Source organism: Streptomyces sp. NPDC005438, from assembly GCF_040606315.1.
Taxonomy (GTDB): Bacteria; Actinomycetota; Actinomycetes; order Streptomycetales; family Streptomycetaceae; genus Streptomyces.
On sequence record NZ_JBEXEP010000015.1, the window covers coordinates 1 to 57,671 of the forward strand.

Genomic DNA, 57,671 nt, shown 5'->3' on the forward strand with positions numbered 1-57,671 from the left:
GGGGGCGTTGGGCGAAGGAGCCGATCCCGTACAGCAGGATCGCGCGGACAGCAGCAGCGAGGTGGGCGGCGCGGGCCTGGCGGGCGTCCTGCTGGAAGTGGGCCTGGGCGCTGAGGTTGGACCAGGCTTCTTTCAGTTTCTTGGCCCAGTCGTCGAGGGGTTTGCCGTCCTCGAACAGGATGCCGTCGAGGATTTCGGTCCTCCACGGGGTGAGGCAGTTGGTGAGTGCGGTATGGATTTCGGGGCCTCCGGCCCAGGTGGTGAAGGTGGTGCCGGGGTAGTGCCAGGCGCGGTCGCCGGGTGCGGGGGCCGGCAGGACGCCGACGCGGTCCCAGGTGTCGGGGACGGTGACGCGCAGGTGCCAGTGGCCGCAGCCGTACAGGGCGCGGGTCTGTTCCTTCTCGGACCAGGCGGCGAACTGCCGGGCGGTGATGCGGCAGGGGGTGCCGACCGGGGATTTCCAGGTGTGTTTGGCCTAGGCGAAGGTGCGGTCGTACTCGACAAGGTGGGGCAGCCAGTCGGGCACGCGGGGTGGGGTGATCAGTTCGTTGCGGCCCTGGCCTGCGGTGGCGTGGAGCAGGCCGCGCAGTTCCTCGGACAGGACGGGGTAGCCCTCGGCGTGCTGGCCGCGGGCGGGGATGGTGCAGGTCCACAGGTCGCGGCCGGTCTGGGACGGCGATCCCATGATCACGGCGTCGTCCCAGTGGCGGCGCAGGGCCTGCCACAGCAGGACGAACGCGTCGCGGGCAGTGGCAGGGCTGTTGCTGTCCTGGAAGTCGAACCACTCCCCCACGGAGCGGATCTCGACGTGGTGGTCGCTGTCGTCGCGCTAGTAAGGGGCGACGGGGTGGCGTGCGTGGACGAAGTGGCCGGCCATCTTGTCGCGGCCGCGGCCGGTGTCGGTGCGCCAGCCCGGCGTGGGGGCGTTCAGCCAGGCGGCCACGGCGTCCCGCAGATACGGGTGGCGGTCCGCGTCGCGGTGCCAGGGGTCACCGGCGGTCATGTAGATGCGCTCCGCCCCATCGGGGACAGCGTGGAAGACGGCAGTGAGGATCTCGACGGCCGCTCTGGTGCCGAGATCGAGGTGGTGAGTCTCGTTGCGGTGGACCAAGACGCCGGTGTTGGTGTCCAGGAAGACTGTGGAACGGGCCTGCTGGGTGAAGTTGGGGCGAGTCGAGGCCAGGTTCTTGGTGTGGGTGAACCAGGCGTCGCCCGCTTCGCCGCCGGGGATGGAGGGCAGGATGCGCGGCTCATCGTCCCGCGCGGGCACGGTCTCAGACCCGTTCGGGGCCGCAGGCAGCGCACGCACCCGCAAAGCTTCAGAGATCCAGTAGTTCCCACCACTGAACATGCTGGCTAGCAGACCATCCATCACGCCAGAACCCACTGCCACAGCAACGAACATTCACACTCGCAGTTCAGGCCGACCTCACTGCCACAACAACAATGAGAACTCACAGTGGTCCGCGTGCCCGGGTTGCCCATCATGTTCAGCAGGGTCAGCGAGTGCCCCTGGTAGTCGTCGAGTTCATGGACCGACACGTCGGATACGGCCAGGTAGTGGCGCAGATCCTCGGTCATCGGCGGGAGTTCGAAGTCCGGCTCGAAGCCAGGGCGCCCCGGGGCGATCTGCGCGGCCAACAGGCGGGCAGCCTCACGCGCCCGGTCGTAGTCGCGCGCGAGGACGTTCTCGACGCGAACCGTGCGAGAGGTTTGGCTAGCACTCATGAGGATCACTTCCGGTCGGAGCGAGAAGGGACATCAGGTGGCGAGGCCGGGCTGCCCGGCGGCGAGACGCGCACTGTGCCGGTGGAAGATGACAGCCTTGGTGACCGCTTGCAGGACGTTCGCGCAGATAAGGGCGGACCACAGGGCGGTGAGCCCGCCTGCGTCGGCCACCGGGACCGCACTTAGGCACAACAGGCCGAAGGAGGCAGCGGTGGAGACCAGGCTCGGGAAGGTCCGCTTCAGTCCGAGCATGCCGAAGCCGGCGATCGCCTGCAGGGCGTCGGTGACCACCACGGCGCAGACGAGCGGGAGTTGATTCTCCAGCTGCGGCCGCAGGACGGCGTCATCGCTGAAAAGAGGGACGATCCAGTGTCCGAAGACCAGGAGGAGGAGACCGAGGGTGCCGACGCCGCACAGGGCGACTCCGCCGCCGGCGATGACGCTACGCCGGGTCCCGGCGACGTCGGCGTCGCGTGCCGCGCCCGCCACGATGGGGACGGTCGCCTGTCCGATCGCCACGGCAAGCGTGTAGATGAGGTTGACCAGATTTTCCGACACCCCGTGCACGGCGGCCTGTTCGGTGCCGAGTCGGGCAGCGGCGAACGTCAGCACGCCGAGGACCACGAACTTGATGAGCACAGTTCCGGCGAGCGGAATGCCCACCCTGGCGAGCCGGAACACCTGCGGCAGGTCGGGGCGTCCGGGGCGCAGTGATTGGTCAGCCAGCGCTGGAAGGCGGTGCAGGGCGAGTTGGACCCGGATGGTGGTGACGAGGCTGGACGTCAGCATGGCGATGCCGGCTCCGTTCAACCCCAGGGCCGGCAGGGGCCCGGCGCCCGTGATGAGCCCGATCGACAGCAGCACGGCGACGGCGGTGCCGACGAGTCCGGCCCGCATAACGAGCTTGCCCCGCCCGAGGGCCACCAGGACGGAGATCGCGGAGGCACCCACCGACGTCGACAGCACGGCAAAGACCAACAGGTAGGGGAACGCCCCGAGATGGTCGAGGGTGGAGTCGGGAACGCCGGTCGCGCGTCCGATGACTGACACACCGGCCACGGCAAGGGCACCAAGCAGACCGACGATGAACCCCAGCCACATTCCGTTGCGGACCAGCAAGGCCATGCCTTCGGGATCGTCCTCGTGCTGGCTGACAAACGGCATGACGCCGCGCAGGGCTCCGGTGACCGTGGCAGTGGCCGGGCTGTAGACGGCGATAGTGACGGCGAACGCGGCGAGCGAGGAGGTCGCATGTCTGCCGAGCAGGGCAGCGTCCACCAGGGCTCCAGCGGAGGACGCGACCATTGTGAGATAGAGCGGCAGCGCGGTCTTCGCGATCCTAGCGAAAGGGCTCTGCTGCCGTTTGGTCATGATAGTTACGGTCATGAGTTTTCCTGTCGGTTCGGCCCGCTTGCTTCCTGCTGCGGCGCCCCTGCTTTCCGCTCCAGCGCCCGATCGAATGATGTCGTTATGGCGTTCGCCACTTCTCCTTCCGAACCGTACAGATAGAAATAACCGCCGGGCCATGAACGACCGGTCACCGAATGACGGAAGCACTGTTTCCAATGGCCGACCTCGATCCCGCCAAGGACCGGGGTATCGCGGCCTTGACAGACCTCCGCTGGCGTGTCCAGCGGGGTTTCGGCGTCATACACATATGTATCGACGAGTTCCAGGTCGGAGCGTATTACTTCCAACAGGTAATCGACGTAGTTCGGGTTTTCGAGCAGTTCCTCGGACGTTCCGCCAAGGTCTCGAACGAAGTCGAGGAGCTGTGCGCCGTTCCACAGGTCTCGCCGAATCTGCGCGGGGTGCGAAATCCGGGCGGACGCGCGGCGGACAGACCCAGCCCAGGTGACCGGGGCGCCACGTCGCTCCAGCTCGGAGGCAAGCTCGAAGGCGATCAGGGCACCCATGCTGCGTCCGAAGACGGCGTTGGGCACGACACCTTGCTCATCGAGGGCGTCGAGGCAGAACCCGACGGCCTCCCGCACGCTCCGGCACACTTTCTGGCCGTAGGTGGCTCCCCGGCCGAGAAGGTCGAGCATGAGTACGCGGAATTTCCCTCGGAGCTGATTCCCGAGTTTCCGGTAGGCGATTGCCGAACCGCCGGCATAATGCAGAATCAACAGCTCGGGTAATGACATGGAAAATACATCGTCAGGATTCAATGATTTCCTCCCATATGGGAGGGGTGGTAGCAAGTTGGGCCATGAAACGAATCACCACCACATACCCGGGTCAGGGATCGCAGGTTCCGGGAATGGAAAAGGATGCGACGCAGGTGCGCCCCGGCCTCTCCCGAAGTTATTACGAAGCGGCGGATGACATACTCGGGCTGCCGCTCAGCTGCATCTGCTTTGAGGGCGACGCCGAGCAATTGCGCGACACCGCGGCGACCCAGCCCGCGGTCTTTCTCACGTCCCCACCCCTACCGCCATGCCGTGATCTGAACTGACCCTCCTGTCATGATCTCAGCGAGTCTGGCCGCACACCGACGAATCCCCGGTTCCAGCTTTTGCGGCGGGCCGCCAGGACGACGAGAGCGTGGGCACCGAAGCCGCCACGCCGCCGGATGGCACGTCCAAGAACGGCGACGGCTGCGGGTAGCCGACATCGTGCTTCAACACCTCCGTGTGGCGAGCGCTGACCTTCTGCTGAAGGTGCGTCACCTGCTCCTCGAGCTGCTGCCTCGCACGCAGTGACCGAAACCTTGCCGACCGAGACCGGTGTGCCGCTGCCTTACCAGGGGCTTCACGGCGATGGCAGAGACAGAGCATGGGTCAACCGACGGCAACCTCGCAGGTCAGTTCTTATCGACGGTGACCGGCCGGGCTTCCAACGCTGTACGCAGACGCTCCGCAACGACCTAGTACCGCTTCTGGTCCACGGGAAGTCGCCTGTGTTACTCAGGCCACCGACCAGCGAGCGTCCAGCCCAGTAGGCGCAACCCAGCCCGGTTCATGTCCCGGTCGACGCCCGCGAGGTAGTCCACGTCGACGGGCAGCTCGCCGTTCGACTGCCAGATCACACCATCCAGCCGGATGGGCAGGCTGGGGAAGTCGAAGAGAGAGCCCAAGCAACGCTTTCGCAGAACCGCCGCGCTCTGCTCGGGACTCAAGCGACACCGACCATCGGTCCTTCGACCACGCCCCGCGCCGCGACAACCAACCGTCCATGCCCTGCACCTTCGCGGAAGAGCCACAGGTGGCCGGCAACCTTCCCGCCGACGCGCCCGGATGAACGATGGTTGAAGGACTGAGCGCCGGCACCCAGTCGGCCTGTCATCGGCCGTGACTTTCAGCGGCGGGCTGCCTCGTGCAAGTGCCAGCACAGTTGTACGGGCAGTTGCGGCAGAGCGGCGCTCGCGCCGAACCGCCGCAGGAAGTCGGCTGCATTCCGGGCGATCAGGTCGCCCTGGCGGGAGAGGTACTGGCGTACCCGATCGATGTGGCAGCACGCTGACACCGCCCACATGCGGCGGCTGCTGGCGCTGTGAGACGGGAGCGCCACGCCTCACTGGTCCACGCTGAGCGATGCAACAGGCGGCCGACACCACGGACATCCCCTCAATCGCCGCCGCTGTCAATGTTGCATCGGGCAATCGATCGGGACCTACCCACAGCGAGCGGGCCAGCCGTCGACAAGGGGGGAAGTGGCACAGCGCGCGCGGACAGTTCACCAACGCCCAGCCGCCCACCGCAACTGGGTACTCACGCAGCCAGATGGCTAAAGTCGGGACCAGGCAGGACGTCGATCCGCTCGAAGTTCACGCGGTTGAGAGTGGGCTCCCGTGCCGGTCACTTCATAGAGGTGCCGCCATGACGCAGATCACCCGCAAACGACGGCATGCGCCGAGCGTAGCCAGACGCGACACAGCCCAACCCGGCGTTTCGCCACCCCACCCACAGGATCGACAAGTCTCCCGCCCACCGAACGACACCAGCCTCCACTGACAGAACGACACCCTGGTCCCGGCATCAGCGGCCCAGCCCAGCACCAGTGAAAACCTATGACGCACACCCAAGGAACATCACGCGACACCCATCACCGAGACCGCACGGGAAAGACTGACGGGCGTCTTCCGGCACCGCCCCGGTCGCTGTCGCTGCGTCTGTCGGCGTAGAACGGGCTGCCCGGGTCACGGCGCCCGCTTCCTCGAATCGCACGTGCGTCCACATGTTCGGGAGTGTTCTATTCTCCTGGCGTCGGTTGTCAGTGCCGCGTCCGACGATGCTCCGCATGAGCCTCACCAGTGAACTCAACGACCCGAACTCTCCTCTGTCGCTCTTCATGAACGGGGCACTGCCCGCGACTTCGCGTATCACAGGCAGCATGCGCGGCCGGCTGCCAGTCCGGCCGTCCACCGTCACCCCAGAGTGCACCCAACACCCCGATTACCGCAGCCTGGGCCGTGCCATCGACCGTCGCCTGCGCATCGCCTTCGGCTCCCCGATCGATGCCGCCCTGCTAGACGGCGTCCTGTACGCGGGCATCGACGTGGCAGAAGCGATCTCCCCTCTCGCGGGGCAGGCCGTCCACGGCATCGGCCAGGCACTGCTGTCCGAGCTCAAAGAGCAGACGGCCGCGTGTGGCGGGGCCATGACGCGCCCGCACGCCAGCGAAGATCGCCTGGGCCGCCTGTGCTTCGCCGCCTCGCATTTCGAAGAGGTCAAGCGGGCCGGCCTGCGGCCCGGCAATCCGCTCCTGCACCTGGGAGCGAATGCGATGCTGGACGATTTGCTCGGCCAAGTCCCCGCCTACGCCAGCCAGGACATCGCACGGCAGATGGAACTCGCCGCAGCTGATCACGCGATGGGCTGGGTGACACGGCGGCACGAGGACAAGCGGATCTGCGCTCCGGTCTTCAGCGGCAGCAACGACGTGGGAGGCGCCGACGCCGACTTCATCGTCGACGGCCATCTGATCGACTGCAAAGCGACCACACGCCCGGAGCGCTTCGGCTCCCGCAAAGAGGTGCACCAGCTCGCCGGCTACCTGCTGCTCGACTACGAGGACGAGTATGGCCTGGACAAGGTCTGTTTCTACCTATCCCGGCAGGGGCTGCTCGTCACCTGGTCGACACAGGAGTTCCTCGAACTACTGGGCGCCCGGCAGCCGTTGCCGAAGCTGCGGGCTGCCCTACGCCAGGCGCTGCGCGAATCGAACGCCCCTGCAAGCCCTCAGGAGCCACTATCTCTGGGCCCGACGCAAGAAAGCCTCTTCGGCGAAGACGGCACCGGCTGATCCACTCGGACCACAGCGGGCGATCCCCTCGCCGCCACGGCCGGGAAAAGCCGCTCCCCCGGTCGTGGCGATGGCGACCGCTGCCCCCCCCCGACCCCACACGCGGCGGCCGGATGACGCCATCGTAGCCTGCGGTGCCCGACCAGGAGGGCGCTACCCGGGGGACACGCCACTCACTAAAATGGGACGTCCGCAGCGGTGTATGGGTCCTGCAGGACGCCGCCCGCTACCTCGACCTGCTGTGCATGGATGACACCAACAGCGCATGTTGACATACAACGCGCAGGTGCGGACTCTGATCACCCTCCAGGGCCGCGAGACGTCAACTCCCCAACCCAGGCGTAGTATTCGGCGATCCAAACCGACAGTCAGGTCCCACTACACAACGATGAGCAGAACCAGCCCGTAGCAGGCGACGACGAAGGGCAGGACCATCCAAAGGTGATGAAGCCTCGGGAAACTCCGGTTGTGCCCGGCACGTGCCTACAGGTCGCGTACGGCGAGAACCGGAATCGGATCCGCGCCTCCTTGCTTGCGGAGCAACTGAGGGAGGTGGCAAACGAAGGAACAGTTCACCTCAGCTATCCGGTACTGGCCACAACTAACGAGACCGTCGAGGCGGACGCCCCGACGGTCACCGGCCCCACGGCTTGGTCGCCTTCTGCTGGCCGACTCGGTTTCCCAGAGCACGGAAGAATAGAAAGAGGTGCAGACCCGTCAAGACCACCTCCACGACGTGCTAGACAGCACCCTCAGCAAGCACGACGCTGCGTAAGCATCACTCACTCACCGTAGACACCAACACAGTAACGGTCATTCCCAACCCCGTTGACCCACCGGGATACCGCGCAGAGGGCATCCACTACAAGCCACAGGAAGTGAGTCCCCTTGATTGCCTTCAATAATTGGCGAGCCTCAGGCAAGAAGGACCATGTTTAGCAGCTAGCTGCCATTCTGGCTGAGACGACAATCCGCCATCGGTTCAGCCCGGGAAGAACCGGAAGGTACATCCGGCTCGGGCGCCGGCGTCGCACCAGAGCGCCTCCCGGCACACCCGGTAGCCGTACCCACCCCATCATCGGAAAGGAGCTTCAGGGGCTGGCGCTTGGTCCTCGCCGTAAACCAGTTGACCGCCCTGTGCCGGCCGCCGAGGCTGGGGCATCGCCGCCACCAGACCTGGAGAACGAGTGTCGACAGTCACCCCCGCCATGTTCACGTACGCCCTCGGCGACGACGCGGTACTGGTACCGCGCACCGCCGCCCTCGCGGAGGCCCATCACACCCTCCTGATGGCCAACTACGAGCGGCTCGCGCACTGGGACCCGGACTACGACACCGAACGCCGGCCGACCCTTGAGGAGACGCGCGCCCGCCTGGAACGTCAGGGCGGGGCCTGGGTGGAGGGAAGGCAACTGCCCCTCGACATCGCGGTACCGGCGGGCCAGGACTGGCAACTGGTCGGGGCGGTCACCCTCAACTGCGACATGCAGATGCGAGTCGGCGAACTCGGCTACTGGATCGACCCCGCCTTCGAGGGCCGAGGACTGGTCACCCGAGCCGCCACCGCCGTCCTGGACCAGGCCTTCAAGCACCTCGACCTGGACCGGGTCGAACTGCGGACCGGCACGGACAACACCCGTAGCCGAAGTGTCGCCCACCACCTGGGATTCACCGAGGAGGGCCTGCTGCGCGAAGCCGTGATCTTCCCCAACGGATCGCGCGACGACGACGTGGTCTACGGTCTCCTCGCACGCGAGTGGCTCGCCACCCGCGAACAAGGCGGCCCCCACCACCGTAGGAAGTGACCACGGCGGACCACCCATGCCCCACCGTGGCCCGGCCGACAGCGGCCAACGCGCTGACACCGGCCCGCCGTTCGGTAGGGGAAGGTAAGGACCCTGGGGAGCGGGAACCCAGCCAACGCCACGTCACCTTCGTGGGCGGGGACGACCCGCGGCCCCCGCCCACGAAACGCACGGACGCCTTCAGCGGCGGCTGGCCGCGCTGAACCACTCGGTGATGTGGGGCTGTGCCGCGATCTGCGAGGCGAAGTGCACGGACGGCCCCGCCACCTCCCCGGCCAGATCGTGCACCTCCACCTTGGCTCCCTGCCCCTCCAGGGAACGGACGCACGACGCGGTGTTGGTCGTGGCGGACTGCTCGTCGCCCCCGGCGAAGTAGAGCCGCGTGGACGCCCGCGGGCGCCAACCGGTGCAGGCGTTGTCGGTGTCCTCCAACGCCTCGGCCATCGGCCCCTCGGGTTCACGCAGCAGTCCCAGGCCGTGGGGGGTGAGGAGTTCCTCCAGCGTCTCGGGGGTTCCCTGGGCCAACTCCTCGTAGGAGTGGGTGCCGTCCGTCAGTTCGTCGATCTTCGACGCGTACGGCGGACGGAAGACCTCGTCCGGCTTGTCGTAGACCTCGTGCAGCCGGTTGAAGGAGGCAAGGGTGTAGGCACTGCTGACCGTGGCGGCCTTGGCGGCCACCTTGCCGTCGAGCATCGCCGGGATCTGCGCCCGGCGCAGGTCGTACGCTCCGCTCACGGCGGCCACCGCGCCCAGCTGGAACCGGCCGCCCTCGCCCGCCTGTAGTGCCCGGCCCAGGCCGAGCGCGACTCCGGCTCCCTGGGAGAAGCCGGTGGCCAGCACCTTGCCGCGCAGCGACCGGTTCTCACCGGGCAGGAAGTCCTCGGCCGCCCGCAGCATGTCCAAGGTGGTGTCCGTCCCGGACCGTACGTGAAGGTACGGATGGCTGCCCGGGCCCTTGCCCATGCCGAGGTAGTCGGGGGCGAGGGTGGCGAACCCGGCGGCGGCGTAACCGAGTGCGGCGGTGCCGTCGAAACCCTGCGGGTCTGTTGACGGGGCGTCAGAGCGAAGCAGTTCGCTGCCGTGCCCATAGGTCACGGGAGTCAGGGCGCCGGGCCGGTCGTGCGGCAGGGTCAGCAGTCCGCTGGCCGTGGTGACGCGGCCCTGGACGTCGACGGTTCGGTAGACCAGGCGATAACCGTCCACCCCGTACCGGACCTGGCCGGTGCCAAAGTCCTGCTTCTCCAGCCCCGCCGAGACCTCCTCGACCGTGGGCAGGGTGTACAGCCGCTCGGCGGAGACCAGGACGCCACGCCCCTTCGAGGAACGGCCGTCGGCCCGCTCGCCCCCTCCGGGAACAGCCTTCGCGGTGACCGCCGGGAAAGCGCCGAGCAGGATCGCGCACACCGCCAGGAACGCCAGAACCAACCGACTCCGGGTCAGATGGCGCCGGGATATCCACACGGAACGAGAACTCATGAACGTGCCACCACACTCTCCATCGGTATTCGAAGACGCATCACATTCGGCTCACGCACAGCACTCTTCGCCTTTTCCTCCGCACCCCGAGGAACTCCCGTCCACCACGCTTCGGTCGCGGGGGTTCTCCGCTCACCCGGCCTGGCGGGAAGAGCCGTCGGCGCCTTCCTGGAGTTCCTGGGCGATGGAGCGGCATATCTCCGCGTAGCCGTACATCAGTTGGGACATCAGTTCTTTGCAGTGGGAGGGCATACAGGCCATGATCTGCTGGCGTTCCCGTTCGACGACGGTGCAGGCCTCCACCATGCGCAGCATGGTCCTTCCGGCGTCGTTGAACCGCAGCGAGGGGTCCTTCCGCAACACCTGGGACAGGGGCGCCAACTCGGGCGACGGAGTGGCGGGCGCGGCGGTGCGCGGGGGTGCGGCACCGGGTGAAGTGGTCTTCTTCCGGGTCTTCTTGGCGCCCCTCTCCTGCTGCCGGGGCGGTACGGGAGGGGCCCCGCGACGCATACGGTCGCGCACGTCCGCCACGGTGGCGGCGGAGATGCCGGCCATGCTGGCGATCTGCCGCAGCGGGGTCTGCGGGTTGGCCCTGAGGAGTTCGCTGGCCCGTAGACGTCCCTGGGCGGTGTTCAGCGGGCGGACGCGGCCGTCCCGCCCGACCCTGCTCTCCGACGGGTCCGCCGTCTCCTGCCGCGCGTTGGCGCGAACGTCAGAGACCTTGCTCGGAGACAGCCCCGCGACCGTGGCCACGGCCCGGTCCGACCACTGGGGGTGACGCGTCAGAATCCGCTCGGCGGCGACCGTGCGCTCCGCGAGAGAAAGGGGCCGACCGTGGGTGGTGTTCAACGCCACCGCGAGCAGGGAGGCGTCCTCCTCCGTACCCTCGAAGAAGCGCACGGAAATGCTGTGAGCACCGGTCAGACGGGCCGCCGTCAGACGGTGGAAACCGTCGATGACCTTCATCGTCTTTCGGTGCACGACGATGGGCGGGAGGGGAACCGAGAGTGCGGCGAGTTTCCGGGCGTACTCGCTGTCCTTCTCCTCCGCCCGGGGGGAGTACGACGCGGTGAGCCTCGCGGTCGGGACGAGCTCGACCGGCGATTCGTTCAGTCCGCCGTCCCGCATGGCGATCAAGTAGTCCGATCCACTTGTGCCTGCTACCGGAATGAGCCGGTCACTACGCACATGCACCACCCCAATGCAGAAATCGTCTGTCTCACAGCAGGTTCTTCACGCGCTGGTGTGTTCACTCCGAAAGGAGGGTCACGTCCCGGGAGGCTCGGCATCGTCGGCCGCTGGCGGCGGTCGGCGTGAGCGGTTGACCATCCGCCGGCTGAGGCTCGGCGTGCTCACGCGGGACGGCCGGACGCGGTCGGGGCCGGGCGACCCTCGCGGGTGGGGCGCGGCCCTCCTGGGCGTTCCGGGTGTGGGTCACGGCCTGTGCCGTGTCAGCCGGCGCGGGAGACAGGGGCGGGCGGGTGGGGACCAGGGCGAGGTCGGCTTCGCTCGCGGTGGTGGCGTGGTGTCGCGCCGTCGTTCGTGACATCTCGGTTCCCCCGCATCGTCGGTCCGGTGCCGACGGCGCACGCCCTTTTGTCGGTCGGTCAAAACCAGGCGTGGCCGGACACCGAAACAGCCTCACACGAGCGGCTGGCGAGAATCTGAACGCATTCTGGGAACGTGCTGATGTGACGTGAAGGGGATCGTGAGTGGGGTGTAGCGCGCGGTAGGACAGGCGTCATCCAGCCAGCGGTTCCCCCGGGGCCAGACGGACCCCGGGGGACGTGGCGGGGGCGGGTCAGTCGACCGTACGGCGGGACAGGTTCAGCAGCACCAGGGCGCACAGGCTCGCCCCGACGGCGACTCCGGCGAGTACGGCTCCCACCGCGAGGTGTTCGAAGAGCAGGCCGGCCACTCCGTAGGCGATCGGGCTGGCGATGAACACGGCGGCGCCGAAGACCGGTAGCACGTTCGCCCGCAGTTCCTCCGGTGGTCGCAGGGTGATCAGTGCCGTCGCCGGGGCGGTCACCGCGGGTAGGAACATGCAGCTGGCGCCGACCGTCAACGCCGCGGTGAGGGCGGGCTGTTCCAGGGGCAGGAACCACAGTGCCGTGGCGGTGCCCACCGCCCCTCCCGCCGCCAGGCGGGTCGGTGGGATGTTGCGCGCCAGCCGGGCGACCACGAGGGTGCCCAGCGCGGTGCCGCCGCCCCACGCGGCCAGCAGCCAGCCCGCGACATGGGGGTCGGCGTCGTACCGGCTCTTGGCCATGACCGGTAGCGCGAGCATCACCACCGGCATGAGGGTGCCGTAACCGAGGGCGGCGAGGGACATGGTGCGCAGCACGGGGTCGCGGAAGAGGTAGCGCACCCCTTCGACCATGTTGTTCGCGGAGACCGGTCTGGGCGGTGCCTCCCTGCGGGGCAGTCCGACCAGGAGCGCGGCGGAGACGGCGAAGGTGGCGGCGTCGATCCACAGGACGTTGAGCGCGCCGACCTGGGTGATGAGGATGCCCGAGATGGCGGGGCCGACCAGGCGCGCCGTGGAGGTCGCGGTCTCGAAGAGGGCGTTGCCCTCGGTGAGGGTGCCCTCGTCGGATCCGACGACCTCGGCCAGCAGGACCCGTTGGGCCGACAGGTAGCCGGCGGAGACGCTGCCGAGGAGGGCCACGATGGTCAGCAGTAACCCGAAGGGCAGGGCGTCGGCCATGTAGAGGGCGGGGACGGTCGCGATCAGCATCGCGGAGCACATGTCGGCGACGATGGTGACCCGGCGTGGTCCCCAGCGGGCCACGAGCAGGCCGGCGGGCATACTCAGCAGCGGCACCGGCAGGATCTGGATGAGGAAGACCAGCCCCGTACGGCTCGGTGAGTCGCTGGTCACCAGCACGAACCAGGGCAGCGCGAGCACGGTCATCTGGTTCCCGGCCGAGGAGATGAACTCGGCGCCCAGGACCCTGCGGAACTGCCAACTGCGGAGTGGGGAGCGCTGTGGGGTGGCGGTCGTCATCGACCCGCCCGTGCCGGACGCGGGCGCATGTCCGTCCAGGACGTCTCCACGTGGGCGAGGCAGGCGTGCCGGGTGTCCGGTCCGAAGACCGACGACCAGCCGTCGGGGACCGGTACGACGGTCGGCCACAGGCTGTGCTGGCCGCTCTCGTTGACCAGGACCCGGTAGGTCCCGTCGCGGTCGTCGAACGGGTTCGCCATCGTCTTCTCCCTGTTGCCGTGGCTGAAAGTCGATTGGTCGGGGGCCCGGCGCGTACGGCCCGGGGGCGGGTGCCGACGGTCCGGGTCTCCCGTTGGAGGTCGGGCCGGAAACGGGCGGGCTTCGCCCGTTCCCGGCTCTTGACACTCATTCCCGGCTGCTGGGGGCCTCCTCGTCCCGTTCGCCTCGGACGAGCTCGCGCAGCTGGCGCACGGTGAGTTCCGGGTTTTGCGCGACGAGCGACAGCACCTGTGGCCACTGGCGCATCATCGCGCCCATGGCCTTCGGGGGTACGTGGTCCGGGGCGTACACCCACAGGCCCCGCAGTTCGCCCTCGACCTCGCGGGCCACCAGGTACAGGTCGAGGTTGTGCGGTTCGATCGCGGTGATCAGTTCCGGGAGGGGGCTCTCGTCGCCGACCTGTACGTCGAGTGAGGTCACCTCCAGTCCTTCGAGGGCGAGGGTGTTGCTCGGCACGCCCAGGAGGTTGAGCATCACGCGCAGCGGCAGCTGGTTGCCGTCCCCGATGACGCCGTCGTGGACGAGGGCCCGCACCGGTACGTTCTGGTGCGAGTAGGCGTCGAGTTCGGCCTGGAGTACGCGCCCGAGGAGTTCCCGGAAGGTCGGGTCGTCCCCCATCCGGGACCGGTTGAGGATGATGTTGATGAACGGGCCGACCATCGACTTGGTCTCCGGGCGTTCCCGGCCGGCCAGCGGGTGGCTGACCGCGATGTCCTTCGCGCCGGAGTAGCTGTGCAGGAGGACGTGGAAGGCCGCCATCAGCATCATGAACAGCGTCACGCCCTCGCGGCGTGCGGCGTCCTTCACCGCCGAGAGCACCTCCGCGTCGACGGTCACGCTGTGGCTGTAGCCCGGGGCGAGGTCCTGGTGCTGGTGTTCCGGCGCGTCGAAGTCGAGTGTGCTGGCGGCACCGTCCAACTGCTCGCGCCAGTAGGCGACATGCTCGTCGAGGGCGCCGCTCGCCAACAGGCGCTGTTCCCAGGCCGCGTAGTCCAGGTGGCTGACCCTCACCTCGGGCAGCCGTGGCGTGCGGGCCGCCAGGTGGGCGGCGTACAGCTCCGACAGTTCGTTGATGACCACGAGGAATCCCCAGTGGTCCACCAGGATGTGGTGGGCGACCAGGACTAGGGCGTGTTCGGTGTCGGACAGCCGTACGAGGAGGCCGCGTACCAGGTTGCCGTCCTCGATGCGGAAGGGGCGTTCGGTCTCCTCGGTGAGGAGGTGTCGCAGTGCCTCGCGCTGTTCTGGGTGGGCGCGCAGGTCGACGGTCTCCAGCGGCCACTCGGGCCGGCCGTCGGCGAACTGCACGGTACGGGAGCCCCGTTGGACGTAGCGGGTACGCAGGATGTCGTGGCGCTGCACCAGGTCGTTCAGTCCGCGCCGCAGCGCGGCGCGGTCGAGCTCTCCGTGGAGGCGCCAGGCGGTGATCACACCGTGGTGGGCGTGGTTGGGGCCCACCGGCTGGAGCAGGAACTCCAGTTGTCCGAAGGACAGTCCGGTGCCGTCGCTGTGGTCGGCCCTGGGGATCGGCGCGTTCAGCAGGTCGGTCGCGTCGACCGCCGCGGCGTGTTCTTCGTGGAGGTCCAGTTCGACGGTGCCGTTGTCGATGGCGTGGGCGCAGCGGACGACGGCGCGCAGGGCGTCGCACCAGGACTGGGCGAGGTCGTGGACCTCTTCCTCGGTGAGCAGGGAGGACGCCCAGCTCCAGTGGGCGACCAGTCGGGGGCCGTCGGGGCCGTCCTGGGTGACGGCGTTGATTTCGAGGGGGTGGGACAGCGGCCGGGCCGCGCCAGCCGCGGTGGGGGCGGTGTCGTCGTCGCGTACCGGCAGCCAGGGGCTCTCCTGGTCGGTGACGGGTACCCGACCGAGGTAGTTGAACAGCGCCTGTGGTGCCGGCAGCGTGGCCAGGAGTGGCGCGACCTCGGGGGTGAGGTGGCGCAGCAGGCCGTAGCCGAGGCCGTGTCCGGGCAGCGACCGCAGTTGCTGGCGGGTGTGGGTGACCGAGGCGGCCAGTTCGTCGCCCGCCTGTGCCGCCTGCTTCCACGGCAGGGTCGCGGAGTCGAGCCGTACCGGGTGGATGCTGGTGAACCAGCCCACGGTGCGGGAGAGGTCGACTCCGTCGAGGAGTTGTTCGTGCCTGCCGTGGCTCTCGGTGTCCACGACCACCGGGGTGCCGTCGGTGTCGTGGCCGTTACGCCGGGCCCGCCAGCGTCCCACGGCCAGGCCGAGGGCGGTCAGCAGGAGGTCCTGGACGCCGCTGCGGAACGCCGCCGGTGCCTGGCTGGTCAGTGGTGCGGTGTCCTCGACCGGCAGGGTCACGGTCAGCCGGCCCTCGGTGCCGGTGAGGTCGCGTTCCGGGTCCAGTGTGCCCGGGACCAGGGGGGCGGCGTCGCGCAGGATGCCCTGCCACACCGGCAGTTCGGCCCGGTGTCGGGCGAGGTTGTCGTCGGAGGTCAGCCTGGTCGCCCAGCCGCGTAGGGAGGTGGTGACCGGGGCGAGGGCCGGTTCCTGGCCGGTGGCGACGGCGCCCCAGGCGGTGGCGCAGTCGGCCAGCAGGATGCGCCAGGACACGCCGTCGACGGCGAAGTGGTGTACGGCCAGCAGCAGTCGGCCGGGCCGCTTGTCTCCGCCGTCGAACCAGACGGGCTGGATCATGGCCCCTTCGGCCGGGTCGAGCCGTTGCCGGGCGGCTCCGGTCTCCTCGATGACGCGGTGGTGGGCGTCCTCGTCGTTGAGCGCCCCGGTGTCGACGCGGCGCAGGATGTCGGTGGCGCGTACGGTGCCCGGTTCGTCGGCGTACAGGGACCAGCTGCCGTCCGGTTCGGTGACCAGTCGGGTCCGTAGCGCGTCGTGCCGGTCGATGACGGCCTGGAGGACCGCCGTCAGCTGGGTTTCGCTGATGTCGGGGGGGAGGCCGACGGTGGTGGACAGGTCGAAGCCGACCGGGGAGCCGCCCAGTTGGCGCTGCCGTTCCAGGACGGGTAGCGGTGGGACGCGGCCGGTGCCGTCCTCGGATCGTTCGGCCGGGGTGGTGTGGTCGGCGGGCCTGGCCACCTGGGCGAGGCCGGCGGCGGTCTGGTGGGTGAACACGTCCCGGACGGTGAAGACCAGCCCGGCGGTGCGTGCCTGGGCGACCAGCTGGGTGGCCTGGATGCTGTCTCCGCCGAGGTCGAAGAAGCCGTCCTCGGCGCCGACTTCGGGCAGGGAGAGGACCTCGGCCAGTACGGCGCACAGGGTCCGTTCGACGGCTGTCTCGGCCGACCGGGAGGGGGCGTCGGTGCCCAGGGCGGGAACGGGCAGCGCGCGGCGGTCGAGCTTGCCGTTGGCGGTCATCGGGAACGCGTCGAGCACGGTGACGACGGTCGGGACCATGTACTGCGGCAGCCGTTCGGCCACGAAGGACCGCAGCTCGGCGGGGTCGGCGTGGGCGCTGTCGGTGAGCACGGCGTAGCCGACGAGGTCCTTGCCGCCGGAGGGCTTCTCCCGGACGGTGACCGCGCTGTCGGCGACGGCCGGGTGGGTGCCCAGGACGTTCTCGATCTCGCCGGGTTCGATGCGGAAGCCACGGATCTTGACCTGGTCGTCGGTGCGTCCGAGGTACTCGACACGGCCGTCCGCGCGCCAGCGGACCAGGTCGCCGGTGCGGTACATCCGTTCGCCGGGTGCGCCGTGGGGGCAGGCGACGAACCGTTGGGCGGTCAAACCGGGCTTCTCCAGGTAGCCACGGGCGAGTCCGTGGCCGGCGAGGTACAGCTCGCCGGGGACGCCGGCGGGTACCGGGCGCAGTCGTTCGTCGAGGACGTAGACGCGGGTGTCGTTCATGGGGGTGCCGATCGGCACGGTGCCGTCCGGCGCCTGGCGGGTGCTGTGCAGTACGGCGAAGGTCGTCGTCTCGGTCGGCCCGTAGCCGTTGGTGAGGACGGTGTCCGGCCAGGCGGCCAGGGCCTTGGCCACGACGGGGGGCGAGAGGGCCTCGCCGCCGGCCATCACCTCGCGCATCCCGGCGAGGGCCGGGGCGTCGCGTTCCACGAGCAGGTTGAACAGGGCGGCGGTGAAGAACGCGGAGGTGACCCGGCGTTCGCGGAGGGTGTGCAGCAGGGTGTCGGGGTCGAGTTCCCCGGCCGGGGCGACGACGACCTCTCCCCCGTTGAGCAGGGGCACCCACAGTTCGTAGGTGGAGGCGTCGAAGGCGGTGGGGGCGTGCATCAGCACCCGGGTGTGGTTGCCGCCGCGCCAGACCGGGTCGGCGGCGAGGCTGGCCACGTTCCGGTGGGTGACGGCGACGCCCTTGGGTTCCCCGGTGGAGCCGGAGGTGTACATGACGTAGGCGGTGCGTTCCGGGTCGGCCGGGGTCGGCGTGACGGGGGTGGGTGCCGCATCGTTCGCGGTGGACAGCGCGGTGACCGCGTCGAGGACGTGGAGGCCGTCGGTGACAGAGGGAGGGGGCTCGTCGCCATCGCCGTCGACGAGGAGGACGCCGGCCCGTGTCTCGTCGATGATCAGCCGCATACGGGACTCGGGGTAGCGGGGGTCCAGTGGCACGTAGACCCCGCCGGCCTTGACCACGGCCAGGATCGCGGCCGGCAGCCACACGGAGCGTTCCATCAGCAGGCAGACCGCGTCCTCGGCGCCGTCCGCCCCGATCCCGCGGGTGCGCAGCCGCTCGGCGAGCCGGTCGGAGGCCAGGGAGAGTTGGCGGTAGGTCAGGTGTTCCTCGCCGCAGCTGACGGCGACCGCGTCCGGGGTGCGGGCGGCCTGCCGCTCGAACCGTTCGGGCAGGCCGTCGTCCGGTGGGGTGGCGGCGGTGCCGTTCCACTCCTCCAGTACCCGGTGCCGCTCCGCGCGGGTGAGCAGGTCGACCTCGCTGACCGGCTGGTCGGGGTCGGTGATCGCGGCCAGCAGTATCTGGCGGAGCCTGCGGATCAGGGTGCGGATGGTGTCCGCGTGGAACAGGTCGGTGTTGTACTCGATCCCGCCCTCGATGCCGTGCGGGGTGCCGTCCTCGGCGAGGTGCTCGTGGAGCAGCAGGACCATGTCCATCCGGGCCGTGCCGGTGCCCACCACCATCGGCGCGGTCTCCAGGCCGGGCAGGTCCAGGGACTGGTCGGTGACGCTCTGCCAGGACAGCATGACCTGGACCAGGGGGTGGTGGGACATCGACCGGGTGGGGCTCAGGCTGTCCACGAGGGACTCGAAGGGGATGTCCTGGTGTTCCAGTGCCTCAAGGGTGCGTTCGCGTACCGATGAGAGCAGGTCCCGGAAGCTGGTGTGGTCGCCGATCCGGGTGCGCAGCACGAGAGTGTTGGTGAAGAAGCCGACGAGGTCCTCGGTGGCCTGGTCGCTCCGGCCGGCGGTGGCCACGCCGATGGGGATGTCGTCGCCGGCGCCGTGCCTGCTGAGCAGTACGGCCAGGGCGGCGTCCAGCACCATGAACATGCTCACGTCGCAGCAGTGGGCCAGGCGGGCCAGGCCGGCGTGCAGGTCGGTGTCCCAGCGGAAGGTGAGCGTGTCCCCGTGGTGGGAGGCCTCGGCCGGGTGGGGGCGGTCGGCCGGCAGGGCGATCCGCTCGGGCAGGCCGTCCAAGGCCTCGCGCCAGTAGGCGAGTTGGCGGGAGTAGGTGCTGTCGGGGTCGTCCTGCGAGCCGAGGTACTGGCGCTGCCACAGGGCGTAGTCCGCGTACTGCACGGGCAGCGGGGCACGTTCGGGCGCGCGGCCGAGCAGCTGTGCCGTGTACGCCGCCGCGAGGTCGGCCCGCAGAGGTGTCAGCGACCAGCCGTCGGCCGCGATGTGGTGGACGACGACGACCAGCACGTGGGTGTCGGGGTCGAGGGCGAACAGCTCGGCGTGCAGCGGGATCCGGGTGGTCAGGTCGAAGGTGTGGCGGACCGCCGCCGACAGGGCGTCGTCCAGCTGGTCGGGCTCGATCCGGGTGACCGTCAGCGTGGGCCGTGCCTGTTCGGGGTCCAGGATCTGTTGGCAGGCGACCGGGCCGGTGTCGGGGAAGACGGTCCGCAGCGCCTCGTGGCGCGCGACGACGTCGGCGAAGGCCGCCCGCAGGCAGTCGACGTCCAGGGTGCCGGTGAGCCGTAGGACGATCGGGAGGTTGTAGGTGGGTGACGGGCCTTCCATCTGGTGCAGGAACCACAACCGCTGTTGCGCGAAGGACAGGGGCAGGGGGTCGGGGCGGGTCATCGGGCCCAGGGCGGGACGGCTCCCTCCCTCGTCGCCGTGCCGGAGCAGTCGGGCCAGCCCGGCCGGGGTCTGCCTCTCGAACAGGGCCCGCACCGGCAGGTCGGTGCCGAGGGTGGCGCGGATCCTGGCCACCAGGCGGGTGGCCAGCAGGGAGTGCCCGCCCAGGGCGAAGAAGCTGTCGTCGATGCCCACCTGGGGCACGTTCAGCACCTGGGCGAAGAGGGCGCACAGGGCCTCTTCCTCGGGGGTGCGGGGGGCGACGTACACCGCGCTGGCCCGGGTGTGCTGGCTGTCGGGGGCGGGCAGGGCGTTGCGGTCGGTCTTGCCGCTGGGGGTGCGGGGCAGTTCGTCGAGGAACACGAAGCTGGAGGGGACCATGTAGTCGGGGAGCTGGTCGCTCAGTTCGGCCCGCAGGTGGCGGCGCAGTTCGTCCGCCGCGCCGGCCGCCGGGTCGGGCACCACGTAGGCGGCCAGACGCTGGTCCCCCGCCTGGTCCTCGCGGACCACGACGACGGTGTCCCGGACCTGTTCCTGGCGCATCAACACCGCCTCGATCTCGCCGAGTTCGATGCGGTAGCCACGGAGCTTGACCTGGTGGTCGAGCCTGCCGAGGTAGTCGATGTCGCCGTCCACCCGGCGCCGTACCAGGTCGCCGGTGCGGTACAGGCGGTCGGCGAGGTCGGACGGGAAGGGGTTGGGCACGAACTGTTTCTCGGTGAGTTCCGGTCGGTTCACGTAGCCACGTGCCAGGCCGGTGCCGCCGATGCACAGTTCGCCGGGGACTCCCGGGGGGACCGGGCGGTCCTCGGCGTCGAGGATGTGGACCTCGGTGTTGGCGATCGGCCGTCCGATGGTGATGGTGTCGTCGACGACACGGGTGCCCAGCGCGTAGATCGTGGCCTCGCTCGGCCCGTACATGTTCCACAGGTCGACGCCCCGGGCGAGCAGGCGCCGGGCCAGGTCGGGCGGCAGCGCCTCGCCGCAGATCAGTCCCCGCAGTCCCGGGCGGCCCGGCCAGCCGGCGTCGACCAACATGCGCCAGGTGGACGGGGTGGCCTGCAGCATGGTCGCCCCGGTCAGGGCCATCTCCTCCGCGAGCAGCTTGCCGTCGGTGGCCACCTCGCGGGTGGCCAGCACCACGCGGGCGCCCTCGACCAGGGGCAGCAGCAGTTCCAGTGTCGCGATGTCGAAGGAGAGGGTGGTGACGGCGATGAGGCTGTCGTCGGCGTCGATGCCGGGCCACTGCTTCATGGCCCAGAAGAGGTTGTGCAGGGCACGGTGCGGCAGTTGGACGCCCTTGGGGCGGCCGGTGGAGCCGGAGGTGTAGATCACGTAGGCCAGGTCGGTGCCCTGGACCGGTACGTCGAGCGCTTCGGCGGACTCGGCCGCGAGTTCCTCGCGTGTCTCGTCCAGGCACAGGGTGGTGGCCCGGCTGTCGGGCAGCCGGGGGGCGACCGAACTCTGGGTGACCAGAACGGGCAGTTCGGCGTCCTCGATCATGAACGCGACGCGTTCCCTGGGCAGTTCGGGGTCGATGGGTACGTAGGCGCCTCCGGCCTTCAGTACCGCCAGCACCGTGACGATCATGTCCGCTGACCGCTCCAGGCAGACCCCGACCATCACGTCACGTCCGACGCCCAGGGTCCGCAGCCGGCGGGCCAGCTGGTTGGTGGCCCGGTCCAGCTGGGCGTAGGTGAGCGTGTCGCCCTGGCAGTAGACGGCCTCGGCGTCCGGCCTCGCCGCCGCCTGCCGCTCGACGCGCTGGTGGGTGAGCAGCTGGTCCGGCCACTCGTGGCGGGTGTCCTCCCGCTCCTGGTGGTGTGCGCGCTGTTCGGCGTCGGTGAGCAGCGCGACATCGAGGACGCGCCGCTCGGGGTCGGCGAGCAGGTTGTCCAGCAGCACTTTCAGGTGGCCGCTCATGCGGTCGATCGAGGCGGCGTCGAAGAGTTCGGTGTTGTACTCGAACCAGCCGCCGAGTTCCTCTCCCTGCTCGAAGACCTGGAGTTCCAGGTCGAACCGGGCGGTGGAGCTGGCCACCTCCATCAGCTCGAAGCGCAGCCCGCCGACGTCGAACTCCGGTACGGGGATGTTCTGGTAGACGAACGACACCTGGAAGACCGGGGAGCGGGACAGGTCCCGTTCCGGGGACAGTTCCTCCACCAGGCGTTCGAAGGGCACTTCCTGGTGGGCGAAGGCGTCGAGGGCGGCTCCGCGCACCCGGTGGAGCAGTTCGGTGAACGTGGGGTTGCCGGACACGTCGTTGCGGATGGCGAGGGTGTTGACGAAGTAGCCGATCAGCCTTTCGACCTGGGACTGTCCCCGGTTGGCGACCGGCACCCCGACCACCACGTCGTCCTGCCTGCTGTACCGGTGCAGCAGCACGACGTAGGCGGTGAGCAGGGTCATGAACGGGGTGACGCCGGTGCGTTGGCTCAGCTCGCGCAGGCCGTTCATGACGGGGGCGGGCAGGTGGAAGGGGCGGGAGTCGCCGTCCGAGCCGAGCACCGCCGGTCGCGGTCGGTCGGTGGGCAGTTCGAGCAGCGGTGGGGCGCCTTCGAGGGTCTCGCGCCAGTGGTCCAGCTGGGCGGTGAAGTCCGGGCTGGCGAGCTTCTTGCGCTGCCAGGCGGAGTAGTCGGCGTACTGCACCGGCAGTTCCGGGAGTCGGGCCTCGGTGCCGGTGAGGTACCCCTGGTACAGGGGGACGAGTTCGCCGAAGAGGACCGAGGTGGACCACAGGTCGGCGACGATGTGGTGCATGGTCAGCAGCAGGACGTGTTCCTCGGCGGCCAGGCGCAGGAACCTCATCCGCATCAGCGGCCCGGTGCCCAGGTCGAAGGGGCGGGAGAACTCCTGGCGGGCCCGTTCCCTGATGCCCTCCTCCCCCTCCGGGCCGCGCAGATGGCCGCAGTCCTCGACGGTCAGCTCCACCTCGCCCGAGTCGTGCACGACCTGTACGGGTTCGCCGTCGACCTCGTCGAAGGTGGTACGCAGCGACTCGTGTCGGCGCACGATCTCGTCCAGGCTGCGGCGCCACAACTCCACGTCGAGCGGCCCGTGGACCCGTACGGCGGCGGGGATGTTGTAGGTGGCGCTGCCCGGGTTGAGCTGGTCCAGGAACCACATGCGCTGCTGGGGGAAGGACGCGGGGAACCGGCGCCTGCGGGCCGGCCGGTCACCGGCCTTGCGCCGCAACCTCTCTGCCAGCAACTCGCGCTTCTGCTCCGGTGTGAGGCTGGACAGATCGATGTCGGTCATGCGCCCTTCTCCTGCTCGTTGATCTCGGCGGACGAGAAGTTCGTGGGCTGTGCTTCCGCCCCGTGCGTCGGACCATGTCGTCGGACTCCCGCCGGCGTGGGCCGTGGGCCCGCCCGCACGACGGTGACCGCTCCCCCATCCGCGCGGATCGGTGGGCCGGTACCGCGAGCGGGCAGGGCGGGTTCTCCCCGGGGAAGTGAACGTCCCTGAAGGACGGGCAGAGGTGTCACCTGGAACGTGACGGGATGTCCACGGCCAGAAAGGCCGAGGGGAATGGAGCGTCGGTGGGTGCTTTCACTTCCAGCAGTGAAGAACCATAGGACAACGGGTCGTAGGGCGCCACAGAGGAGTTCTCGTTCACCCGCCGCAGGCGTACGAATCACCCGGTGTACCGCGATATTCGCCGACCGGGTCTACGGAATTCCAGAAGGGGGCGGCGAAAAGAAACCGCCCCACCGGGGGTCGGCGGAATTCCTCGCGCCGAAGCCTAGCGGGGCGGCGGAGTTCCTCCCGTACGCCGACCGCGTCACGGTACGGGGCGGAAGGGAAGGGGCTCAGCGGTGCGGGCACGGAAATTCCCGCCCCTGGCGGGCGGAAAGCCACCCGCAGTGTCCACCGGCCGCCGGTAACCGCACAAGGCGCAGCCCTGTCGCACGGCTGCGCCTTGTCGCTTGGTGAGTTCTCCGGTCAGTCGGGTCAGGCGGTTCCCCGGGCGAGCCGGATCGGCTTCCTGATCAGCCAGATCACGGACACGGCCAGCAGGAGCAGGCCGACGACCAGGAGCGCGACGCCCATCCAGGCCAGTCCGGCGATCTTCGCGGACACGTCCACGTGGCCGGACAGACCGGGGGTGCCGTCGGCCTTCATCGCGACGGCCTGGACCTCACCGGACTTCACCGTCCAGTCCACGGTCTGGGCGCCCTTGCCGGCGGACTCGACCATCCACACGTCGGCCTGGTCCGGGTTGGTGGAGGGCTTGCCACCGTTGTGCTTGCTGGTGACGTCGCCCCCGGGCTTGGAGTCGTGGATGGTCACGTGCTCGACACCGTCGAGGTACTTGTGGGCGCCGTTCTTCTCGGCGACCCCGACGAACACCGGAGCGGAGCTGTCCTTGGGCGTGAAGGTGATGCGGAGGTCCTCGTAGAGGCCGCCGAAGTCCTTGTCGGCACGCCAACTCTCGGTCGACATCGCGTAGGTGTCGGTGTGGTGCGCGTACTGGTCGGTGCCCAGGTTGATGTAGCCGTCGTCCTGGAGGCCCATGGTCAGGGCGGTCCCACCCAGACCGACGAGCGTCAGGGCCACCAGCGACAGGATCCCCCCGACCACGACGGCGGTGATCCGTCCGGCCGTCCAGCCACCGGACGTGTGTTTCTTGGCCGCCCTCGTCAAGAGGTTGGCGCCCCTGTCAGTCACAGAATCCTCCTCGTCTCGTCACCCGGGGGTCGGCCCCGGGTGCGGCGTGCTCGGAAAGCGGGAGTCGTATGAGGTCACCCGCCTCAGCCCACCTCGCTCACCGTAGCCACTGGGAGACGCTCTGACATCAGGGGGATCCCCGAGGACGCCTCAGGGGTGGCCCTGAGGAAGGGGCTCAACTGCCGTGCCACCGAGGCGATCTGACGGCATGTCCGCTGGCCCGGCCGAGGCCCTGGGTGGTATCGGCGCCGGCCAGCGCGCCGTCCACCGCGCGGTCGGAGCGGTCGGCCGCGCGCCGGCCCCGGCCGCCGAGAGGGTGCTCAAGTGATCGGGCCGGACAGTTGAACACGCACGGTGGGTTCCCGAACGCTCCCCGAGACCGAGGCGTGCGAACCGGTGATCGCTGGACTCCGTTGTCGGCCCGATGCCACCATGCGTGACGCCTTGCCCACGCAATTGGGCGGCAATATAGGCGAAGCGCACATCCCGGAATTACTCACCCCTCTCACGCGAGAGAACCCGAGCTGCTTGTGTCCCTTTTCGTGGACCGAGCCGGAATGAGGACCGGAGACCAATGCGGAAAATTCTCGAAGCGATTCTCGCGGGCGAACTCGGCGAGGTGGGCGACCTGCCGGTGCCCGAGTTCTACCGCGGGGTGACGTTGCACGCCGACGAGACCACGATGTTCGAGGGGCTGCGGTCCCGGGACAAGGACCCCCGCCGATCCCTGCACGTGGAGGACGTCGCCACCCCCCAACCCGCCCCCGGCGAGGTGCTGGTGGCGGTGATGGCCAGCGGAATCAACCACAACACGGTGTGGTCCTCGATCTTCGAGCCCCTGCCGACCTTCGGCTTCCTGTCCCGCTACGGGCAGACCTCGCCCCAGGCGGCCCGGCACGACCTGCCGTACCACGTACTGGGTTCGGACATGGCCGGGGTGGTGCTGCGCTGCGGGGAGGGGGTGGCTTCCTGGAAGCCCGGGGACGCGGTGGTCGCCCACTGCCTGTCGGTGGAGCTGGACCACCCCGACGGGCACGACGACACCATGCTCGACCCCGAGCAGCGGATCTGGGGGTTCGAGACGAACTTCGGCGGGCTGGCGGAGCTGGCGCTGGTCAAGGCCAACCAGTTGATGCCCAAGCCGTCACACCTCACCTGGGAGGAGTCGGCCGCCTCCGGGCTGGTGAACTCCACCGCCTACCGGCAGTTGGTCTCCGACAACGGCGCCCGCGTCAAGCAGGGCGACACCGTGCTGATCTGGGGAGCCTCCGGGGGCCTCGGCTCGTACGCCACGCAGCTGGCGCTCAACGGCGGGGCGACACCGGTGTGTGTGGTCTCCAGCCCGCAGAAGGCCGAGGTGTGCCGGCGGATGGGCGCGGAGCTGGTGATCGACCGCAAGGCGGAGAACTACCGGTTCTGGAAGGACGAGCACCACCAGGACCCACGCGAGTGGCGCCGTTTCGGCGCCCGCATCAGGGAACTGACGGGTGGTGACGACCCGGACATCGTCTTCGAGCACCCGGGTCGGGAGACCTTCGGGGCGAGCGTGTACGTGGCCCGCCGTGGCGGCACCATCGTCAGCTGCGCGTCCACCTCGGGCTTCCAGCACACCTACGACAACCGCTACCTGTGGATGCACCTGAAGCGGATCGTCGGGACGCACTTCGCGAACTACCGCGAGGCGTGGCAGGCGAACCGGCTGGTCGCCAAGGGCCACGTACATCCCACGCTGTCGCAGGTGGTGCCGCTGGAGCAGACCGCCCAGGCCGTCCACGACGTCCACCACAACGTGCACCAGGGCAAGGTGGGGGTGCTGGGTCTGGCGCCCGAGGAGGGACTCGGGGTCACCGACCCGGAGTTGAGGGCCCGGCACGAGAAGGCGATCAACAGGTTCCGCGTCGAGGCGTCGGGCTGACTGTCGGCGGCCGGTGACCGGGGAGGCCGTCGGCCGACGGGACACCACCTCCCACTCCGGGTGGGGTCTCGCGCCCCGTAAACGGACCTGGTCACCGCCGGTGGGGCGGAGCCCGACAGCGCCCCGGCCGTGGGGCGCCTCGGGCCCGGCCGGCGCCCGAGCGGGCGGCCCGTACGCCGGCTCCCGCGTACCCGGGCCGCCGCCACCGACCGGCCCCGTGAGGGCGTACTCCCGCCATGACGGTCACCTGTGCCGCCTCGGCCGCCGCCACGACATGTCGTCATCAGGAGTTCGGAAATCCCCAACCCGGGCACTTCTTGACGTGCCCACAGCACCTACACCATGCTGATCCGCGAATGGCGGGAATTCATCGGGAAATCCATTCGGCCCACCTTTCGGCCGGATTCCCGGATAACCGTTCGCATCGCCTTTTCGGATTGCCCCGCACGAAACTCCGCAGGATTCAGCGGGCGGAGTCGCATCCAGAACCACCGGTACACACCGAATGCCCGCCCATGCCAACGGCGCGGGCGATCAGCTGAAATCCAGCGGGAATATGCCGCGCGACCCGCCCATACTTCCGCACGTTCACGCAAGGTGTCGAGCATGGAGAGGACGATCGGATGTCGGGCCGTGAGGCACAGTCGCTTGTCGAGCATTTCCGCACGGTCTTCGGCGAACACGCGCAGGAGCGGACCTTCCGGTACCTCGTGGACGGCGAGGGCGATCCCCAGTCCCTCACCAACGCCGAACTGGACCTGAGGGCCCGTACGATCGCCTCGACCCTCCGGGAGCGGTTCCCCTCCGGTGAGCGCGCGCTGATCATGTGCCCGCCCGGACTCGACTACGTCACCTCCTACTTCGCCTGTCTGTACGCCGGCATCATCGCGGTTCCGGTCTACCCGCCCGACCCGGCGTTCCTGACGCGCACCCTGCCCCGGCTCACCGGCATCGTCGAGGACGCCGAACCGGCGGTGGTCCTCGCACCCGGCTCGACCGTGGCCCTCTCGGAGCGGTTCACCGAGCACGCCCCGCAGTTGAGGGGCCTCGCCTGGGTCGCCGTCGACGACCTCGACACCACCGCCGCCGACAGCTGGCGGGAGCCGGGGACGAGCCGGGAGGACATCGCGTTCCTCCAGTACACGTCGGGCTCGACCAGCCGCCCCAAGGGCGTGATGGTCACCCACGGCAACCTCATGCACAACATCACGGCGATGACCCGGCAGTTCCTCCTGGACGCCCCCAACCAGCACATGGTCAGTTGGTTGCCGCCCTTCCACGACATGGGCCTGATCCTGGGGCTCCTCACCCCCGCCTACGTCGGGTTCCCCGTCACCTTCATGGCCCCGTTCTCCTTCCTGAAGAGACCGCTGCGCTGGCTGCGCGCGATCTCGGACGTCGGCGGCACCGCCAGCCCCGCCCCCAACTTCGCCTACGACCTCGCCGTCGCCAAGGTCACCGAGCGGGACCGGCAGACCCTGGACCTGAGCACCTGGCAGGTCGCCATCAACGGGGCGGAACCGGTGCGGAAGCAGACCCTGGACCTCTTCTCCCGGACCTTCGCCGAGTGCGGCTTCCGGTCCCGCGCGCACACCCCCGCGTACGGACTGGCCGAGGGCACCCTGATGGTCTCCACCGCCGAGCCGACCGCCGAGCCACTGGCCCGTGACCTGCGGGCCGGGGGACTCCTCGCGGGTACGGCCGAGGACGCGGGCCCCGAGGAGGCGGCGCGCACCCTGCTCAGCTGCGGCCTCTCCCCCCGGGACCAGCGGGTGGTCGCGGTGGATCCGCAGACGCGCACGGCCCTGCCGGACGGCCGGGTCGGTGAACTGTGGGTCGCCGGACCGAGCATCGCGCACGGCTACTGGCGTGCCCCCGAGGCCACCGAGGAGACCTTCCGGGCCCGGCTGGACGGTGGGGAGGAGGAGTTCCTGCGTACCGGCGACCTCGGGTTCACCGACGGCGACCAGCTGTACGTCACCGGCCGGATGAAGGACCTCATCATCGTCGCGGGCCGCAACCACTACCCGCAGGACATCGAACGGACCGTGGAGGGCGTCGACCCCGGTATGCGGCAGGGCTGCGGGGTGGCCGGCAGCCGCGACATCGACGGCGAGGAACGCCTGCTGATCGTGCAGGAGTACCGGGGCAGCCGGGTGGCCGAGGACCACGACCGGATCATCGCCGCCGTCCGGGCCGAAGTCGCCCGCGAGCACGGGCTACAGGCCCACGTCGTGGCCCTCGCCCGGGCCGGAACGGTGCCGAAGACCTCCAGTGGCAAGCTCCAGCGCACCGCCTGCCTGAACTCCCTGCTCCAGGGCGACCTGGAACCCCTGGCGGTGTGGCGGGCCGACGCGACCGACCCCCGTCCCGACCCGGCGGCGGACGCCTCCGCCGAGCCGGACGGCGGGAGGTCCACGCGGGGCTCGGCGGAGATCGAGCGGTGGCTGCGCGAGGCGCTGGCCACCGCGACCGGCAAGCCGGTCGACCACATCGACCCCGAAATGCCCTTCGCCGCCTACGGGTTGCAGTCCGTCCACATGGTCGCGATGGTCGGCGACCTGGAGACCTACGTCGGCCTGCCCCTGTCGGCCAGCGTCGTCTGGGAGTTCCCCACCGCCACCCAGCTGGCCCGGCACCTGGCCGGCGAGACCGACAGCCCGCCCGCCCCCACCGCCGACGGGACCGCGACGGTCACGGCGAGCGGACCGGACGAGGCGGCTGACGGCCCCTCGGGGGACGAGGCGGTGGCCATCATCGGCATGGGTTGCCGTTTCCCCGGGGGCGTCGACGGCCCCGAGAGCTTCTGGCGACTGCTGAGGGACGGTCGCGACGCGGTCACCGAGGTGCCCGCCGAGCGCTGGAGCGTCGAGGAGTACAGCTCCGAGGACCCGTCGGCCGCCGGACGTACCAACAGCCGTTGGGGCGGGTTCCTCGACGACGTCGACCAGTTCGACTCCGGCTTCTTCCAGATCTCCCGGCAGGAAGCGGCCCGGATGGACCCGCAGCAACGGCTGCTGGCCGAGGTCACCTTCGAGGCGCTGGAGAACGCGGGCGTGCCCACTGACGGGCTGTCCGGTTCGCCGACCGGCGTGTTCGTGGGCATCTCCACCTTCGACTACGCGGCCGGCCAGCTACGGGAGCTGGACGACGTCGACGCCTACACCGGTACCGGCAGCGCCCTGAGCATCGCGGCGAACCGGCTGTCGTACCTGCTGGACCTGCGCGGACCGAGCATGGCCGTCGACACCGCCTGCTCCTCCTCCCTGGTGTCCGTCATCCAGGCCTGCGCCAGCCTGACCCGTGGCGAGTGCGACCTCGCGGTCGCGGGCGGCGTCAACCTGGTGCTGTCCCCCGCCCTGGCCATCAACTTCAGCAAGGCCGGAGTGATGTCGGCCGACGGCCGCTGCAAACCGTTCGACGCCAGCGCCAACGGCTACGTGCGCTCCGAGGGCGCCGGCATGGTGGTACTCAAGCCCCTTCGCCGGGCCCTGGCCGACGGTGACCCGGTCCTCGCGGTGATCCGAGGCGGCGCGGTCAACCAGGACGGCGCGAGCAACGGCCTGATGGCACCCAACCCCAGGTCCCAGGAAGCGGTCATCCGCGCCGCCCACACCAGGGCGGGGGTGTCCGCCGCCGACATCGCCTACGTGGAGGCGCACGGCACCGGGACCATGCTCGGCGACCCCATCGAGGCGAAGGCGCTGGGCGCCGTCCTCGGTGACGGCCGTACCTCGGACCGGCCCTGCCTGATCGGCTCGGTGAAGTCCAACCTCGGCCACATGGAGGCCGCGGCGGGAATCGGCGGACTGATCAAGACGGCGCTGATGGTCCGTCACCGGGTGGTGCCGCCGACGCTGCACTACCAGGCCGCCAACCCGCACATCCCCTTCGACGACCTCCCCGTACGGGTGGCCGACTCCCTCCAGTCGTGGCCGGTGGCCGACGCCCCGGCTCTGGCGGGGGTGAGTTCCTTCGGCTTCGGTGGCACCAACGCCCACCTGGTACTGGAGGAGGCGCCACCCGCCCCGTCCGGCGCCGACGGGGCGCCCGAGGGGGCCGTGGTGCTCCCGGTGTCCGCCCGGGACGAGCGGGCACTGCGCGCGCTGGCCGCCCGCTGGGAGGCCCGGCTCACCGACACCGCGCCGGTGGGCACCCTCGCCGCCGCCGCGGCCGGCCGCCGGGCGCACCACGAGCACCGTCTGGCCTGCGTGGGCGGCTCCCCGGCCGAACTGCGCGCCGCGTTGGCCGCGTACGGCGCCGGCGAGGAGGTGGCCGGCCTCAGCTCCGGGGTGCGCCGCAACGGCTGGCAGCCCCGGCCGGTGTTCGTCTTCTCCGGGCAGGGCCCCCGCTGGTGGCCGCTGGCCGCCGACCTGTTCACCGGTGACCTCGCCGGCGAGAAGGCCTTCCGGGCCGTCCTGGAACGCTCCGACGCCCTGCTGCGCCGTCACACCGACTGGTCGCTGCTCGACCAGGTCACCGCCGACCCGTCCCGCTCCCGGTTGCTGGACACCGCGATCGGTCAGCCCGCCCTGGTCGCCGTACAGGTGGCGCTGGCCTCCCTGTGGCGCTCCTGGGGGATCGAGCCGGCCGCCGTCGTGGGCCACAGCGTCGGCGAGATCGCCGCCGCGCACGTGGCGGGCGCGATCTCGTTGGAGGAGGCGCTGCTGCTCGCCCTGCATCGGGGGACGGTGCTGCACGCGGCGACCGGCAAGGGGCGGATGGCCGTCGCGGGCGTCACCCTGGAGCGCGCCCGGGCGCTGCTCGCGGAGCGGTCCCCCCAGCAGGTGTGGGTGGCCTCGGCCAACAGCCCCCACTCCACGGTGTTCTCCGGTGAGGGCACCGCTCTGGAGGCGTTCGCCAAGTCGCTGGAGTCGGACGGCCTGTACTGCAAGGTGCTGGAGTCCGTCGAGTTCGCCTCGCACTGTCCTCTGATGGAGCCGGTGGCCGCCGAGTTGTGGCGGTTGCAGTCCTCCCTGCGCCCGCGCGCCACCGCGATCCCGATGATCTCCTCGGTCACCGGTGAGGTCGTTGCCGGTGACCGGCTGGACGCCGAGTACTGGGCGTCCAACCTGACGCAGCCGGTCCTGTTCGACACCGCCGTCACCGCGCTCGCCGAGACGGGACACAACGTGTTCGTCGAGTTGTCCCCGCATCCGATGCTCACCGACGCGGTGGGTGAGCGGCTGTCGTCGTACGAGGGTGCCCTCGCCGTGTCCTCGCTGCGGCGCGACCAGCCGGGGCGCTCCGAGGCGCTGGCCGGGCTCGGCCGCCTGTACACCGCCGGCCTCCGGGTCGACTGGGCCCGCGTCTACGGGCCCCCCGGGCCCATGGCGGACCTGCCCACGTACCCGTGGCAGCGCACCCGGAACTGGTACGAGCCACGCACCCGGCACCGCTCCACGCACCGGGGCCACCCCGTGCTGCGGGACCGGGTCGCCTCCGCCCTCCCCCCGCACCCCGTCCACTGGTCGGCGCCCGTCGACCTCGCCGAGTTCCCGTACCTGAGGGACCACCAGGTCGGCGGCACCCCGGTGCTGCCCGCCGCTCTGGTCCTGGACGCCGGGCTCGCCGCGGCGCGTACGTACCTGGGTGGAGGGGCGGCGGCCCTGACGGACGTCAGCCTCAGCCGGCTCACCGTCGTCCCCGAGCAGGCCACCGACAGCACGCTCCAACTCGCCCTGATCCCCGGCACCGCCGACACCGGCACCCTGCGACTGTTCACCCGGGGCGGAGCCGAGGACGAGTGGGCCGAGGCCGCCCACGCCTCCTACGGCCGGGCCACCCCCGCCACCGGGGCGGAGCCGCTCGCCGAGGTGCGGGCACGCTGCTCCGAGAGCGTGGACGCCGCCGGGCACTACGCCGCGCTGGGCCGGGCCGGACTGGTCTACGGGCCCGCGTTCCAGGGCGTGGAGAAGCTGTGGCGGGGCCAGACCGAGGCCGTCGCCCGACTACGGGAGCGGACCGCGCTGACCGACGACGGCGGCGCGTACCCGGTGCACCCCGCCGTGCTCGACAGCGCCCTCCAGGTGCTCGGCGCCGCGCTGGAGGCGCGGGAGCAACCGCTGGAGGCCTCCTACGTACCGGTGAACGTCGAGGGCTTCGCCCTCCTCGGCGACCGCCCCGCACCCCGTTGGGCACACGCCCGCGTGCCGGCCACGGAGCCCGGCGCCGACCGGATCACCGGCGCCACGGTGGTCCTCTACGACGAGGAGGGCACCGCCTGCGGCGAGGTCACCGGGGTCACCCTCCGACGCCTGGAGGGGGGCGAGGCGGCCGACCCGGTCGCCGACGCGCTGCTGGACGTCGTCTGGCGCTCCTCCCCCGTCGAGTCCCCCGGCGAGGGCGACGCCGCCACCCGCCAACGGCCGGGCACCTGGCTGCTGTTCGCCGACGACGGCGGCACGGTGGCGGACCTGGGCACCGCCCTGGTGTCCCACGGCGGCACCTGCCTGACCGTGACCGCCGGCACCGCCTACCGCAAGGTGGACGCCGGGCACTACACACTCGACCCCGAACGCCGTGAGGACCTCGCCGCGCTCCTGGCCGACCTGGCCTCCGACGGGGTACGGGTGGACGGGATCGTCCACGCCTGGGCCCTGGACCTGGCCCCGGACGAGGCCGCTGACGCCCTCCCGGTCCCGGCCCACCAGAGCGCCGCCTGCCTGCCGGTACTGCGTCTGGTGCAGGAACTCGCCCGGGCCGGCCAGGACCCCGCGCCCCGCCTGGTCCTGCTCACCCGGGGGGCGCAGCACGCCGCCGAGGGTGACCAACTGGCCGTCGGTCAGGCCCCGTTGTGGGGTCTGGCCCGGGTGGTCGGCCTGGAGCACACCGAGTTGCGGACCACCGTCGTGGACCTGGACCCGGACCGTTCCCGGTACGACCCGGCCGAGCTGCTCGCCGAGGTCCTGCGGGACGGCGAGGACGACCAGGTGGCCCTGCGCGCCGGCGAACGCCTCACCCCCGCCCTGACGGGGTGGACGCCTCCCGCCCGGGTCACGCCGGACGACCGGCCGTCCTGGCGGTTCGAGGAGTCCCGTGACGGCAACCACCGTCTGCTGGCCAACCGCCCGGGCAGCCTCGCCAGCCTCCGCCCGACCTGGTGGCGCCGCACCCCGCCGGGACCCGGGCAGGTCGAGGTCGGGGTCAGCGCCGCCGGCCTGAACTTCAGCGACGTGCTCAAGGCCCTGGACACCTACTCCGGCGCCAAGGGCGTCGTCCCACTGGGGGCGGAGTGCTGCGGCCGGGTCACCGCCGTGGGCGAGGGCGTGACCCGCCACCGGGTGGGCGACCGGGTCATCGCCGTCGGCCCCAGCAGCATGGCCGCGTTCACCACGGTCAGCGAACACCTGGCGACCGCCGCGCCGTCGTCGCTGAGCGACGAGGAGGCCGCCGCCGTTCCCATCGCGTTCCTCACCGCCGTCCACAGCCTCGACCGCCTGGCCCGCCTGCGGGAGGGCGAGAGCGTACTGATCCACTCCGCCACCGGCGGCGTCGGACTCGCGGCGCTCCAGGTCGCGCGGCGCCGGGGTGCCCGTGTCTACGCCACCGCCGGTACCCCCGAGAAGCGGGACCTGCTGCGCGAACTCGGGGTCGCCCACGTCATGGACTCCCGCACCCTGTCCTTCGCCGACGAGATCGCCCGGCTCACCGACGGGCGTGGGGTCGACGTGGTCCTCAACTCCGCCTCCGGCGAGGCACTCGTACGGTCCCTGCGACTGCTGGCCCCCGGCGGACGCTTCGTGGAGATCGGCAAGCAGGACATCTACGGCAACAGCCACATCGGCCTGGAGCTGTTCAAGGACAACCGGGCGCTGCTGACCGTCGACCTGGAGGGCACCATCCGGGAACGGCCGGAGGAGATCGCCGACCTGTTCGCCGACATCGTCCGGGACTTCGACCACGGCGACCTCACCGCGCTCCCGGTCACCGTCCACCCCTTCGCCGACGCCCCGGCCGCCTTCACCGCCATGGCCAAGGCGCACCACACCGGCAAGCTCGTCCTGCGCCCCGCCGACGACGAGCGGATCACCACGGCCTCCGGTTCCGCTCCGGTACGGCCCTCGGGCACCTACCTGGTCACCGGTGGCCTCGGCGCCCTGGGCCTGGTGACGGCCCGTTACCTGGTCGACCAGGGGGCCCGCCACGTGGTGCTGGTCGGCCGCAGCGCCCCCGACGCCGAGACCGAGAAGGTCCTTCGGGAACTGCGGGCGGACGCCGAGGTCACCGTCGCCAGCGTCGACGTCTCCGACCGCGACGCCGTGGAGGGCCTGTTGGCTCGTGTCGACGCGTCCATGCCGCCCCTGGCGGGGGTGGTGCACGCGGCCGGCGTCCTCGACGACGGTCTGCTGACCGGTATGGACGACGAACGGTTCCGGTCCGTGGCGGCTCCGAAGTCCTCAGCCGCCTGGCACCTGCACCAGGCCACGCGGGAGCGGGAGTTGGACTTCTTCGTGCTGTACTCCTCGGCCGCCGCCGTACTCGGTTCGGCGAGCCAGGGCAACTACGCCGCCGCCAGCGCCTTCCTCGACACCCTGGCCCACCAACGGCGCGCCCAGGGCCTGCCGGCACTGAGCGTCGACTGGGGCCCCTGGTCCGAGATCGGGCTCGCCGCCCGCCCGGAGCGCGGCGGCGCGCTGGCCGCCCGAGGCATCGAGAGCATCAGCCCCGACCAGGGTGTCGCCGCCCTGGACCGGGTACTGAGCAGCTCGGCCACCCAGGTCTGCGTTCTACCACTGGACCGGGACAGGCTGCGCGAGAACCCCAGCGGTGGCCTGCTCCGCACACTCCTCGACGGGGCGGGCGAGGGCGCCGCCGGAGCGGCCGGACGGTTGGACGAGGTCCGGCGGCGGATGCTCGCCGTGGAGCCGGGACGGCGCCGCAGGGCGGTCCTGACCGAGCACTGCCGGGAGGCCGCCGCCCGCCTCCTCGGCGCGGACACCAGCCGGATCGACACCTCCGCGCCGATCAGCAGCATGGGCTTCGACTCGCTGCTCTCCCTGGAGCTGCGCAAGTCCCTGGAGGCCTCACTGCACGTCCAGTTGCCCTCCACGATCACCTGGCGGTTCCCCACCCTCGACGCCCTGGTGCCGTATCTGGCCGAGCGGATGGAGATCGAGTTGGAACCGGACGGGACCGAGGAGACGGCTCCACCACCGACCCGGCCGGACCACGCGCGACCGTCCTCGCCCCAGGGGCCGGACCTGGACGCGATGTCCGCCACGGAGCTTGAGGCGCTGGTGATGGCCATGACCAACCGGATCGACGAAATCGACGAAACCGACGGAACCGATGAAGGGGGTCAGCGATGACGCCGCCGGGACAGGACCTGGTATCGGCCGACACGCTCAAGCGTGTCTACCTGACGATGGAACGTCTCCAGCGGCAGGTCGACGAGCACGAGCGGGCCCGTAACGAACCCGTCGCCATCGTGGGCACCGGCTGCCGCCTGCCCGGCGGCGTCACCGACGCCGCCGGCTACTGGCGGCTGCTCACCGAGGGTACCGACGCGGTGGGCGACATACCCGGCAACCGCTGGGACCACGAGGCCTTCTACGACGAGGAGGTCGGCAAGCCGGGGAAGATCTACACCCGCGCCGGCGCGTTCGTCGACGACATCGAGCTGTTCGACCACGACTTCTTCGGGATCTCCAAGCGCGAGGCGCTGGCGATGGACCCGCACCAGCGCCTGAGCCTCCAGGTCTGCTGGGAGGCCCTGGAGGACGCGGGGCAGGCTCCGGCGAGCCTGGGCGGCAGCCGTACCGGGGTGTTCATGGGCGCCGCCTCCTGGGACTACATCACCTCCCAGATCCAGCACCCCGACGACGTCAGCGCCTACGCCAGCTCCGGCGCCGCCTCGTCCTTCGTACCGGCCCGCATCGCCTACCTGCTGGACCTGCGCGGGCCGAGCATCACGGTCGACACCGCCTGCTCCTCCTCCCTGGTGGCGGTCCACCAGGCGTGCCAGAGCCTGCGGCAGGGCGAGTGCGACATGGCGATGGCCGGCGGCGTCAACGTGGTGCTGTCACCGCTGCTGATGATCTCCCAGTCACAGTTCGGGTCGGTCTCCCGGCAGGGCCGGGCGATGGCCTTCTCCGACACCGCGGACGGGTACGTACGCGGTGAGGGGTGCGGCGTCGTCGTCCTCAAGCGGCTGTCCGACGCGGTGCGCGACGGCGACCGCGTCCTGGCCGTGGTACGCGGCGGCGCGGTGAACCAGGACGGCCGCAGCGCCGGCATCACCGCCCCGAACGGCGCCGCCCAGCGCGACGTCTTCCGCCGCGCCCTGGACGCGGCCGGGGTGGCGCCCGAACAGATCGGCTACGTAGAGACCCACGGAACCGGCACCCGCCTCGGCGACCCCATCGAGGCCGAGGCACTGGCGGACGTGTACGGGCGCGACCACGGAGCGCCGCTCTACCTGGGCGCGGTCAAGACCAACATCGGGCACCTGGAGGCGGCGGCGGGCGTCGCCGGACTGATCAAGGCCGCCCTGTGCCTCCAGCACGGCGAGATCCCCCCGAACCTGCACTTCACCCGCCTCAACTCCAACATCTCCTTCGACGGCACCACCTTCCGGGTGCCCACCGACCTCACTCCGTGGCCGCGCACCGAGGGGCGGCGCGCCGCGGCGGTGAGCAGCTTCGGCCTCAGCGGTACCAACGTCCACATGGTCCTGGAGCAGGCCCCGCCTCCCGAGCCGGCGACCTCCGACAGCCGTCGGCCGGCCTCGGTCCTCCCGCTGTCCGCCCGCAGTGAGACCGCGTTGACCGCCCTGGCCGGCCGCTACGCGGAACGGTTGGCCGACGGTGACGAGACCCCGCTGGCCGACCTGTGCCATTCGGCGGGTACCGGCCGCTCCCACTTCCGCCACCGCCTGGCCGCCGTCGGCTCCACCCGCGAGGAGATCGCCGACCAGCTCGCCGCGTTCACCCGGGGCGAGATCGCTCCCGGCCTGGTGCAGGGCGAGGCCGACAGCTCGGAGGTGGTGTTCCTGTTCACCGGGCAGGGCGCCCAGCGGCCCGGTATGACCCGGGGCCTGTACGAGACCCAGCCCACCTTCCGGGAGGCGGTCGACGAGTGCGCCGAGATCCTCCGCCCGCTGCTGGACCGGCCGCTGCTGTCCGTGCTCTTCCCGGACAGCCCTGACGGCCCTGACGGCCCCGCTGAAGCCGCTGCCTCCGACAGCGCGGGCGACCCCGACAGCCAGCGGATCAACGACACCGCGTACGCCCAGCCCGCCACCTTCGTCGTCGAGTACGCCATGGCACGCCTGTGGCGTTCGTGGGGGATCACGCCCGCGGCCGTCCTCGGCCACAGCTTCGGTGAGTGCGTGGCCGCGTGCGTGGCGGGGGCCATGTCCCTCCAGGACGGTCTGACCTTCGCGGTCGAACGCGCCCGGGTCATCGAGGAGTTCTCCCTGCCGGGCACCATGGCCGCGGTGTTCGCCTCCGAGGAGGAGGTGGCGGCCGAGGTCGCCGCGCACCCCGGCCGGATCGCCGTCGCCGCGGTCAACGGGCCCGCGAACGTCACGGTCTCCGGCGACCGGGAACTGGTCGAGGCGGTGTGCGCCGCCTTCGACTCCCGGGGGGTCAAGACCAGGCGCCTGCACATCGCCTCCGCCGGCCACTCGCCGATGATGGACCCCACCCTGGAGCCGCTGCGCCGGGCGGCCGAGAAGATCACCTTCACGCCCCCGCGCATCCCGCTGGTCTCCAACGTCTCCGGCGAGTTGTGGCCGTGGGACCAGGCGCCGGGGCCCGACTACTGGTGCCGGCACGTACGCGGCACCGTGCGGTTCGCCGACGGCGTTCGGACCCTGCGGGAGATGGGCTACCAGACCTTCGTCGAAGTGGGCCCCGCCCCGACCCTGCTGGGCGTCATCAGCGACTCCCTGCCACCGGACCACGACGTGCTGCTGCTGCCCAGCCTGCGGCCCCAGCAGGACGAGTGGGAGGTGCTGCTGCACACCGTGGCCGAGCTGTACGGGGCGGGCGCGTCCGTCGACTGGGCCGGCTTCGACCGGGACTACGCCAGGTCACGTGCCCCGTTGCCCACCTATCCGTTCGACCCCGTCCCCTGCTGGAAGCCCCCGCGTTCCTGGACCGACGTACCCTCCGCCGAAGGCGACAGCGAGGATTCCCACGGCAGCGACGGCCATCGGAGCGGGCCCGACCAGGGCGAGGGCACCCGGCGACGGGCCGGCCGACGTTCCTCGCGCGCCCGGCGGCGGGCCAGCCGCATCCCCACCGCCGCCGACCTGCTGGAACTCCCGGAGTCCGAACGGTTGGAGACCCTGTCCACCCAGTTCGTGCTCAGCGTCAAGGACATCCTGGGCTCCAGCACCACCGACGTCGGCGTCAACCAGCCGCTGACCAGCTTCGGTCTGGACTCCCTGATGGCCGTCGAGCTGCGGAACGAGATCCAGAGCAGGCTCAGCCTCACCCTGAAGATCACCGACTTCCTCGGGGACGCGACCATCAGCAGCCTGGCGCACCGCATCGTCAAGGACCTGTCCGCGGCCGGCGACGTCTCCCTCGACGGCGGCGGGCACGGTGGTGCCGGGGACTCCTCGTCCATCCGGCGGGTGCCCCGCGCGGCCGACGCCACCGCCGCCCTGTTGGACGAGGTCACCGGCAACGCGACCGCCCATTCCTCCCCGGAGAAGCGCTCGTGACCGAGGATCTCGCCGGGCGGCTGGCCGCCCTGACACCCGAGGAACGTGCGCGTTTCGAGGCCCTGCTGGCCGAGCGCGCCACCGAGGACACCTTCCCGCTGGCCGCTCTACAGCGGGGGACCTGGTTCCTGGAACAGATCCGGCCGCGCAACCCCGGGTACATCGTGCCCGGCGCGGTCCGGGTCGAAGGCCCCCTGGACACCGGCCTGTTGAGGACCGCGATCGCCGAGGTCGTCCAGCGTCACGAGGCGCTGCGCACCACCTTCGAGCTGCGCGGCGGCTCCCCGGTGCAGGTCGTCCGCCCGCGCCTGACCGTCGAGGTCCCCGAGACCGACCTCAGCGGCCCGGAGCACAGCGAGGCGGACCGTCAGAAGTGGATCGACGACGCGCTGGCGGAGCCCTTCGACATCGGCACCGGCCCGCTGCTGCGGGTACGGCTGCTGCACACCGGCCCCGAGCGGTGCGTGCTGATCGTCGCGATGCACCACCTGATCTCCGACCGGTGGTCCACCGGGGTGTTCCTCAGCGAACTGTCCGAGCTGTACGAGGCGTCCACCGAGGGCCGGCGCCCCTCCCTGCCCGAACTCCCCGTCCAGTACGGCGACTTCTCCGTCTGGCAGAACCAGCGGATGGAGGACGGCGGCTGGCAGGAGGACCTGGCGTACTGGCGGGACCGTCTCGCCGGCGCCCCTCTGGTCCTGGAGCTGCCCACCGACCGCCCCCGCCCGGCCGTGCAGAGTTTCAACGGGGGCTCGGTCCCCCTCGACCTGCCGCCCGCCGTGGCGGCGGAACTCGCCGCGCTGGCCGCCCGGCACGGCGCGACCCCGTACATGGCGCTGCTCGCCGTGTTCCACGTGCTGCTGCACCGCTACACCGGCCAGGACGACATCCTGGTCGGCGGGCCCGCCGCCCTCCGCTCGCAGGCCGAGGTCGAGCCGCTCATCGGCTACTTCGTCAACACCCTGCCGATCCGGGGGGACCTGTCGGGCGACCCCGACTTCACCTCCGTCCTCGGCCGGGTCCGCGACGCCTGCCTGGGCGCCTACGCCCACCAGGACCTCCCCTTCGAGATGCTGGTGGCCGACCTCAACGCGCCTCGGGACCTGAGCCGCTCCCCCGTCTACCAGGTCAGCTTCAGCTACGGCCGGGAACCGGTGCCCAGCTTCGCCATGGCCGGTGCCCGGCTCACCCGGCTCCCGGTCAGGAGCGAGGGTGCCCGGTTCGACCTGGAACTCCAGGCGTTCGACTCCCAGGGCGGGGTCACCGGCTGGTTCGAGTACGACCGGGAACTGTTCGACGAGGCCACCGTCTTCCGTCTGGCCGGCCACTTCCGCCGCCTGGTCGAACGGGCCACCGCCCAACCCGACGTCCCGGTCAGCGAGTTGGAGCTTCTGGACTCCTCGGAGCACCACCGTGTGGTGCGCGAGTGGAACGCCACCGACCGGCAGTGGCCCCACGGGCTGGTGCACGAGTGCGTGGAGGAGCGGGTACGCCGCGTCCCCGACGCGGAGGCCGTGCGGTACGAGGGCACCTCGCTGACCTACCGCGAACTCAACGAGCGGGCCAACCGCCTCGCCCACCTGCTGCGGGACCAGGGAGTGGGCCGTGACGTCCTGGTCGGCGTCGCCATGGAACGGTCCCTGGACCTGGTGGTCTCCCTGCTGGCGGTCCTCAAGGCCGGCGGCGCCTACGTCCCCCTCGACACCGAGCTGCCTCCCGCCCGGCTGACCGCCCTGTGCGAGGACGCCCGGCCCGCCGTGGTGCTCACCCACCACCACCTGGCGAACGCCCTGCCCCCGCCCGGCTGCCCCGTACTGGAACTGGAGGAACTCGCCCCCCGGTTGGCGGCACAGGACGCGGACAACCCGGACGTGGCCGTGGACGGCGAGGACCTCGCGTACGTCATCTTCACCTCCGGGTCGACGGGACAGCCCAAGGGCGTGATGAATGTGCACGCCGGGCTGCGCAACCGACTGTCGTGGATGCAGGACGCCTACGGCCTGGACGACACCGACCGGGTGCTGCAGAAGACGCCGTTCTCCTTCGACGTGTCGGTGTGGGAGTTCTTCTGGCCGCTGATGGCGGGCGCCACCCTGGTGGTGGCCCGCCCCGGCGGACACCGCGACAGCGCCTACCTCGCCGCCACCATCGCGGACGAGCGGATCACCACCGTGCACTTCGTGCCGTCGATGTTGCGGCTGTTCCTCGCCGAACCGGCCGAGGCGTCCGCCGGACTGCGTCGCGTGCTGTGCAGCGGGGAGGAACTCACCCGTGACCTGCACGACCGGTTCCTCTCGACCCACCAGGCCGAGCTGCACAACCTGTACGGGCCCACCGAGGCGGCGATCGACGTCACCTCCTGGCGGTGCCAGCGGGACGGCGACCAGCGTCCGGTGCCCATCGGCCGCCCCATCGCCAACACCCGCATGTACGTGCTGGACCCGCACGGCCGGCCCCTGCCGGTCGGCGTGCCCGGCGAACTGTGCATCGGCGGCCGGAACCTGGCGCGCGGTTACCTCAACCGCCCGGGGCTGACCGCCGAACGGTTCACCGCCGATCCCTTCGTTCCCGGAGACCGCCTCTACCGCACCGGAGACCTGGCCCGCCACCGCGCCGACGGCGCGCTGGAGTTCCTCGGCCGCCTCGACCACCAGGTCAAGCTCCGTGGCCAGCGCCTGGAACTCGGGGAGATCGAGGCCGTCCTGAGCGCGCACGAGTCCGTACGGGAAGCCGTCGTCACCGCCCACGAGCACGCCCCCGGTGACGTCCGCCTCGCCGCCTACGTCACCCCCGCCCTCGCGACCGCCCCCGCGTCCGGCGACCTCACCGCGCATCTGCGCCGGCAGCTGCCGGAGTACATGGTCCCGGCCACCTTCACGGTGCTGGAGACCCTGCCGCTGACCCCGAGCGGCAAGACCGACCGCAGGGCCCTGCCCGAACCCCGGACCGAACGCGGCGACCCGGGGACCCGGTTCGTCGCCCCCGAGGACGACCTCCAGCACACGCTGGCCGGCCTCTGGAGCGACCTGCTGGGCGTCGAACGCGTCGGCATCCGGGACAACTTCTTCGACCTGGGCGGTCACTCCCTGCTCATGGCCGAGCTACGCACCCGGCTGGCCGCCCTCGGCCACGAGGTGACCATGGTCGAGCTGTTCCAACACCCCACCCTCGAAACGCTGGCCGCCCGCCTCGGCGGCCAGGGCGGCACGTCCGAGACCGCCGTGCGAAGCGCCAGCCGTCGCGCACAGACCCGTCGTCAGTCCCGCAACCGGCGGCAACAGGCGGCCGAACGCCGGGCTTCCTCCCGCGGAGACAGGTGATCACAGTGGCACCAGCACACCAGGACCCCCACCAGGACCTCGACGGCGTCGCCCTCGTCGGCATGGCCGGACGCTTCCCCGGCGCCGACACCGTGGACGCCCTCTGGACCCAGCTCGAACAGGGCCGGGAGGGCATCAGCGCCCTGACCGACGAGGAGCTGACCGCGTCCGGCGTCGACCCGTCCCTGCTGGGCCGGGACGGCTACGTCAGGGCCAAGGGCGTACTGGAGGACGGCGACCTCTTCGACGAGGGCTTCTTCGGTTACAGCCCCCGCGAGGCGGAACTGCTCGACCCGCAGCACCGGGTGTTCCTCGAATGCGCCTGGCACGCCCTGGAGTCCGCCGGTGTCGACCCCGAACGCTTCGAGGGGCGCATCGGCGTCTTCGCCGGCGCCGGGCTCAACACCTACCTGCTGTTCAACCTGATGAACAACCAGCGGGTCCTGGACACGGTCGGCATGTACCAGGTGCAACTCGCCTCCGACAAGGACTTCCTGGCCACCCGCACCGCCTACAAGCTGGGGCTCAAGGGCCCGGCGGTGACCGTGCAGACCGCCTGCTCCACCTCCCTGACCGCCGTACACCTGGCCTCGCAGAGCCTCCTCAACGGCGAGTGCGACATCGCGCTGGCCGGTGGGGTGTCGGTGACCTCTCCCCTGCGCGACGGCTACCAGTACGAGCCCGGCGGCATCCTCTCCCCCGACGGCACCTGCCGAGCCTTCGGCGCCGACGCCGCGGGGACCGTGCCCGGCAACGGGGTCGGCGTCGTGGCGCTGCGGCGGCTCGCCGACGCCCGGGAGGCCGGCGACACCATCGACGCGGTGGTCCTCGCCACGGCCGTCAACAACGACGGCTCCCTCAAGGCCGGTTACACCGCGCCCAGCGTCGACGGCCAGGCCGAGGTCGTCGCCGAGGCCCTCGAACTCGCCGAGGTCGGCCCCGAGACGGTGGGCTACCTGGAGGCCCACGGCACCGGCACCGCGCTCGGCGACCCCATCGAGATCGCCGCCCTCACCCGCGCCTTCCGGGCCGGCACCGACCAGACCGGCTACTGCGCCATCGGCTCGGTCAAGAGCAACGTCGGCCACCTCGACGCCGCCGCCGGGGTCACCGGTCTGATCAAGGCCGCCCTGGCGCTCAGGCACGAGGCGATCCCGCCGACCCTGCACTGCGAGAAGCCCAACCCCGACCTCGAACTGGACACCAGCCCCTTCTACGTCAACAGCGGGCTGCGCGCGTGGCCCCGGGGGGAGACACCGCGCCGTGCCGGCGTCAGCTCCTTCGGCATCGGCGGTACCAACGTCCACGTCGTACTGGAGGAGGCCCCGGCCGAACCCCCCGAGGAGGCCGGTCACCACTCACGCGACGCTGAGGCCACGCCCCAACTCCCCGCCCGGCTGCTGCCGTTGTCCGCGAAGTCGGCGCCCGCACTGGCCGAGGCCGCCAGCCGGCTGGCCGACCACCTCACCGCCCACCCGGACGCGCCTCTGGACGCGGTGGCCCACACCCTGACCCACCGGCGCGCCCACCTGCCCCACCGGGGCACCGTGGTCGCCCGTACCACCGACGAGGCGGTCGGCGCGCTCCGCCAGTTCGCGCGGAACGCGCCCGCGACCGTCGCCGCCCCGATGGCACCGGTGGCGTTCCTCTTCCCCGGGCAGGGCGCCCAGTACCCCGGCATGGCCCGTGACGTCCACGCCCGCGAGGCCGTCTTCGCGGCCGAGTTCGACCGCTGCGCGGACCTGTTCGCCCCGCGTCTCGGGGAGGACCTACGGGACCTGGTGCTGGCCCCGGACACCCCACACGCCGCCGAGCGGCTACGCCAGACCCGTGTCGCCCAACCCGCGCTGTTCGCGGTGGAGTACGCCCTGGCCCGGCTGTGGCAGTCCTGGGGCCTCCAGCCACGGGCCATGGCCGGTCACAGCATCGGGGAGTACGTCGCCGCCTGCCTGGCGGGGGTGTTCGACCTGGAGGACGCCGTACGCCTGGTCGCCGCCCGGGGACGCCTGGTGCAGGAGATGCCGCACGGCGCCATGCTCAGCGTCTTCCTCACCGAGGAGGAGACCCTCGCCCACCTCGGGGCCGACGACCTGGAGCTGGCGGCCGTCAACTCCACCGCGCTCACCGTGGTCTCCGGTGACACGGAGGCCGTCGACGCCCTCGAACTGCGGCTGAAGGACGAGGGGGTGGGCTGCCGTCGGCTGCACACCTCGCACGCCTTCCACTCCCGCGCCATGGACGCCGCGGTCGGGCCGTTCACCGACGAGGTCCGCGCCGTCACCCTGCACCCCCCGAAGCTGCCGTTCCTGTCGAACGTGACCGGCACCTGGATCACCGAGGAGGAGGCGACCAGCCCCGAGTACTGGGGCCGCCACCTGCGCCGGCCGGTACGGTTCCGCGACGCCCTGGACCTGTTGCTCGCCGACCCGGGGCTGGTCACCCTGGAGGTCGGCCCCGGCCAGAACCTCACCAACTTCGCCCGCGCCCACCAGGCGTGGGCCCCGGACCGGGTCGCGGCCGGTTCCCTGCCGCACCCCGGCGACCGTACGCCCGACGACGCCCACCTGTTGGCGGGCCTCGGCGCGGTCTGGAGCGCGGGCGCAGCCCCCGACTGGGAGGCCGTCCAGGAGCCCGGCCGGCGCCGCGCGGTGCGGTTGCCCGGCTACGCGTTCCAACGTCAGCGCTACTGGGTCGAGCCCGGACAGCCCCGCCACGACAGCGGGCCCGCCGTGACCGGACCGCACGACTGGTTCTACACCCCCGGGTGGCGACGGCTCAGCCCTCCGACGACGCGTACGGTCCCGGCCGGCGGGGACGTGTGGGTGCTCCTCGGTGGCCGAACGGCCCTCGGCAACCCCCTCGGCGACGCCCTGGCCGAGCGCCTGGCCGCCGGTGGGGACCGCGTGGTGCGGGTCACCGCCGGAACCACCCTGGCCCACGACGAGCGGGGCAACTGGACCGTCGACCCGGCGGACCGCGAGCACCTCGCGGCGCTCGTGTCGTCCCTGGCCTCCGACGCCGGCCCGGTCGGGGAGGGCGGGCGCTACCGCTTCCTCCACCTGTGGGGGACCGAGGAGCCGGTGGACGAGCTGCCGCCCACGCCCGACCGCCTGGCCGCCGCGCGTCGTACCGGTTTCGACAGTCTCCTGGCCCTCGGCCAGGCCCTCGGTTCCGCGCGGCTACCCGCCCCGGCCACCGTCGACGTGCTCTGCCGTGGGGTGTACGAGGTCACCGGTGAGGAGGAACTGCGGCCCGAACACGCCCTCCTGCTGGGCGCGACCACCGTCATCCCCCAGGAGACGGCCGACACCGTCTGCCGGGTCCTGGACGTCACCGGCACCGACCCCTCCGCCCCGTCCGAACGCGCCGTGGAGGCCCTGGTCTCCGCGCTTTCCGCGCTCCCCCACACCGGTACCGGAAACGCACTCGCCCTGCGCGGACGGCACTGGTGGGTACGGGACTTCGACCGGGCCGACTGGGGCGACGGCCCGACCGCCGACGCCCCATCCACCGGACTGCGGGACGACGGCGTCTACCTCCTCACCGGCGGCCTCGGCGGCATGGGCCTGGCCATGGCCGAGCACATCGCGGAGACCGCCGAGCGACCCGTACTGGGACTGCTGGGCCGCTCCCCCTTCCCCGCGCCCGCCGACTGGGACGACCACCTCGCCACCCACGACGACTCCGACCCGACCAGCGCCCTGATCCGACGGCTGCGCCGGATGGAGGACCTCGGCGCCCGGGTCGTCCCGCTGCGCGCCGACGTCACCGACGAGGACCAGACACGGCACGCGGTCGCCGCGCTGCGCGCCGAGGCGGGCCCGCTGAACGGCGTCGTCCACGCCGCCGGCCTGCCCTCCCAGGGCATGATCGTCACCAAGTCGCCGGAGGAGGCCGACCGGGTCCTCGCCGCCAAGACCCACGGCCTGCTCGTGCTGGACAGGGTGTGCCGCGAGGACGACGTGGACTTCGTGCTGCTGTGCTCCTCGGTCACCTCCGTACTGGGCGGGCCCGGGCAGAGCGACTACGCCGCCGCCAACGCCTTCCTCGACGCCTGGGCGCAGTACGCGCGCCGCGAGACCTCCCTGCCGGTCACCGCGGTCGGCTGGGACACCTGGCAGGACGTCGGCATGGCGGCGGGCCTCGGCTCCCGCTTCGGCCTTGACGCCGGCACCCCCCTGGACGGACATCCCCTGCTGCGGCGGCTGGTGCGCTCCACGCCCACCTCCCGGACGTACGCCACGGTCTTCAACACTGCCGACAGCTGGATCGTGGGCGACCACCGCATCCAGGACCACGGGCTCGTACCGGGCACCGCCTACCTGGAGCTGGTGCGGGCCGCCGTCGCCGAGACGACCGCCCAGGCGGGGCGGGACATCGAGATCAACGACGTGCAGTACATGACACCGGTCGTGGTCCCCGACGGGCGGACCCGCGAGGTCTTCACCACCCTGGAGGAGCACGACGACCGCTGGCAGTTCGCGGTACGGAGCCGCACCGACGCGCGGGGAACCACCTCCTGGGTCGACCACGCGCGGGGCACCGTCACCTTCCACGAGCCGGAGCCGGAGACCGTACGCGACCTGGACAAGCTCCGTGCCGGCTGCGAGGTGGAGGAGGTCCTCGACACCGAGGAGTCGATCAAGGTGGGCCTCCGCCTGGACCGGTTCGAGAAGGGCGGGCCGCTGGAGTTCTCCTTCGGACCGCGCTGGAAGTGCATGAGGGAGATCCAGGTCGGCCCGAGGCGGGTGATGGCCACCCTGCGCCTGGACGAGGAGTACCACGGCGACCTCGACCAGTACCTGCTGCACCCGGCCCTGCTCGACGCCGCCGGAGGCACCGCCCGCGTCCACGCCCCCGACACCTACTACCTGCCCTTCAGCTACCGCAGCCTGCGGGTCCACCACGGACTGACCAGCACCATCCACGTCTGGGTCGAGGTGAAGGAGGCAGCCGACTCCGCCGGGGAGACCAGCACCTGCGACCTGGAGATCCTCGACCCCGAGGGCCGACTCCTGGTGACGATCGGCGACTTCACCATCAAGCGCATCAACGACCTGGAGGGCCTGCGCGACCAGATCGCCCGGGCCGCCGAACCCCCCGAGCGGGACCAGGACGCGGAAGGGCCCGACGTACCCCCCGAGGAGGGCACCGGAGTGCTGCGCGCCCTCGCCGAGGGGATCACCGAGCGGCAGGGCAAGGACGCCTTCGCCCGGCTGCTGTCCCTCGGGGAACTCCCCGCCCATGTGGTCGTCTCCCACCGGGACTTCGCCGCCGTACGCGAGCTGGCGGCCTCCCTCACACCGGAGTTGCTGGAACGGGAGATGGGCCAGCTCGCCCCGCCCGGCACCTCCCACCCCCGGCCGGACCTGGACACCCCCTACGTCGCGCCCCGCACCGACCAGGAACGGGAGGTCGCCGAGGTGTGGCGGGAGGTCCTGGGCGTGGACCGGGTCGGTGTCGACGACGACTTCTTCGCCCTGGGCGGCCACTCGCTGGCCGCGGTGCAGATCGGTACCCGGGTGAAGAGCCGCCTGGGCGTGGAGATCGACCTGCGGGCCTTCTTCGAGCACCCCACCGTGGCCCACACCGCCCACCTGCTGGAGGCCGGCAGCCGACCGGAGGAGGTCATCGAGGTCCTCAGCCGCGACGGCGGGGAGGCCGACGCCGACCTGGAGGAGCTCTCCGACCTGAGCGACGACGAGGTCGAGGCGCAGCTGCGCGCGCTGCTGGGCGAGGAGACGGACGTACGACAGGACGGAGGAGAGCGATGAACCACGAGGCCCCGGTGGCCCTGGTGGCCGGCGGCTCCCGCGGTATCGGCCGCGCGGTGGCGCTCCAACTCGCGCGGGACGGCTACGACGTGGCGGTCTGCTACGCGTCGGACACCACCGCCGCGCAGAGTCTGGAGAAGGAGATCACCTCGCTGGGGCGGCGCGCCCACGTCCTGCGGACCGACGTCGGTGACAGCGCCGCCGTGGAGGACCTGGTGGACGGCGTCGAGGAGGCCCTCGGGCCCGTCGAGGCGGTCGTCACCTCGGCGGCCGTACTGCGGGACGGCCCGCTGTCGGCGATGGAGGACGAGGACTGGGCCGACGTCCTGCGGGTCAACCTGGACGGGGTGTACTACGTCTGCCGGACCGTCATCAACGCCATGATCGAACGGCGGCGGGGGTCGATCGTGACGATCTCCTCCATAGCCGGTCTGCACGGCAACGCCGGACAGACCAACTACGCCGCCTCCAAGGCCGGGATCATCGGTTTCACCAAGTCCCTGGCCCGCGAGGTCGGCCGGTACGGGATCCGCGCGAACGTGGTCGTGCCCGGGTTCGTGGCCACCGACCCGGTGATGGACCTGCCGGCGGACCTGAGGAAGCGGTTCGAGGAGCGTGTCCCCCTGGGCCGGTTCGGCACCCCGCAGGAGGTCGCCGAACTCGTCTCCTTCCTGCACTCCGACAGAGCGGCGTACATCACCGGCGCCACCCTCCAGATCGACGGCGGCATGGCCGTATGACCCGTCCGTGCCCCGGCACGGACGAACCCCGCTCCCGCGCACTCGACCCACAGCGAAGGCTCACCATGACCCACCGCAGCTGCCCCTTCACCAACGGTCTGCCCACCCGACGGGAACGGCCCCTGGATCCGCCGGACGCCTTCGGCGAACTGCGCGCCGACCAGCCCATAGCCCCGATGGTCTTCCCCGACGGCCACGAGGGCTGGGTGGTCACCGACTACGCCCTGGTCCGGGAACTGCTGGTCGACCAGCGCTTCAGCTCCAAGGGCTCGTTGAAGCACCTGGCCTTCCCCTCCGACCGGGCGATGGACTTCGACTTCGAGAAGGACCTGCCGCCCGGCCAGTTCGAGCACATGGACCCGCCGGACCACACCCGCTACCGCAAGCTGCTCACCCCGGAGTTCACCCTGCGCCGCATGAGGCAGCTCACGCCCCGGATCGAGGCGATCGCCGCCGACCGGGTCGCGGCCATGCGTCGCAAGGGACCGCCGGCGGACCTGGTGCACGACTTCTCCCTGCCGATGTCCTCGCAGGTCATCTGTGACCTGCTGGGCATCCCGACGGAGCACCAGGACCGCTTCGAGGCCGACTCCTCCAAGCTGCTCAACCTCGACACCGCCCCCGAGGAGGTCATCGGCGCCCTGCACAACATCACCGGGCTGCTGGGCGAGGTCGCCGAACGGAAGCTGGCCGAGCCGGGGGACGACCTGCTCACCAAGCTGGCGACCAGCGGTGAGGTCGACGGTGCCGAACTGATCGGCATGTCCCTGCTGTTGCTGGTCGCCGGGCACGAGACCACGGCGAACATGCTCTCCCTCGGCACCTACGCGCTGCTACGGGAGCCGGACCAGCTCGCCAAGCTGCGGGGGGACGAGAGCCTCGTCGAGGGAGCGGTGGAGGAACTGCTGCGGTTCCTGACGATCGTGCACATCGGGGTGCAGCGCATCCCGACCGAGGACCTGGAGATCCGTGGCGTCCCGGTCAAGGCCGGCCAGACCGTACTGCTCCACCTGCCCAGCGCCAACCGCGACCCGGGGCGCTTCCCCGGCGGCGACCAGCTCGACGTCACCCGGCGGGCCATCGGTCACCTGACCTTCAGCCACGGCATCCACCAGTGCGTGGGCCAGCAACTGGCGCGTCTGGAGCTGCGGATCGGCTACACCACCCTGCTGCGGGAGTTCCCCGACCTGCGGCTCGCGGTGCCGGAGGAAGAGGTGCCGATGCGCGACAACATGACCGTCTACGGCGTGCACAGCCTGCCCGTCGCGTGGTGAGGGCCGGCCCGGAGGCACCGGTCGACCGGTTACGGCGCCGAGCGAACCACCAGGACACGGAGGCGAAGCACCATGCGGATCCAGACTGACACCGATCGTTGCATCGGCGCGGGCATGTGCGCCCTGACCGCGCCCGCGCTGTTCGACCAGTCCGAGGAGGACGGGACCGTCGTCCTGCTGCCGGAGGGCTGGTCCCAGGAGGGCGCCGACGAGGAGGCGCGCGGAGCCGTCGAGCGCTGCCCCTCGGGCGCGTTGACCCTGACCGACTGACCGGGTCCGCCCGTGGCCGGCGCCGAAGTCCGGTACCGGCCACGGAGGGACCGGCGAACCACTGTCGAACGAGAGGGAGGCCGCCGTGCGCGACCCATGGTTTGCCCAGGGAGAGCCTCGGGACCTGCCGGGCGTCCGCCTCTTCTGCCTGCCGTACGCGGGCGGCAGCGCGGCGGCGTACCGGGAGTGGAACGACCTGACCCCGCCCCTGCTCCATGTGCACCCGCTGGAACTGCCCGGACGTGGCGCGCGGTGGGGCGACCCGCCGGTCAACGGACTGCCGCGTCTGGTCGACATGGTGGCCGACGGCCTGTCAGAGCACCTGGACCGGCCCTACGCGCTGTTCGGCCACAGCATGGGCGGGCTGCTGGCCTTCGAACTCTGCCGCACCCTGCGCGCACGCGGACTGCCGCCACCTGAGCACCTGTTCGTCTCCGGCGCGGCGGCCCCGGAGCTGCCGCGCACCCGACTGCCGGTGCACACCGCGCCGCACACCGACGTGCTGGACGAACTGCGGTTCCTCGGGGGCACCCCGCCCGAGATCCTCCACGACCCCGAGCTGATGGAGCTGCTGCTCCCCACCCTGCGCGCCGACTTCTCGGTGCTGGAGACCTACCGGTACCGGTCCCTGCCGCCGCTGGACGTACCCCTCACCGTGTTCGGCGGCGACGCGGACCCGGTGGTGCCGTACGACAGGTTGCACCGGTGGCAGCGGCACACCTGCGCCGACGCCCGGCTGCTCGTCCTCCCCGGCGACCACTTCTTCCTGCACTCGGCGACGGTCGAGGTGCTGGCGGCGATCGCCGACACCCTCGCCCTGGAGGCGCCCGAGACCGTTCCCGGCCGGCGCGGCCACCACAGCTGACCCGCCGGCCGCCGAGCCCTGACCGTACGGCTCTCGCCGGCTCCTCCTCGGACCGTGACCGCCGACGTTCACCTCCCCCGTTACCGGAACACGACCCCTGGAGGACTCGTGACCGCTCCCCCTGCCGGCACCCGGATACTCTCGCTCGCCCACCACCAGCCGACTCGCGTGCTGACCAACGAGGAGTTGGCCGGGATGGTCGACACCTCCGACGAGTGGATCAGGTCCCGCATCGGCATCGCCAGCCGCCACATCGCCGCCGAGGACGAGAGCGTGGCCGACATGGCGACCAGTGCCGCCGCCAAGGCCATCGCCCGGGCCGGTGTGGACGCCGCCGACATCGACCTGGTGATCGTGGCGACCTGCACCGCCGTGGACCGTATGCCGAGCGTCGCGGCCCGGGTCGCCCGGAACCTGGAGATCCCGGCGGCGGGCGTCTTCGACGTCAACGCCGCCTGCGCCGGCTTCAGTTACGCCCTGGCCACCGCGAGCCTGGCCGTGGCCGGCGGCGGCAGCCGTACCGCGCTGGTCATCGGGGCGGACAAGATGAGCGACTTCCTGGACTGGGAGGACCGCTCCACCTGCGTGATCTTCGGTGACGGAGCCGGCGCCGCGGTCGTCACCGCCACCGACAGCCCCACCGACGCGGAGAGCGTCGGTCCGGTGGTATGGGGCTCCCAACCCGAACGCGGCTCGGCCATCACCCTGGGAACCTCCGGCCCGGACGGGCCCCGCGCCCTGTTCCGCCAGGACGGGCACGTCGTCTACCGGTGGGCGCTGACCGCGCTCGCCCCCGTCGCCCGGCGGGCCTGCGAACAGGCGGGGGTCGCCCCCTCCGAACTGGCCGCGGTCGTCACCCACCAGGCCAACGTACGGATCATCAACGCCGTGGCCCAGAAGCTCGGTGCCACCCGCGCCGTCGTCGCGCGCGACGTCGTGGAGTCCGGCAACACCTCGGCGGCGAGCGTCCCGCTGGCCCTGTCGAAGCTCCTGGAGAGCGGCCGGGTCTCCAGCGGTGACCCGGTACTGCTCTTCGGCTTCGGCGCCGGCCTGGTGTACGCGGGGCAGGTGGTGCGCTGCCCGTGACGCCCACCGTGACGCCCACGGTGACACTGCCCGGGGCACGAACAGGAGGCGGGGACCGGTCGTCCCCGCCTCCAGAGCCCGCCTTCACCGTCTACCTGACCTGTGAGAGTCGTTCCTCCTCCTCTCGTACGGCCTGGTGGGTGCCGAAGTCCTCCCGCTCCCCCAGCAGTCGGACCAGGGCCATGTCCCGGTGCGCCTTGGGCTCCTGCCGGGCGCACTCGGCGGCGTAGATCGCCATCAGGCTGTGGAACCGGTACCGGTGGTCGGCGACCCGGTCCAGCAGGTGGTCGTTGGCGAGCTGGGCGAGGAGGTCCCGGGCCCTGGCGAGGCTGGTGTCCGCCAGGGTGGCGGCCTGCTGCACGGTGATCGCGCCACCGGAGTGCAGGCCCAGGTAGCGGAACATCCGTGCCGCCTCCGTCGGCAGCGCCTGGTACGAGGCCTCGAACACGGTACGGAGGTTGGCCGCCGCGTCACCCTCCACGGTGAGCCGGTCCAGCAGCCCGTGGGGGTCGGCGTAGCTCTCGGCGGCCGTGCTCGGCGGTACGTCGTGCAGCGCCGTGAGCCCCTCGACGGCGCTGCGCAGCGCGAGTGGCAGTCCCCCGCAGACTCGGGTCAGGCGCATGATGGCCGCCTGCTCCCCGCGAAGCCGGTCCCCGCCCAGGTAGGTGATCAGCTGCGCCGACTCCAGGTCGGACAGCGGGCGGATCCCGATCAGATGGGCCCCGTCCCGTACCGCCAGCCCGCTGAGCCTGCGCCGGCTGGTGGCGAGCACACAGGAGGTGCCCCGGGGGATCAGCGGGCGCAACTGGTCGGCGCTGAGGGCGTCGTCGAGCACCACCAACATGCGCCGGCCGTAGAGCAGGCTGCGGTAGAGGCTGACGCGTCCGGCCAGGTCGCAGGGGATCCGTGTGCCGTCCACACCGAGGCTGCGCAGCAGTTGGGCGAGGGCCTCGGTCGCCGACAGGAACCCTCCCTGGAGCCCGGTGCCCCCGAGGTCGACGAACAGCTGCCCGTCCGGGAAGTGGTCCTTTAACCGTCGTGCCGCTTCCAGGACGACGGCGGTCTTGCCCACTCCGGCCAGACCGTCGAGTACGGCCACCGGGGTGTCGGCGCCGGGCCGGGCCCCCTCGTCGGTGAGGACCTGCTCCAGACGGGAGAGTTCGGCCGTACGGCCGACGAACCCCCGCGCCAGCGGCGGGAGTTGGGCGGGCAACGGGGTGTGGTTCGGCAGCGAGTCCCCGCCAGGTTCACTGGCCGGCGGGGGCGGGGCGGGCTGTTCCCGGCAGGCGCTCACCGCGCTTCCGGCGAGTATCTCCTGGTGCAGGTTGCGCAGTTCGACACCCGGGTCGATGCCCAGTTCCTGGCTGAGCAGACGCCGGGTCTCGGTGTACACCGCGAGGGCGTGGGCCTGTCTGTCGCAGCGGTAGAGGGCGAGCATCAGCAGCCAACGCAGCTTCTCGCGCAACGGTTCCTGGGCCGCCGCCTCCGACAGGTCGGCGACCACCTCGGTGTGCCGTCCCGCCTGGAGCATGTCCGAGGCCCACTCCTCGATGGCCGTCATCCTCAGGTCCTGCAACCGGGTGCGTTCCATCGCCGCGAACGGTCCGGGGATGCCGACGAAGGGCTCACCGTGCCACAGGGCCAGGGCGTCCTCGTACAGCGCGAGGGCGTTCTCGGTGTCGGACTCGGTACGGGCCCGGCGCGCCTGCGCGTGACCGCGCGTGAACCGCGTGACGTCCACCGCCTCGGGGCTGACCCGCAGACAGTAGCCGCCCGCCGACGAGTCGATCACGGAGCTGGACCCCCGCCGGCTGCGGCCGGGGTCCAGCGCGCAGCGCAGCCCGGCCACGTAGGTGTGGACGCCGTTGGTGGCGGTTCGCGGGATCTCGCTCCCCCACACCGCGTCGATGATGCGGTCGATCCCCACCACGTCGCCGACGCGGCTCGCCAACAGGGCGAGCACGGCCCGCTGTTTCGGCGGGCCGAGGGAGATCTCTGTGCCATCCCTCCAGGCGCGTATGGGCCCCAGTAACTGAATGGATATGCCTTCCCCCAAGGTCATCATGCCCTCGTCGCCTCCAGGAATGGGATGCTTGGTGACCATCGACGCCAGCGCCCCGTTCAGCGGTACGACTCGGCGCGGGCGGGGCGCGCACCCACGGGTGCGGTACTCGCGCCCTTGGGCCGTGCCAACACGGAGGTGGCCACGGATCTGAGTTTCTCCTGGGTCTCCTCCAACTCCCGGGCCGGTTGGGACTGTTCGACGATGCCGGCGCCGGCCCGGAGCCAGGTCCGGCCTCCCTGCGCGTAGACACTGCGCAGGACGAGGGCGGCGTCCATGGTGCCGCGCTCGGTGACCTTGAGGACGGTGCCCGCGTACGGCCCCCGGTGGCTGCGCTCGTGCCTGCGGATGGCCTGGTAGGCGGCGTGCTTGGGGATGCCCGAGGCCGTGATGGCCGGGAAGACCACGGCGAAGGCGTCCCAGGCGCTGGTTCCCTCGGGGACGCGGCCGACCACCTTCGAGGCCAGGTGCTGTACGGAGCCGCGTTCCTTGACCGACATGAACTCCTCGACGAAGACCGACTCCGGCTCGCACAGTTCGGCCAGTTCGTCGACCGCGAGCTTCACGGAGATGGCATGCTCGTGCAGTTCCTTGGGGTCGGACAGGAGGTCCTCGCGCAGCTTCCGGTCCAGGTCGGGGTCCCCGGTCAGGGCGCGGGTGCCGGCCAGCGGCTGGCTGGCGACCCGGCCGTCCTCGAAGACTTCGAGGACGGTCTCCGGGCTGAACCCGAAGCAGCGCAGTCCGCCCATGTCGAACAGGAAGGACCGGGCCGGGGTGTTCTCCCGGCGTCCCTGGCGGTAGCCGGCCGGGAAGTCGATCTCGTCCTCCAGGGGGATCTCCCGGGACAGGATGGCCTTCTGTAGCTTGCCGACCCGGATCTCCTCCACGAGGGAGGCCACGCTGCGCCGGTACTCCTCGGCGCCGAGGTCCAGGCGCACCGGGACGGATGTCAGCTGGTCCAGTCGGGCTTCCGTGGCGCCGGTCGCCGCGTCCGAGGCGATACGGGCGAGCACGTCCTCCACGTCGGCCAGTGAGGAGGCGTTGAGGCTGCGGAGGGTGGCCCGGGAACCGGACAGCCGTACCTCGGTCTCCGGGACCACTAGGTGCAGCAGCCTTTGTCCGTCCACCTCCATCCCCGCGATGGCGTGGGAGAGTTCGAAAGCGCACCAGCCGTATGCCGCCCAGTCGGTGACCGGTAAGTCGTCCAGGAACTTCCGTACGGCGGCCAGAGGATCGCCGGACCACGGCTCCTCGCGACAGCTACCGAAAACGCTGCTCCGTATGACCTGGGCGTCCACGGTCACTTCAGCGGCCACACCATTGGCGATGGACCAGCCACCCGGCGTCTCGTAAATCACGTAGGTGTCGAATAGAGCAGACTCGGCGAGGCCGACAGCGATTTCCAGTGGCTCACATGCCGTTTCCACCACAGCAGTGCGGTAATGAGCTTTCATTTTCACTTCCTCTGAGTGAAGGGCGACGCTCGCGCCCTGGGGAGTTGTGTCAAACCCGCCGTCGACAGACGTTTTCCTCCCGCAGGTCAGGTCCATGACAACTCGGGCACGCAACGCGTGACCGCGAAGAAGGATATGGACCTCGACCGGGAAAAACACCAGGCCCATACATGCAGAATGAGTGTGATTCGCGCCAGGACAGCGCAAGACACACTCACCGAGAATGACCAGGACCAATGGGACACGAGTGAACCCACTCCCGCGCCCCACGGGGGGAACTATGTGGACTCATCACCCGGAGCGGTACATGCGCAAGGCCCGTCGACCTTATTAGCACCCTGCGCACCGTGCGCATCCAGCAGTGAATGCAATTGCGATCTCGTCAACTTGGCACCTCGAAACGCCACGGTGTACAGACGGCACATCGGTCGAACTGGCTAGCGACTGTACTGAGTTGACTGCAGCGGGTCAACCTGTAACTGAACGGGTTTCGGATTACCGAAACGGGCCCCCACACAACAGATGCGAAAAGCACCTGACTACCTCCCACGGGGACCCGCCAAACATATTCAGAGAGCCCTTTTCATAGCGCACCGCGGAGTTGACGACTTCGCGGTACCAATTCCCCGGCCGCATCAACGAACGGGAAAAGCCCTTTTAAGACACAGGGCACCCTTCGCCACGTCCGCCACACCCACCACCACCCGGCGCGCGGCCAGGCCGCACACCGCGAAGACCACGGAGGGAGTCGACGGCGAAGCGCTCACCGCCACCGGACCCGGTTTCGGCGACCGGGTCAGCGAGCGGGGATCCGAAGCGTCTCAGGCTCGGCGCGGGCCTCCTTCGACGCCACCTCGGTGGGCGCGAACAGTGCGGGAGGCCGGGACGGAACGGTGACCCGAGCGTCGCTCAGGACGCTGCTCGACTTCGGTCCGGGCATCCGACCCCCAGCTTTTCGTACCCGTAAGGTGTACACGTACAATAAAGTAGCGGTGTTCCGGTTGGTTGTCACCCCCACCCCTGCTCCCGCCTCAGCTCTGCGGGAGCGACGGGCCGCCGCAGCACCTTCGCGGACGGGGCCGCCCACGGGCCCCACGTCGGGCCGGGGCCGGGGAGGCGGGCGTCAACTCGTGGAGGAAGATAGACCGATGTCCCCTGAAGCGAAGCGCACTGGACGAACCGGACGCCCGCCCCGCCTGTCACAGGAAGCGATCATCTCCGCGGCCCAGCGGCTGTTGGCGGTCGAGGGCGCCGGCGGTCTGTCGATGAGACGCCTGGCGCGGGAACTCAAGAGCACGCCGATGGCTCTCTATCACCATGTGCGCGACAAGGACGAGTTGTTGCTGCTCCTGCTGGAGGAGCACGCTCGCACCATCCCCCGCCCCACCTTGCCCGAGGACCCGCGTGAGCGGATGATCGCCGCGGGACAGCTGCTGCACGACGTCCTGGCCGGCTGCCCCTGGATCGTGGAGGTCCTGGCCTCGGACGACCTCATGGCCAAGTCCGCGCTGTGGATCGTCGAGGCGATGGTGGACGCCGCCATGGAGTGCGGCCTCAGCCCCGAGCAGGCCGTCGACGCCTACCGCGCCATCTGGTACTACACCGTGGGCGAGTTGCTGATCCAGGTCAGCCGCAAGCGCCGGCAGGCCGAGAGCCCGACCCCCTCGCACCGCGACCGGACCTTCGCCAGTCTGTCGGCGGAGGCATACCCGCGACTGTCCTCCCTCGCCGACAGGTGGGCCGAGTTAACGCGTCGTGACACCCACCGGCAGAGCCTCGAAGCACTCGTGAACGGGCTGCTCGCCGCCGCCTGACCGGACACGGTCGGCCGGAGGAGCTCCGGCCGACGTGCTCGGCGCGGCGGGACCGGGCCGGTCCGCCGCGCCGGGT

Annotated in this window: 27 protein-coding genes; 14 read left to right on the forward strand and 13 right to left on the reverse strand. The window is 70.9% G+C overall.

Annotation, left to right across the window (positions count from 1 at the left end; all coding sequences use genetic code 11):
- Positions 1 to 475: 475 nt before the first annotated feature.
- Genes ABZT14_RS24220 through ABZT14_RS24240 form a run of 5 tightly spaced genes read right to left on the reverse strand, consistent with a single transcriptional unit; the run spans position 476 to position 3,875 of the window.
- Complete coding sequence (locus ABZT14_RS24220; protein WP_356306249.1) at positions 476 to 793, reverse strand: hypothetical protein; 318 nt, start codon at positions 791 to 793, stop codon at positions 476 to 478.
- Between the two features lie 36 nt (positions 794 to 829).
- Complete coding sequence (locus ABZT14_RS24225) at positions 830 to 1,375, reverse strand: hypothetical protein (protein ID WP_356306251.1); 546 nt, start codon at positions 1,373 to 1,375, stop codon at positions 830 to 832.
- Entirely contained in the window at positions 1,372 to 1,728 is a 357-nt protein-coding gene (locus tag ABZT14_RS24230; RefSeq protein WP_356306253.1) for a DUF6002 family protein, read from the reverse strand. The genes ABZT14_RS24225 and ABZT14_RS24230 overlap by 4 nt, the downstream gene beginning before the upstream one ends.
- 33 nt (positions 1,729 to 1,761) lie before the next feature.
- Positions 1,762 to 3,099 carry an MATE family efflux transporter gene (locus ABZT14_RS24235; protein ID WP_356306255.1) on the reverse strand — a complete coding sequence of 446 codons (1,338 nt, stop codon included), beginning with the start codon at positions 3,097 to 3,099 and terminating at the stop codon, positions 1,762 to 1,764.
- 11 nt (positions 3,100 to 3,110) lie between these two features.
- The gene (locus ABZT14_RS24240) at positions 3,111 to 3,875 is read right to left on the reverse strand and encodes a thioesterase domain-containing protein (protein ID WP_356306257.1); all 765 of its coding nucleotides are present in this window, start codon (positions 3,873 to 3,875) and stop codon (positions 3,111 to 3,113) included.
- Between the two features lie 65 nt (positions 3,876 to 3,940).
- On the opposite strand from ABZT14_RS24240, the gene ABZT14_RS24245 reads away from it, so the two are divergent.
- The 3 genes from ABZT14_RS24245 to ABZT14_RS24255 all read left to right on the forward strand — a co-directional run bounded on the left by ABZT14_RS24245 (position 3,941) and on the right by ABZT14_RS24255 (position 8,780).
- The gene (locus ABZT14_RS24245; protein WP_356306259.1) at positions 3,941 to 4,186 is read left to right on the forward strand and encodes a hypothetical protein; all 246 of its coding nucleotides are present in this window, start codon (positions 3,941 to 3,943) and stop codon (positions 4,184 to 4,186) included.
- A 1,784-nt stretch (positions 4,187 to 5,970) separates the two neighbouring features.
- The gene (locus ABZT14_RS24250) at positions 5,971 to 6,975 is read left to right on the forward strand and encodes a hypothetical protein (RefSeq protein ID WP_356306261.1); all 1,005 of its coding nucleotides are present in this window, start codon (positions 5,971 to 5,973) and stop codon (positions 6,973 to 6,975) included.
- A 1,187-nt stretch (positions 6,976 to 8,162) separates the two neighbouring features.
- Positions 8,163 to 8,780, forward strand: coding sequence for a GNAT family protein (locus tag ABZT14_RS24255; protein WP_356306263.1), 618 nt, complete (start codon positions 8,163 to 8,165; stop codon positions 8,778 to 8,780).
- Between the two features lie 180 nt (positions 8,781 to 8,960).
- Here the strand turns inward: ABZT14_RS24255 and ABZT14_RS24260 are convergent, their stop codons facing one another.
- From ABZT14_RS24260 to ABZT14_RS24285, 6 genes are all read right to left on the reverse strand, one after another.
- The gene (locus ABZT14_RS24260; protein ID WP_356306265.1) at positions 8,961 to 10,256 is read right to left on the reverse strand and encodes a lipase; all 1,296 of its coding nucleotides are present in this window, start codon (positions 10,254 to 10,256) and stop codon (positions 8,961 to 8,963) included.
- A gap of 132 nt (positions 10,257 to 10,388) precedes the next feature.
- Entirely contained in the window at positions 10,389 to 11,384 is a 996-nt protein-coding gene (locus ABZT14_RS24265; RefSeq protein ID WP_356306379.1) for a ParB N-terminal domain-containing protein, read from the reverse strand.
- A gap of 673 nt (positions 11,385 to 12,057) precedes the next feature.
- A complete protein-coding gene (locus ABZT14_RS24270) occupies positions 12,058 to 13,266 on the reverse strand; it encodes an MFS transporter (protein WP_356306267.1) in 1,209 nt (402 codons plus the stop codon).
- Positions 13,263 to 13,466, reverse strand: coding sequence for an MbtH family protein (locus tag ABZT14_RS24275; RefSeq protein WP_356306269.1), 204 nt, complete (start codon positions 13,464 to 13,466; stop codon positions 13,263 to 13,265). The genes ABZT14_RS24270 and ABZT14_RS24275 overlap by 4 nt, the downstream gene beginning before the upstream one ends.
- Before the next feature lie 145 nt (positions 13,467 to 13,611).
- Positions 13,612 to 22,932, reverse strand: a complete 9,321-nt coding sequence (locus ABZT14_RS24280; protein ID WP_356306271.1) for an amino acid adenylation domain-containing protein — start codon at positions 22,930 to 22,932, stop codon at positions 13,612 to 13,614.
- Between the two features lie 696 nt (positions 22,933 to 23,628).
- Positions 23,629 to 24,345 (reverse strand): hypothetical protein, encoded by a 717-nt coding sequence (locus tag ABZT14_RS24285; protein ID WP_356306273.1) that lies wholly within the window; start codon positions 24,343 to 24,345, stop codon positions 23,629 to 23,631.
- Between the two features lie 574 nt (positions 24,346 to 24,919).
- Between ABZT14_RS24285 and ccrA the strand changes: the two genes are divergently transcribed.
- The 10 genes from ccrA to ABZT14_RS24335 all read left to right on the forward strand — a co-directional run bounded on the left by ccrA (position 24,920) and on the right by ABZT14_RS24335 (position 52,265).
- Entirely contained in the window at positions 24,920 to 26,260 is a 1,341-nt protein-coding gene (gene ccrA, locus ABZT14_RS24290) for a crotonyl-CoA carboxylase/reductase (protein ID WP_356306275.1), read from the forward strand.
- Between the two features lie 623 nt (positions 26,261 to 26,883).
- A complete protein-coding gene (locus tag ABZT14_RS24295) occupies positions 26,884 to 35,571 on the forward strand; it encodes an SDR family NAD(P)-dependent oxidoreductase (RefSeq protein WP_356306277.1) in 8,688 nt (2,895 codons plus the stop codon).
- Complete coding sequence (locus ABZT14_RS24300; RefSeq protein ID WP_356306279.1) at positions 35,568 to 38,936, forward strand: beta-ketoacyl synthase N-terminal-like domain-containing protein; 3,369 nt, start codon at positions 35,568 to 35,570, stop codon at positions 38,934 to 38,936. Before ABZT14_RS24295 ends, ABZT14_RS24300 begins: the two co-directional genes overlap by 4 nt.
- Positions 38,933 to 42,256 carry an amino acid adenylation domain-containing protein gene (locus tag ABZT14_RS24305; protein ID WP_356306281.1) on the forward strand — a complete coding sequence of 1,108 codons (3,324 nt, stop codon included), beginning with the start codon at positions 38,933 to 38,935 and terminating at the stop codon, positions 42,254 to 42,256. The genes ABZT14_RS24300 and ABZT14_RS24305 overlap by 4 nt, the downstream gene beginning before the upstream one ends.
- A gap of 5 nt (positions 42,257 to 42,261) precedes the next feature.
- Complete coding sequence (locus ABZT14_RS24310; RefSeq protein WP_356306283.1) at positions 42,262 to 48,030, forward strand: SDR family NAD(P)-dependent oxidoreductase; 5,769 nt, start codon at positions 42,262 to 42,264, stop codon at positions 48,028 to 48,030.
- Positions 48,027 to 48,770, forward strand: a complete 744-nt coding sequence (gene fabG, locus ABZT14_RS24315) for a 3-oxoacyl-ACP reductase FabG (RefSeq protein ID WP_356306285.1) — start codon at positions 48,027 to 48,029, stop codon at positions 48,768 to 48,770. Before ABZT14_RS24310 ends, fabG begins: the two co-directional genes overlap by 4 nt.
- A gap of 65 nt (positions 48,771 to 48,835) precedes the next feature.
- Positions 48,836 to 50,044 (forward strand): cytochrome P450, encoded by a 1,209-nt coding sequence (locus ABZT14_RS24320; protein ID WP_356306287.1) that lies wholly within the window; start codon positions 48,836 to 48,838, stop codon positions 50,042 to 50,044.
- 72 nt (positions 50,045 to 50,116) lie between these two features.
- Positions 50,117 to 50,314: a (4Fe-4S)-binding protein gene (locus ABZT14_RS24325; protein WP_356306289.1), complete on the forward strand. Its 198-nt coding sequence runs from the start codon at positions 50,117 to 50,119 to the stop codon at positions 50,312 to 50,314.
- A gap of 85 nt (positions 50,315 to 50,399) precedes the next feature.
- Positions 50,400 to 51,179, forward strand: coding sequence for an alpha/beta fold hydrolase (locus ABZT14_RS24330; protein ID WP_356306291.1), 780 nt, complete (start codon positions 50,400 to 50,402; stop codon positions 51,177 to 51,179).
- A 108-nt stretch (positions 51,180 to 51,287) separates the two neighbouring features.
- Positions 51,288 to 52,265 (forward strand): beta-ketoacyl-ACP synthase III, encoded by a 978-nt coding sequence (locus tag ABZT14_RS24335; RefSeq protein ID WP_356306293.1) that lies wholly within the window; start codon positions 51,288 to 51,290, stop codon positions 52,263 to 52,265.
- A 91-nt stretch (positions 52,266 to 52,356) separates the two neighbouring features.
- On the opposite strand, the gene ABZT14_RS24340 is transcribed toward ABZT14_RS24335, so the two are convergent.
- Together ABZT14_RS24340 and ABZT14_RS24345 are read right to left on the reverse strand one after the other, a co-directional pair.
- Positions 52,357 to 54,369: a BTAD domain-containing putative transcriptional regulator gene (locus tag ABZT14_RS24340; RefSeq protein ID WP_356306295.1), complete on the reverse strand. Its 2,013-nt coding sequence runs from the start codon at positions 54,367 to 54,369 to the stop codon at positions 52,357 to 52,359.
- Between the two features lie 17 nt (positions 54,370 to 54,386).
- Positions 54,387 to 55,781, reverse strand: a complete 1,395-nt coding sequence (locus ABZT14_RS24345; RefSeq protein ID WP_356306297.1) for a salicylate synthase — start codon at positions 55,779 to 55,781, stop codon at positions 54,387 to 54,389.
- Between the two features lie 1,148 nt (positions 55,782 to 56,929).
- Here ABZT14_RS24345 and ABZT14_RS24350 point away from each other — a divergent pair.
- Positions 56,930 to 57,595: a TetR/AcrR family transcriptional regulator gene (locus ABZT14_RS24350; RefSeq protein WP_356306299.1), complete on the forward strand. Its 666-nt coding sequence runs from the start codon at positions 56,930 to 56,932 to the stop codon at positions 57,593 to 57,595.
- Positions 57,596 to 57,671: the final 76 nt, after the last annotated feature.

Bases quoted from the DNA above. Each gene is read 5' to 3' on its own strand.
- ABZT14_RS24230 (WP_356306253.1), bottom strand. From the start codon at position 1,728: ATGAGTGCTAGCCAAACCTCTCGCACGGTTCGCGTCGAGAACGTCCTC.
- ABZT14_RS24235 (WP_356306255.1), bottom strand. From the start codon at position 3,099: ATGACCAAACGGCAGCAGAGCCCTTTCGCTAGGATCGCGAAGACCGCG.
- ABZT14_RS24240 (WP_356306257.1), bottom strand. From the start codon at position 3,875: ATGTCATTACCCGAGCTGTTGATTCTGCATTATGCCGGCGGTTCGGCA.
- ABZT14_RS24245 (WP_356306259.1), top strand. From the start codon at position 3,941: ATGAAACGAATCACCACCACATACCCGGGTCAGGGATCGCAGGTTCCG.
- ABZT14_RS24250 (WP_356306261.1), top strand. From the start codon at position 5,971: ATGAGCCTCACCAGTGAACTCAACGACCCGAACTCTCCTCTGTCGCTC.
- ABZT14_RS24260 (WP_356306265.1), bottom strand. From the start codon at position 10,256: ATGAGTTCTCGTTCCGTGTGGATATCCCGGCGCCATCTGACCCGGAGT.
- ABZT14_RS24265 (WP_356306379.1), bottom strand. From the start codon at position 11,384: ATGCGGGACGGCGGACTGAACGAATCGCCGGTCGAGCTCGTCCCGACC.
- ABZT14_RS24270 (WP_356306267.1), bottom strand. From the start codon at position 13,266: ATGACGACCGCCACCCCACAGCGCTCCCCACTCCGCAGTTGGCAGTTC.
- ABZT14_RS24275 (WP_356306269.1), bottom strand. From the start codon at position 13,466: ATGGCGAACCCGTTCGACGACCGCGACGGGACCTACCGGGTCCTGGTC.
- ABZT14_RS24280 (WP_356306271.1), bottom strand. From the start codon at position 22,932: ATGACCGACATCGATCTGTCCAGCCTCACACCGGAGCAGAAGCGCGAG.
- ccrA (WP_356306275.1), top strand. From the start codon at position 24,920: ATGCGGAAAATTCTCGAAGCGATTCTCGCGGGCGAACTCGGCGAGGTG.
- ABZT14_RS24295 (WP_356306277.1), top strand. From the start codon at position 26,884: ATGTCGGGCCGTGAGGCACAGTCGCTTGTCGAGCATTTCCGCACGGTC.
- ABZT14_RS24300 (WP_356306279.1), top strand. From the start codon at position 35,568: ATGACGCCGCCGGGACAGGACCTGGTATCGGCCGACACGCTCAAGCGT.
- fabG (WP_356306285.1), top strand. From the start codon at position 48,027: ATGAACCACGAGGCCCCGGTGGCCCTGGTGGCCGGCGGCTCCCGCGGT.
- ABZT14_RS24320 (WP_356306287.1), top strand. From the start codon at position 48,836: ATGACCCACCGCAGCTGCCCCTTCACCAACGGTCTGCCCACCCGACGG.
- ABZT14_RS24325 (WP_356306289.1), top strand. From the start codon at position 50,117: ATGCGGATCCAGACTGACACCGATCGTTGCATCGGCGCGGGCATGTGC.
- ABZT14_RS24340 (WP_356306295.1), bottom strand. From the start codon at position 54,369: ATGGTCACCAAGCATCCCATTCCTGGAGGCGACGAGGGCATGATGACC.
- ABZT14_RS24345 (WP_356306297.1), bottom strand. From the start codon at position 55,781: ATGAAAGCTCATTACCGCACTGCTGTGGTGGAAACGGCATGTGAGCCA.
- ABZT14_RS24350 (WP_356306299.1), top strand. From the start codon at position 56,930: ATGTCCCCTGAAGCGAAGCGCACTGGACGAACCGGACGCCCGCCCCGC.